The 55,237-nt window shown below is 74.0% G+C and carries 53 protein-coding genes (2 of these 53 cut by a window edge); 22 read left to right on the top strand and 31 right to left on the bottom strand.

Annotated elements, in window-relative coordinates:
- A protein-coding gene (locus ACIQTO_RS12545) for a VOC family protein (RefSeq protein ID WP_402386721.1) crosses the window boundary here: on the top strand, positions 1 to 385 show its 3' portion. 20 nt of this gene lie to the left of the window's left edge; the window shows 385 of its 405 coding nt (coding positions 21-405); the start codon falls outside the window, past its left edge; it ends in the stop codon at positions 383 to 385.
- 38 nt (positions 386 to 423) lie between these two features.
- Here ACIQTO_RS12545 and ACIQTO_RS12540 read toward each other — a convergent pair whose 3' ends face one another.
- The 7 genes from ACIQTO_RS12540 to ACIQTO_RS12510 all read right to left on the bottom strand — a co-directional run bounded on the left by ACIQTO_RS12540 (position 424) and on the right by ACIQTO_RS12510 (position 8,349).
- Entirely contained in the window at positions 424 to 810 is a 387-nt protein-coding gene (locus tag ACIQTO_RS12540; RefSeq protein WP_402386719.1) for a DUF6188 family protein, read from the bottom strand.
- Between the two features lie 38 nt (positions 811 to 848).
- Positions 849 to 2,027, bottom strand: coding sequence for an NUDIX hydrolase (locus tag ACIQTO_RS12535; protein WP_402386716.1), 1,179 nt, complete (start codon positions 2,025 to 2,027; stop codon positions 849 to 851).
- Positions 2,028 to 2,664: 637 nt separating this feature from the next.
- Positions 2,665 to 3,732 carry an SGNH/GDSL hydrolase family protein gene (locus tag ACIQTO_RS12530; protein WP_402386714.1) on the bottom strand — a complete coding sequence of 356 codons (1,068 nt, stop codon included), beginning with the start codon at positions 3,730 to 3,732 and terminating at the stop codon, positions 2,665 to 2,667.
- A complete protein-coding gene (locus ACIQTO_RS12525) occupies positions 3,729 to 4,922 on the bottom strand; it encodes a glycosyltransferase (protein ID WP_402386711.1) in 1,194 nt (397 codons plus the stop codon). The genes ACIQTO_RS12530 and ACIQTO_RS12525 overlap by 4 nt, the downstream gene beginning before the upstream one ends.
- Positions 4,919 to 6,226 (bottom strand): glycosyltransferase family 4 protein, encoded by a 1,308-nt coding sequence (locus ACIQTO_RS12520; protein WP_402386709.1) that lies wholly within the window; start codon positions 6,224 to 6,226, stop codon positions 4,919 to 4,921. Before ACIQTO_RS12520 ends, ACIQTO_RS12525 begins: the two co-directional genes overlap by 4 nt.
- A 134-nt stretch (positions 6,227 to 6,360) precedes the next feature.
- Positions 6,361 to 6,552, bottom strand: a complete 192-nt coding sequence (locus tag ACIQTO_RS12515; RefSeq protein ID WP_402386706.1) for a YegP family protein — start codon at positions 6,550 to 6,552, stop codon at positions 6,361 to 6,363.
- Between the two features lie 402 nt (positions 6,553 to 6,954).
- Complete coding sequence (locus ACIQTO_RS12510; RefSeq protein ID WP_402386703.1) at positions 6,955 to 8,349, bottom strand: MFS transporter; 1,395 nt, start codon at positions 8,347 to 8,349, stop codon at positions 6,955 to 6,957.
- Positions 8,350 to 8,564: 215 nt separating this feature from the next.
- Between ACIQTO_RS12510 and ACIQTO_RS12505 the strand changes: the two genes are divergently transcribed.
- Both ACIQTO_RS12505 and ACIQTO_RS12500 read left to right on the top strand, forming a co-directional pair.
- Positions 8,565 to 11,861, top strand: a complete 3,297-nt coding sequence (locus tag ACIQTO_RS12505; protein WP_402386700.1) for an SNF2-related protein — start codon at positions 8,565 to 8,567, stop codon at positions 11,859 to 11,861.
- Between the two features lie 9 nt (positions 11,862 to 11,870).
- Positions 11,871 to 12,077, top strand: coding sequence for a hypothetical protein (locus ACIQTO_RS12500; RefSeq protein WP_402386697.1), 207 nt, complete (start codon positions 11,871 to 11,873; stop codon positions 12,075 to 12,077).
- Between the two features lie 79 nt (positions 12,078 to 12,156).
- On the opposite strand, the gene sph is transcribed toward ACIQTO_RS12500, so the two are convergent.
- From sph to ACIQTO_RS12485, 3 genes are all read right to left on the bottom strand, one after another.
- Positions 12,157 to 13,164, bottom strand: coding sequence for a sphingomyelin phosphodiesterase (sph, locus tag ACIQTO_RS12495; RefSeq protein ID WP_402386695.1), 1,008 nt, complete (start codon positions 13,162 to 13,164; stop codon positions 12,157 to 12,159).
- A gap of 72 nt (positions 13,165 to 13,236) precedes the next feature.
- Positions 13,237 to 15,333: an MMPL family transporter gene (locus ACIQTO_RS12490; protein ID WP_402386692.1), complete on the bottom strand. Its 2,097-nt coding sequence runs from the start codon at positions 15,331 to 15,333 to the stop codon at positions 13,237 to 13,239.
- A 143-nt stretch (positions 15,334 to 15,476) separates the two neighbouring features.
- Entirely contained in the window at positions 15,477 to 16,439 is a 963-nt protein-coding gene (locus ACIQTO_RS12485) for a deoxyribonuclease IV (RefSeq protein ID WP_402386690.1), read from the bottom strand.
- 613 nt (positions 16,440 to 17,052) lie between these two features.
- Here ACIQTO_RS12485 and ACIQTO_RS12480 point away from each other — a divergent pair.
- Both ACIQTO_RS12480 and ACIQTO_RS12475 read left to right on the top strand, forming a co-directional pair.
- Positions 17,053 to 18,135, top strand: a complete 1,083-nt coding sequence (locus tag ACIQTO_RS12480; RefSeq protein ID WP_402386687.1) for a nitrous oxide reductase family maturation protein NosD — start codon at positions 17,053 to 17,055, stop codon at positions 18,133 to 18,135.
- A 113-nt stretch (positions 18,136 to 18,248) separates the two neighbouring features.
- Positions 18,249 to 19,280: a methyltransferase gene (locus tag ACIQTO_RS12475; protein WP_402386684.1), complete on the top strand. Its 1,032-nt coding sequence runs from the start codon at positions 18,249 to 18,251 to the stop codon at positions 19,278 to 19,280.
- Between the two features lie 66 nt (positions 19,281 to 19,346).
- On the opposite strand, the gene ACIQTO_RS12470 is transcribed toward ACIQTO_RS12475, so the two are convergent.
- The 4 genes from ACIQTO_RS12470 to ACIQTO_RS12455 form a co-directional block, all read right to left on the bottom strand.
- A complete protein-coding gene (locus ACIQTO_RS12470; RefSeq protein WP_402386681.1) occupies positions 19,347 to 20,039 on the bottom strand; it encodes a class F sortase in 693 nt (230 codons plus the stop codon).
- A gap of 229 nt (positions 20,040 to 20,268) precedes the next feature.
- Positions 20,269 to 20,640, bottom strand: coding sequence for a hypothetical protein (locus ACIQTO_RS12465; protein ID WP_402386678.1), 372 nt, complete (start codon positions 20,638 to 20,640; stop codon positions 20,269 to 20,271).
- 314 nt (positions 20,641 to 20,954) lie between these two features.
- Positions 20,955 to 21,458, bottom strand: coding sequence for a hypothetical protein (locus ACIQTO_RS12460; RefSeq protein ID WP_402386676.1), 504 nt, complete (start codon positions 21,456 to 21,458; stop codon positions 20,955 to 20,957).
- 1 nt (position 21,459) lies between these two features.
- Complete coding sequence (locus ACIQTO_RS12455; protein ID WP_402386673.1) at positions 21,460 to 22,755, bottom strand: tyrosinase family protein; 1,296 nt, start codon at positions 22,753 to 22,755, stop codon at positions 21,460 to 21,462.
- A 302-nt stretch (positions 22,756 to 23,057) separates the two neighbouring features.
- Between ACIQTO_RS12455 and ACIQTO_RS12450 the strand changes: the two genes are divergently transcribed.
- Positions 23,058 to 23,696 carry a DUF4360 domain-containing protein gene (locus ACIQTO_RS12450; protein WP_402386975.1) on the top strand — a complete coding sequence of 213 codons (639 nt, stop codon included), beginning with the start codon at positions 23,058 to 23,060 and terminating at the stop codon, positions 23,694 to 23,696.
- 97 nt (positions 23,697 to 23,793) lie between these two features.
- Here the strand turns inward: ACIQTO_RS12450 and ACIQTO_RS12445 are convergent, their stop codons facing one another.
- From ACIQTO_RS12445 to ACIQTO_RS12415, 7 genes are read right to left on the bottom strand one after another with little or no spacing between them, the layout of a single operon-like run.
- A complete protein-coding gene (locus tag ACIQTO_RS12445) occupies positions 23,794 to 24,123 on the bottom strand; it encodes a TcmI family type II polyketide cyclase (protein WP_402386671.1) in 330 nt (109 codons plus the stop codon).
- A 5-nt stretch (positions 24,124 to 24,128) separates the two neighbouring features.
- Positions 24,129 to 24,584, bottom strand: a complete 456-nt coding sequence (locus tag ACIQTO_RS12440) for an SRPBCC family protein (protein ID WP_402386668.1) — start codon at positions 24,582 to 24,584, stop codon at positions 24,129 to 24,131.
- Position 24,585: 1 nt separating this feature from the next.
- Complete coding sequence (locus tag ACIQTO_RS12435; protein ID WP_402386665.1) at positions 24,586 to 24,846, bottom strand: acyl carrier protein; 261 nt, start codon at positions 24,844 to 24,846, stop codon at positions 24,586 to 24,588.
- Positions 24,847 to 24,886: 40 nt separating this feature from the next.
- Entirely contained in the window at positions 24,887 to 26,128 is a 1,242-nt protein-coding gene (locus ACIQTO_RS12430; protein ID WP_402386662.1) for a beta-ketoacyl synthase N-terminal-like domain-containing protein, read from the bottom strand.
- Between the two features lie 5 nt (positions 26,129 to 26,133).
- Positions 26,134 to 27,390 (bottom strand): beta-ketoacyl-[acyl-carrier-protein] synthase family protein, encoded by a 1,257-nt coding sequence (locus ACIQTO_RS12425; protein WP_402386659.1) that lies wholly within the window; start codon positions 27,388 to 27,390, stop codon positions 26,134 to 26,136.
- A complete protein-coding gene (locus ACIQTO_RS12420; protein WP_402386657.1) occupies positions 27,387 to 27,821 on the bottom strand; it encodes a cupin domain-containing protein in 435 nt (144 codons plus the stop codon). Before ACIQTO_RS12420 ends, ACIQTO_RS12425 begins: the two co-directional genes overlap by 4 nt.
- A 46-nt stretch (positions 27,822 to 27,867) precedes the next feature.
- Positions 27,868 to 29,034, bottom strand: coding sequence for a SchA/CurD-like domain-containing protein (locus ACIQTO_RS12415; protein ID WP_402386654.1), 1,167 nt, complete (start codon positions 29,032 to 29,034; stop codon positions 27,868 to 27,870).
- A 306-nt stretch (positions 29,035 to 29,340) separates the two neighbouring features.
- Between ACIQTO_RS12415 and ACIQTO_RS12410 the strand changes: the two genes are divergently transcribed.
- Entirely contained in the window at positions 29,341 to 30,966 is a 1,626-nt protein-coding gene (locus ACIQTO_RS12410) for an FAD-dependent oxidoreductase (RefSeq protein WP_402386652.1), read from the top strand.
- A gap of 396 nt (positions 30,967 to 31,362) precedes the next feature.
- On the opposite strand, the gene ACIQTO_RS12405 is transcribed toward ACIQTO_RS12410, so the two are convergent.
- Positions 31,363 to 33,027, bottom strand: coding sequence for an APC family permease (locus ACIQTO_RS12405; RefSeq protein ID WP_402386649.1), 1,665 nt, complete (start codon positions 33,025 to 33,027; stop codon positions 31,363 to 31,365).
- A gap of 393 nt (positions 33,028 to 33,420) precedes the next feature.
- Here ACIQTO_RS12405 and ACIQTO_RS12400 point away from each other — a divergent pair, with 393 nt between their 5' ends.
- From ACIQTO_RS12400 to ACIQTO_RS12370, 7 genes are all read left to right on the top strand, one after another.
- On the top strand, positions 33,421 to 33,723 hold the full coding sequence (locus ACIQTO_RS12400; protein WP_402386646.1) for an urease subunit gamma: 303 nt from the start codon (positions 33,421 to 33,423) through the stop codon (positions 33,721 to 33,723).
- On the top strand, positions 33,720 to 34,046 hold the full coding sequence (locus ACIQTO_RS12395) for an urease subunit beta (RefSeq protein ID WP_402386643.1): 327 nt from the start codon (positions 33,720 to 33,722) through the stop codon (positions 34,044 to 34,046). The genes ACIQTO_RS12400 and ACIQTO_RS12395 overlap by 4 nt, the downstream gene beginning before the upstream one ends.
- Positions 34,039 to 35,775, top strand: a complete 1,737-nt coding sequence (locus tag ACIQTO_RS12390) for an urease subunit alpha (RefSeq protein WP_402386641.1) — start codon at positions 34,039 to 34,041, stop codon at positions 35,773 to 35,775. The genes ACIQTO_RS12395 and ACIQTO_RS12390 overlap by 8 nt, the downstream gene beginning before the upstream one ends.
- A complete protein-coding gene (locus ACIQTO_RS12385; protein ID WP_402386638.1) occupies positions 35,775 to 36,440 on the top strand; it encodes an urease accessory protein UreF in 666 nt (221 codons plus the stop codon). Before ACIQTO_RS12390 ends, ACIQTO_RS12385 begins: the two co-directional genes overlap by 1 nt.
- Entirely contained in the window at positions 36,430 to 37,122 is a 693-nt protein-coding gene (gene ureG / locus ACIQTO_RS12380) for an urease accessory protein UreG (protein ID WP_402386635.1), read from the top strand. Before ACIQTO_RS12385 ends, ureG begins: the two co-directional genes overlap by 11 nt.
- Positions 37,119 to 37,964: an urease accessory protein UreD gene (locus ACIQTO_RS12375; protein ID WP_402386632.1), complete on the top strand. Its 846-nt coding sequence runs from the start codon at positions 37,119 to 37,121 to the stop codon at positions 37,962 to 37,964. The genes ureG and ACIQTO_RS12375 overlap by 4 nt, the downstream gene beginning before the upstream one ends.
- A 150-nt stretch (positions 37,965 to 38,114) precedes the next feature.
- Positions 38,115 to 39,425 (top strand): DUF2254 domain-containing protein, encoded by a 1,311-nt coding sequence (locus tag ACIQTO_RS12370; protein WP_402386630.1) that lies wholly within the window; start codon positions 38,115 to 38,117, stop codon positions 39,423 to 39,425.
- Positions 39,426 to 39,462: 37 nt separating this feature from the next.
- Here the strand turns inward: ACIQTO_RS12370 and ACIQTO_RS12365 are convergent, their stop codons facing one another.
- Complete coding sequence (locus ACIQTO_RS12365; protein WP_402386627.1) at positions 39,463 to 40,407, bottom strand: serine/threonine dehydratase; 945 nt, start codon at positions 40,405 to 40,407, stop codon at positions 39,463 to 39,465.
- 324 nt (positions 40,408 to 40,731) lie between these two features.
- Between ACIQTO_RS12365 and ACIQTO_RS12360 the strand changes: the two genes are divergently transcribed.
- Positions 40,732 to 41,625: a DMT family transporter gene (locus ACIQTO_RS12360; RefSeq protein ID WP_402386624.1), complete on the top strand. Its 894-nt coding sequence runs from the start codon at positions 40,732 to 40,734 to the stop codon at positions 41,623 to 41,625.
- A 60-nt stretch (positions 41,626 to 41,685) separates the two neighbouring features.
- Here the strand turns inward: ACIQTO_RS12360 and ACIQTO_RS12355 are convergent, their stop codons facing one another.
- Together ACIQTO_RS12355 and ACIQTO_RS12350 are read right to left on the bottom strand one after the other, a co-directional pair.
- On the bottom strand, positions 41,686 to 42,051 hold the full coding sequence (locus ACIQTO_RS12355; protein WP_402386622.1) for a hypothetical protein: 366 nt from the start codon (positions 42,049 to 42,051) through the stop codon (positions 41,686 to 41,688).
- Positions 42,048 to 42,362, bottom strand: a complete 315-nt coding sequence (locus ACIQTO_RS12350; protein ID WP_402386619.1) for an SAV_915 family protein — start codon at positions 42,360 to 42,362, stop codon at positions 42,048 to 42,050. The genes ACIQTO_RS12355 and ACIQTO_RS12350 overlap by 4 nt, the downstream gene beginning before the upstream one ends.
- A gap of 236 nt (positions 42,363 to 42,598) precedes the next feature.
- Between ACIQTO_RS12350 and ACIQTO_RS12345 the strand changes: the two genes are divergently transcribed.
- The 3 genes from ACIQTO_RS12345 to ACIQTO_RS12335 all read left to right on the top strand — a co-directional run bounded on the left by ACIQTO_RS12345 (position 42,599) and on the right by ACIQTO_RS12335 (position 45,839).
- Positions 42,599 to 43,024, top strand: a complete 426-nt coding sequence (locus ACIQTO_RS12345) for a helix-turn-helix domain-containing protein (RefSeq protein WP_402386617.1) — start codon at positions 42,599 to 42,601, stop codon at positions 43,022 to 43,024.
- On the top strand, positions 43,017 to 43,373 hold the full coding sequence (locus tag ACIQTO_RS12340; RefSeq protein ID WP_402386614.1) for a DUF4180 domain-containing protein: 357 nt from the start codon (positions 43,017 to 43,019) through the stop codon (positions 43,371 to 43,373). Before ACIQTO_RS12345 ends, ACIQTO_RS12340 begins: the two co-directional genes overlap by 8 nt.
- A 243-nt stretch (positions 43,374 to 43,616) precedes the next feature.
- On the top strand, positions 43,617 to 45,839 hold the full coding sequence (locus ACIQTO_RS12335; RefSeq protein WP_402386611.1) for an NADP-dependent isocitrate dehydrogenase: 2,223 nt from the start codon (positions 43,617 to 43,619) through the stop codon (positions 45,837 to 45,839).
- Between the two features lie 118 nt (positions 45,840 to 45,957).
- Here the strand turns inward: ACIQTO_RS12335 and ACIQTO_RS12330 are convergent, their stop codons facing one another.
- The 6 genes from ACIQTO_RS12330 to ACIQTO_RS12305 form a co-directional block, all read right to left on the bottom strand.
- Positions 45,958 to 46,956, bottom strand: coding sequence for a YdcF family protein (locus ACIQTO_RS12330; protein WP_402386608.1), 999 nt, complete (start codon positions 46,954 to 46,956; stop codon positions 45,958 to 45,960).
- Between the two features lie 124 nt (positions 46,957 to 47,080).
- Positions 47,081 to 47,332 (bottom strand): hypothetical protein, encoded by a 252-nt coding sequence (locus tag ACIQTO_RS12325; protein WP_402386605.1) that lies wholly within the window; start codon positions 47,330 to 47,332, stop codon positions 47,081 to 47,083.
- A 63-nt stretch (positions 47,333 to 47,395) separates the two neighbouring features.
- Positions 47,396 to 48,370 carry a cytochrome c oxidase assembly protein gene (locus tag ACIQTO_RS12320; RefSeq protein ID WP_402386602.1) on the bottom strand — a complete coding sequence of 325 codons (975 nt, stop codon included), beginning with the start codon at positions 48,368 to 48,370 and terminating at the stop codon, positions 47,396 to 47,398.
- Positions 48,371 to 48,574: 204 nt separating this feature from the next.
- On the bottom strand, positions 48,575 to 49,288 hold the full coding sequence (locus tag ACIQTO_RS12315; protein ID WP_402386599.1) for a TNT domain-containing protein: 714 nt from the start codon (positions 49,286 to 49,288) through the stop codon (positions 48,575 to 48,577).
- A gap of 285 nt (positions 49,289 to 49,573) precedes the next feature.
- Complete coding sequence (locus tag ACIQTO_RS12310; protein ID WP_402386597.1) at positions 49,574 to 50,626, bottom strand: YncE family protein; 1,053 nt, start codon at positions 50,624 to 50,626, stop codon at positions 49,574 to 49,576.
- Positions 50,627 to 50,839: 213 nt separating this feature from the next.
- Complete coding sequence (locus ACIQTO_RS12305; RefSeq protein ID WP_402386594.1) at positions 50,840 to 51,856, bottom strand: cupin domain-containing protein; 1,017 nt, start codon at positions 51,854 to 51,856, stop codon at positions 50,840 to 50,842.
- A gap of 462 nt (positions 51,857 to 52,318) precedes the next feature.
- On the opposite strand from ACIQTO_RS12305, the gene ACIQTO_RS12300 reads away from it, so the two are divergent.
- The 4 genes from ACIQTO_RS12300 to ACIQTO_RS12285 form a co-directional block, all read left to right on the top strand.
- Positions 52,319 to 52,450 (top strand): hypothetical protein, encoded by a 132-nt coding sequence (locus ACIQTO_RS12300; RefSeq protein ID WP_402386592.1) that lies wholly within the window; start codon positions 52,319 to 52,321, stop codon positions 52,448 to 52,450.
- Between the two features lie 177 nt (positions 52,451 to 52,627).
- Positions 52,628 to 53,815 carry a YcaO-like family protein gene (locus ACIQTO_RS12295; RefSeq protein ID WP_402386590.1) on the top strand — a complete coding sequence of 396 codons (1,188 nt, stop codon included), beginning with the start codon at positions 52,628 to 52,630 and terminating at the stop codon, positions 53,813 to 53,815.
- On the top strand, positions 53,808 to 54,959 hold the full coding sequence (locus ACIQTO_RS12290) for a GNAT family N-acetyltransferase (RefSeq protein ID WP_402386587.1): 1,152 nt from the start codon (positions 53,808 to 53,810) through the stop codon (positions 54,957 to 54,959). The genes ACIQTO_RS12295 and ACIQTO_RS12290 overlap by 8 nt, the downstream gene beginning before the upstream one ends.
- Positions 54,952 to 55,237: the 5' portion of a UBP-type zinc finger domain-containing protein gene (locus ACIQTO_RS12285; RefSeq protein ID WP_402386584.1), read on the top strand. It continues 74 nt past the right edge of the window; 286 of the gene's 360 nt are visible here — the first part of the coding sequence; the start codon lies at positions 54,952 to 54,954; its stop codon lies beyond the right edge, outside the window. Before ACIQTO_RS12290 ends, ACIQTO_RS12285 begins: the two co-directional genes overlap by 8 nt.

Raw genomic sequence — 55,237 nt, 5'->3', positions numbered from 1 at the left:
CAACCTGCCGGTGAAGGACCTCGCCAAGTCGATCGCGTTCTTCTCGCGGCTGGGCTACACCGTCGACTCCCGGTTCACCGACGACAACGCCGGCTGTCTGGTGATCAGTGACTCGATCTTCGCGATGCTGCTGACCGAGTCGTCCTTCAAGGCCTTCACCGAGAAGGAGATCCCGGACACCACCACCAGCGCCCAGGCGATCCTGGCGCTCGGCCTCGACAGCCGGGCGGAGGTCGACGAGCTGGTGGCGAAGGCGGTGGCGGCGGGCGCCACCGAGCCGCGCGGGGCCACCGACGAGGGCTTCCTCTACGGACGCAGCTTCGCCGACCTCGACGGCCACCTGTGGGAGGCGTTCTGGATGGACCCGGCGGCCCTCCAGGGCTGAGCCGGCGTCGACCGGCCGTCGCCCCGTCGCCACCCGGCTCAGCGGGCCGGGCCGTCGGCCCAGGTCACCTCGCCGCCCGCGAGGCCCGAGCACACGGCGCCCTCGGGGGTGAGCACACTCCACGGCGCGACCACGGCGTGCGGCGGGACGGACAGGGCGGTGCCGCCGTCGAAGGCCAGTTCCAGCCCGCCGGCCGGGGTCACCCGGGCGGCTCCGACCGTCCGGCCGACCAGCGCGAGCAGCAGGCCGGTCGGGCGGACGGTCAGCGTGGGGTAGAAGCGCTCCACCGCGGACGGCGCCGCGAAGCGGAACTCGTGCGTCACCCGGACGGTCACCGACCCGTCCAGTGTGATGTCGAGCCGTCCGCCGCCGCTGACCGACTCCACCCGACGCCCGGCCAGGACACCCGCGATCCCGTTCTCCATGGGACCAGTGTGGACCAGCACCGGCGGTCGGGCCGCGGTCAGTGCACCGGCCGCCCCTCGACCAGCTCGGCCGGCCCGCCGGGCCGGTCCCGGGCGGCGAGGGCGGCGGCCGTCCGGGCCCAGGAGGTGTCGGACAGCAGTGCGCGGGCCTCGGCCGGGTCGCAGAGCCGCCATTCGACCAGTTCCTCCTCGGGCAGCACGATCGAGGCGAGGCGCTCGTCCGGCACGGTACCGCCGTCGAACAGATAGACCAGGACGGCGGTGTCCCGGCCGCTTCGCGGGTCCGCGCCCCGGCCGGGCAACCAGTCGAGGGCCAGCAGCCGGCCCGGCTCGTACTCCCACCCCAGTTCCTCGCGGATCTCCCGCCGGGCCGCCGCCCGGGGCAGCTCCCGGTCGGCCTCGATCCCGCCGCCGGGCAGGGTCCAGTACGGGGCCTCGCCTTCGGGGCCCGGCCACGGTCGCAGACGCACCAGCAGGACGCGACCGGCCGCGTCGGTGAACACCGCCCGGGCCTTGGCCCGGATCCGCGGACGGGTGGCGATGTAGGTGGCCCGGTCCAGTGGGGGCGCGGCCGGTTCGGCGCCGCTCCCGGTGGTGTCGCCACTGAGTGTCAGACCTGCCAACCGGGTGTACGCGGGCGGTGGTTCGACCGTCAGGTGGTCCAGGGTGTGCCCGACGGGCCGGCTGTCCTCCAGCTCCAGCGGACCGGCTGAACGCGGCGCCAGCAGACAGGCGGTGACCCGCCGGGAGAGGCGCGGCGGCAGTGCGTGGGAGGCCTGCTCCGGTGTCAGCCAGGTCCACCCGCCGACCTCGTCGGTGTCCGGCGTGAACGCGGCCGACTGCTCGGGGGTGAGTGGCTCGGCCCAGTAGAGGAGGGCGGCGATCGGCGGGCGGAACCGGTCCGGCGTCCAGTCGACGCAGGCCAGTGGGCCGAGCACGGGTGTGAAGCCGAGCTCCTCGGTGATCTCCCGGACGGCCGTTCGGCGCGGCGACAGGTCCTCCGGTTCCCAGCCGCCGCCGGGCACGCCCACCGGATGCGTCCGGTTGTACGGGAGTCGCACCACCAGCACCCGGCCGTCGTCGGAGGGGAAGAGCACTCCGGCGGCGGCCAGCGCCTCACGTCCGGAGCCACTGCCCTGCCCGTCGTGCCCGTCCTGCCCGTCGTGCCCGTCCTGACCGTTCCGGTCGTCCTGACCGGCCGTCGACGGTGTCGTCACCGATTCAACCCCTCTCACCCGTCCGGGAGTGCCGACTCGTTGCCCGGAACCACGCCCCGTCCGCTTCAACGGTTCCCCGCCACCGCCGGGGGCGAACCGGGAATCAGGCTCGTTCGAGCGGCCGAGACGGTGCGTTCGGGGAGACGTACGGTGATCGCGGCGCCGGCCGCACCACGCCGCCTGCCCGGATCGCGCCCGGATGATTGACGCCAAGGGCTCGCTGACGCGCATGACATGAAGCGAGGGAGTCCACAGGTCGGTTGTGACGCCTGACCTGAACTCCCTCGCGACCGCACTCCACGTGTAGACCGACGACCTGCTGAAGGAATCGCCGCGCCCGGCGCCGTGGCGGCCCGCGGTCGGCATCGCGCCCCGGCTCGGTGCGGCCGAACCGGTCACCCCCGCCGTGATGCGGGCCCTGTTCGGCCTCACTTCCGAACGTCGCCGGATCCGCCACGTATCCGCGCGTCCGCGGCACCTGCTCGCCTATGTGCCCGGGCAGTCGGGCTACGACCGGTGGCTACGCGAGGCCGCCGACCTGGTCGCACGGGTCGACCGCCCGCTCGCGACCGGCACCTCGCTGTGGACGGACCGGGCACACGCACGCGGCCCGCCCGCCGGAGCGTGCCGCGCCCGCTCATGTGAGCGGGCCGATCGCCGCGGCCGTCGCGAGGTCCATCTGCTCGTCGTGGCGGCCGGTGGTGCCGCGAAGACGGGCCCAACTCTCGACGGCGGCCAGGGCGAGCAGTCCGGGGAGCAGGTCCGTGCTGCGCTCGGCGACCCAGCTGGTGCCGCGGGTGGCCATCCACCACAGGTCGGCCGCCACACCGGGGGGCGGGTCGGCGCGGTCGGCGGCGGGGGCCGGACCGAGCGGTCGGCCGGCGGCCGCCAGCAGGTCGTGGAAGCCGCGGGCGATCAGCCGGTGCCCCTCGGCGCTGGGGTGGAGCCGGTCCACGCTCAGCAGCCGGCGGTGCCCCGTCCAGGGCAACTCGGCGACATGCAGGTGGACGGCGCGGTGACGTGCGGAGAGGGCGTGCACCACGGTGTTCAGCGCGCGCATCCGGCGCGCCAGCGGCCGGGCCAGTGGCCGCGGCAGGCGGAGCAGCGCGCCCGCGTCGGGCAGGCAGGCGGTGAGCACCAGGGCACCGCTGCGGGAGAGTTCGCCGAGTGTGGCGTCCAGCTCGCGGGCGGTGCGACCGATGTCGAACCCCGACCGCAAGGTGTCGTTGCCCCCGACCACCACGGCGGCCACCCGGGGGCGCAGCGCCAACGCGGCGGGCAGCTGCTCCGTCGTCAGATCGGTGCTGAGCGAGCCGCTCCGCGCGAGGTTGGTGAACTCGACGCCGACCTCCGGCGGTGCGAGCGAGCCGGCGAGCAGCGCGGCCCAGCCCCGCCAGCCGCCGGCGACCGGGTCGCCGACGCCCTCCGTGAGCGAATCGCCGAGGGCCACGAACCGCACCGGGCGGACGGCGCCCCGGGCACCCGCCTCCCGTTGCCCGCGCACGCCGCCCGGGAGTGCCGTTTCCATGACCTCCACTCCCGGACGGGCCGCCCGCGGGAGGACCGCTTCGGTGACCGCCGCTCCCGACCCCGTCGCTTCGGGGGGTGCCAGGCCCGGCGCCGCGCCGCCCGCCGCCGGGCCGCCCGGGAGCGAGCCGTCCGGGACCGTTCCGCCGCCCTCGTCCGCCACCACGACCGTGCTCATCGCGCCTCCTCCACCTCGTCGGCGGGGGAGGCCGTCCGGTCCGGTGCCGTGGACGACGCCTGGTGCGCGGCGAGGAAGGCCGCCACGGCGGCGGGCCAGCCGTACTGTTCGGCCCGGGCGCGTGCGGCGGCGCGGCGCTCCTCCTCGGGGCGTGCGAGCAGGTCGCGCACCGCCTCCGCGAAACTCGCGCCGGTGTCCTCGGCGGCCGCGCCGGCCGGGCCCACCAGAGCGGGGAGGGCCGACGAACGGCTGACCGCCACGGGAGTGCCGCAGGCGAGGGCCTCCAGCGCGGCCAGGCCGAAGGTCTCCACCGGACCGGGGGCCAGCACCACGTCCGCGCAGCCGAGCAACCGGGCCAGCGCACCCCGCCCGGCCACGTGTCCGAGGAAGTGCACGGGCAACCGGAGCCGCCCGGCCCGGGCCGCCAGCCGGGCCCGGAGCGGCCCGGTGCCGGCCACCACCAGGACGGCCGGCAGCCGGCCCGAGCAGAGGTCGGCGAGGGCCTCGACGGCCCGCTCGGGGTGCTTCTCCGTCGAGAGCCGGGAGCAGAGCACCAGCAGTACCTGCCCCGGGTCCGCGTACCGCGCCCGCTCGTCCGCCCGCTCGACGGCCGTCAGGGGGTGCATGGCGGTCAGGTCCACGCCCAGGGGCGCCTGCACGAGGTTTCGGACGCCCAGCCGGCGGAACTCGGCCGCCGCCCAGTCCGTCGTGCAGAGCACCGTGTCGTAGGCCCGGGCGGTGCGCCCGTTGAGCCGGTCGGCGGCCGCGCCGGCGAGCGGGCCGGGCAGGCCCCAGGTGCGGAGCAGTCCGGTGGCGCTCTCGTGCGACACCATCACCGAGCGGAGCCCGTGGCGCCGTGCCCAGCCGCCGGTCCAGCGCAGGGTGGTGCGGTCGGAGACCTCCAGGCGGTCGGGCGCCAACCGGGTCAGCTCGTGGGCGACCGACCGCCGGTCGGTGAGCAGCCGGTAGCCGCCGCTGCCGGGCAGCACCGGCCCGGGCAGGGTGACGACCAGCCCCTGCTCGGTCTCCTCCTCCGTGCGCCGCTCGCCGGGGACGACGAGCACCGGCGTGTGCCCGGCGGCCCGGTAGCCCGCGCCGAGATGGCGCAGGGCCGTCCGCAGTCCGCCGGAGACCGGGGTGACGAAGTTCGCCACCCGGACGATCCGAAGCGATCTCCCGTGTTCGGTCATGCCGGCAGCTCCTCCACCGCCGGGGTGTGCGCGGCCGGCCGCGCGGGTCCGGCCGCCGGGGCCCCGACCACGCCGGTCACGCCGGCCGTGGGCGCCGCGGCGGTCGTCCCGGCCACCTCGGTCGCGTCCGTCAGCCCGGCCGTCGTCGGCGGCTCGGCTCCCCGGTGCTCCGCCAGCACCTCCGCGTAGTGCCGCAGCAGCAGGTCCCCGACCGCCTCCCAAGTGCGGGCCGTCACCTCCGCCCGCCCGGCGCGCCCGTAGGCGGCCCGCAGTTCGGCGTCACCGGCCAGCGCCGTGACCGCCCGGGCCACCGCCGCGCCGTCCCTCGGCGGTACCAGCAGGCCGGTCCGGTGGTGGGCGACCAGGTCCAGCGGCCCGCCGGCGGCCGGGCCGATCACCGGGACCCCGCTGGCCATCGCCTCCTGGATGGTCTGGCAGAACGTCTCCAGCGGGCCGGTGTGCACGAACACGTCCAGGGTGGCGAAACAGCGCGCCAGCTCGTCCCCGGTCCGGCGGCCGAGGAAGACCGCGCCGGGCATCGCGGCCTTCAGACCGGGCGCGGACGGCCCGTCGCCGATCACCACCACCCGCACCCCGGGCAGCGCCGAGGTGCTCGCCAGCAGGTCGACCCGCTTCTCGGGCGCGAGCCGGCCGACGTACCCGACCAGCACCTCCCCGCCGGGGGCGAGCGCCCGGTGCAGCGCCTCGTCGCGGTGGCGCGGGTGGAAGCGCACCGAGTCCACCCCGCGCGGCCAGAGCCGCACCCGGGGCACACCGTGGGCGGTGAGGTCCTGCGCCGCCGGGGTGGACGGCGCGAGGGTGCGGGCGGCGGCGCCGTGGACGGACCGGATCCGGCGCCAGGCCGCGGCCTCGCCCAGCCCCCGGCCCGCCCGGTAGGCGTGCGCGTACCCGGCGAGGTCGGTCTGGTAGACGGCCACGGCGGGGACGCCGAGCCGGGCGGCGACCTGCACACCGCGGGCGCCGAGCACGAACGGGCTGGCCAGGTGGACGAGGTCGGGCCGGTGCCCGGCGATCGCGGCGGTCAGCTGCCGGCTGGGCAGCGCGATCCGGACCTGTGGGTAGCCCGGCAGCGGGACGGACGGGATGCGGACCACGGGCAGCTCCGCTGCCTCCGGGCCGCCTCCGAAGACGTGCGGCGGGCAGTCGGCCCCCCGCGCGGGTGCCGGGGTGACGACGAGCGGCTGGTGACCCCGGCGGACCAGGTGTTCGGCCGTCCGCAGCACGCTGTGGGCGACTCCGTTGACCTCGGGCGGAAAGGATTCGGTGACGATGACGACGCGCATGCCAGAGTTCTGTCCGCCCCCGACGTGCAGGCGGCCAAAGGGATCTGTCAAACAAACGAACGCGGGTCGGCGATTTGTGCCACCGACCCGCGTTTCTGCCCGCACCCCGCCCGCGGCGTGGTGCGCCCGAGCTGTCAGGCCGGACCGGCGGCCGTCTCCTTGAGCTCCGCGTAGGGCGCGAGCTTCCGGATCGACTCGATGCTCCTGACGCAGTCGTCCCGGGTCTCCTGCGGGTCACCCGTCACCACGACGGTGCCGTTGCTCGCCTTGAGCCGGAACCGGTGCATGCCGCTCTCATCGGTGTACAGCTCGAATCGTCCTGCCATTGGGTCTTCACCTTTCGGTCCGGTAGCCCCCTCGAACCGCAACGTAGGCCCAAAAGCCCTGTGGCGCTTGTCAGATGAGGCATTCGGGTATCCGCCGAACGGGGCACCCGCCCGGGTCCCCGACGGAGAACCGGACCCAGGACCGGAGCGCCGCGGGAGGACCGCGACGACGCCCGGTCGGCACGCTGTGGCCCCCCGACCGGGGAGAGCGGTCCTGCCGGTGGACGGAGGAGGGTTGCCCGCCGTTCTTCGGGGCTCTCTCCGTCCGGAACAACGTCGACGACCCGGGCCTCGGCGGACGGGCGCCCCGCTACCGGCGGGTCAGGACGGCGGTGGCCCGCGACGAGTCCCAGTCGGATCATGGCCCGTCGTCGACGACGGCGTCCAGTCGGTGCGGGCGGCCTACCGCCTCGGGCCGTCCGTCACGCCGTCCGGCATGCCGTCCGTCACGCCGTCCGTCATGCCGGCCGACCGCAGGGCCGCCGTTTCCGGTGCCACGCCGACACCCGTGCCCGCCGGCCGGTCGGCAGCCGGCTCCGCCGACGCGGCCAGTGCCGCCAACCGCCGCTCACAGGCGCGGCGTTGCACGACGGAGAGCCCCGCGACGGCGGCTCCGAGCGTCAGCCAGCCCGCCGGTCCGGCGGCCATCACCACGCCGGTCAGCAGCAGCGGTCCGGCGGACTTCTGGACGGACTGCGCCATGCCGGCCACGCCCAGGTAGGAGGCCCGGGCCCGCTCGGGCGCCAGCGAGACCGCCAGCTCCCAGGAGCTCACCGATCGCATCAACTCGGCGGCGGTGACCAGCATCGCCGCGATCAGCAGCGCTGCCGCGGCCGCCCAGGTCCCTCCGCCGGTGCCGACCGCCACCACGACACAGCCCGCCGCCATCGCCGCCCCGTAGAGGGTCACGGCGGCGGCCGCGCGGTGCGGACCCTCGGCACGGGCGGAGACCCGCAGTTGGAGCACCACCACCAGTACGGTGTTGATCACCAGGAAGGCGGGCACGAAGGCGTGCGGGGCCGAGGTGTGATTCACCAGCCAGAGCGGCAGCCCGACGTTGAGCACCGAGTCGTCCAGGCTCATCGGGATGTCCAGCAGGACGAAGCGCAGATACCCGCGGTCCCGCCACGGGCCGGGGGCGGGCCGGTGTTCCGCCCGGACCGGTACGCCGGCCCGCGCCGCCACCCGTCCGCCGCCGCGCGGCTCCCGGGTGCGCCGCACCAGGGCGGCGGTGACCGCGAACGACAGCGCGTTGCCCAGCACCAGCGCCCGGTAGGCGTTCTCGGTGCCCACGGCCAGGCCGATCGCCGCGACACCCGCGCCCAGTGCGTACCCGGCGTTGGCGGCGCTGCGGGTGAGTGCCTGGTAGGTGGACCGCCGCCCGCCCGTGGCCCGGGTGGCGAACAGCATCTCCAGTGTCTTGGCCGCCCGCTCGGCCAGGCAGGTGAGTGCCATCACGGCGAGCAGCGGCACGAAGCCGTCGCACAGCAGGAGCAGGTCCATCGTGCCGAGTCGCAGCAGGTGGCATCCGATCAGCAGCCCCCGGACGGGGAACCGTTCGGCCAGCTGCCCGGCGAGCGGGGAGCCGGCGATGCCCGCCACCGCGGCCGCGCCCAGCAGCAGGCCCACCTGCTGGGCGTCCAGCCGTGTCACGAAGGTGAAGTACAGCACCGAGGACGCCGCCCACACCCCCGTTCCGGCCCGGTCCAGGAACTGGGCGAGCAGCATGATCCGCCCGTCCCGCCCGCCCGGTGGCCGGCGCAGTTGCGCCAGCAGTCCGCCCCCGTGGTGTGCCATGGTCCGCCCCTCGCCGCTCCGGTGTCCGGGGAGCAGCCTGCCCGACATGAATCTCGACGTCAAGATACTTGATATCGACATACCTTCCGGTCGGTGGTGACCCATCCGCCCGGCGCCCGCCCGTTCCCGGGTCGACAGGCTGGTCCGGCCGGCCTGTCCGACCCCGAAGCTAGGCTGGGAGGCCCGCTGTCCCGCCGCCCGGAAGGCCCTCGCCGATGTACGCCCTGCACGCGCTCTGGCGAGCCGACGGCCGCCTGGCCCTCTGGGCGGAGGACGCCGCGGTGTACCGGGCCGGACGTGCCGCGGTCCACCGCGGTGTGGCGGACGGGGCCGGTGCGGGGCGGGCGGACGGCCCCCGGGCCGGCGCCCATCCGTACGCCTGCGCCGCGGGCGACGTCGCCCGGCTGCTCGGAGCGATCGGGCCGGGGCTGGACTGGCTCGCCGGTCAGGGGGTGGAGCGCTGGACCGGTCTGTGGCTGCCCGCCCTCGGCGGCCGCCCGGTCCCCTCGCCCGATCTGCCGGTGGGCGCCGCGCCGCGCGGGGTCACGCTGAGCCCCTGGCGGGTGCCGACCCTGCTGTTCGACGCCGCCGAGGCGGCCCAGCTGCTCGGCGCGCTGCACGATCCGCACTGGCCGGGTGCGACCGTCGAGCTGCCCGGCGGCGAGTCCGTCGAGCTCGCGTACGGAGCCTCGCTGCGCTGGTTGTCCGCCGTGCACGACCTCGCCTGGCGGCTGGTCGGGCGGGGGCGGCTGCTGCCCGCGCTGGAGCGGGAGCGGCCGGGGGAGTGGTACGCGCGGTGGCGGCCCGCCCCCGATGCCCCGGCCCGCCGGGAGCTCGCGGCCCTGGTCGCCGGCTGTCCGCCGATCTGCCGCGCCGAACACCACCCGCCGGGACCGCACGCGCCCGGACCGCACGTGCCGGGACCGCACGCGCCGGGACCGCACGTGCCGGGACCAGATACGCCCGGACCGCACGCGCCCGGACCGCACGCGCCCGGATCGCACCCGTCCGGGTCACACCCGTCCGCGCCCCGCGCGTCCGTGCACCACCCGGCCGAGCGGGGCGCCGACGCACCGGCCCCCGTCGGGCGTGCCGCCGTCGAGCTGGCCGAAGAACTGCTCGACACCCTGGTCGACCGTGAGGCCCGGGTCGCCCTCGCGGACCTCGAACCGCCCGCCGAACCCTGGCTCGCCGCGCTGTACGGCGCCGACGGCCGGCTCCCCGGGGCCCCGCCCGCCGACCTGCCCGAGCGGCTCACCGCCTGGTACGCCGCCCGGCCGGCCGGCAGCCCGGTCCGGCTGAACCTGCGCCTCGGCGAACCGCTCGGCCCGGACCCGGACGACCCGGACGGCGGCGCCGTCGCCGACTCCTGGCGGCTCGACCTGCTGGTCCAGGCCGTCGACCGGCCGTCCCTGGTCGTCCCCGCCGCCGCGCTGTGGGCCGAGGACGAGGCGTTCGCGGCCCTGGCCCGGACCGTTCCCGATCCGGCCGGGGCCTACCTGGCCGAGCTCGACCGGGCCGCCCGGATCCACCCGCCGCTGCGCACCGCCCTGCTGACGCCCCGCCCCACCGGAGTCGACCTCGATCGCGACGGCGCCCTGGACTTCCTGCGCACGGCGGCGCCCGCCCTCACCGGGGCCGGCTTCGGTGTGCTGCTCCCGGCCTGGTGGCAGCGGCGCCCCCGGATCGGGCTCGCCCTCACCGCGGCTCCGGCCGCCTCCCCCGGGGCGGTCAAGCGCACCGCGCAGATCGACCGGGATGCCGTACTGGCCTTCCAGTGGCAGCTCTCGCTCGGCGAACTGACCCTCACCGAGGAGGAGTTGGCCGAACTCGCGGCGGCGCAGCAGGGTCTGGTCCGGCTGCGTGGCCGCTGGATCGAGGTCGACCAGGCCCAACTCGCCGCAGCCGTAAGGTTCCTGGCCGATCACGGCAGCGGCACGATGGAGCCGGTCGAGCTGCTGCGGCTGGCCGTGGACGACGGCGCCGTCGTCGACGGTCTCCCCGTCACGGCCGTGCACGCCACCGGGCCGATCGGCGAGCTGCTGGCCGGCGGGCCGGCCGACGCGAGCCGGCTGCCGGAACTGCCCGCCGGGTTCACCGGTGCCCTCCGTCCGTATCAGCGTCGGGGGCTGGCCTGGCTGGACGCCCTCGGCCGGCTCGGCCTGGGCGCCGTGCTCGCCGACGACATGGGTCTCGGCAAGACCGTCCAGACCCTCGCCCTGCTCGCGCTGGAGCAGGAGCGCGGCGACATCGGGCCGACCCTGCTGGTCTGCCCGATGTCGCTGGTCGGCAACTGGCAGCGGGAGGCCGCCCGGTTCGCGCCCGGCCTGCGCGTCCACGTCCACCACGGCGTCGACCGTACGGCGCCCGATCCGTCCGCGGACCTGGTGATCACCACCTACGGGCTGGTGCAGCGGGACACCGCCGATCTGCGCCGGATCCGCTGGCGGCGGATCGTCGCCGACGAGGCCCAGCAGATCAAGAACCCGGCGGCCCGGCAGTCGAGGGCGCTCGGATCGCTGCGCTCCGGCCCCCGGATCGCCCTCACCGGCACCCCCGTCGAGAACCGGCTGGCCGATCTGCACGCCGTCCTGGACTTCGCCAACCCGGGCCTGTTCGGCAGCGCGGAGTCGTTCAAGGAGCGCTTCGCGGTCCCGGTCGAGCAGTCCGGCAACGCCGAGGTCGCGGCCCGGCTCCGGCGGTTGAGCGGGCCGTTCCTGCTCCGCCGGAGCAAGAGCGACCCGCTGATCGCCCAGGACCTTCCGGCCAAGCAGGAGTTCACCGTCCACTGCGGTCTCACCGCCGAACAGGCCGGCCTCTACCGGGCGGTGGTCGCCGATCTGCTGCAACGCCTCCGGGGCGCGCGGGGTGTGGAGCGCAAGGGCGCGGTGCTGGCGGCGATCGGCCGGCTCAAGCAGGTGTGCAACCACCCGGCCCAACTCCTGCACGACGGGACGGAGGTGGCCGGGCGCTCCGGCAAGGTCGAGCGCTTGGTCGAGGTGCTGGCGGAGGCGCTGGCCGAGGGGGACCGCGCCCTGGTCTTCACCCAGTACGCCGAGTTCGGCACGATGCTCCAGCCGTATCTGCGCCGGCGCCTGGACGAGGAGGTGCTCTACCTGCACGGCGGGGTGTCCAAGGGGCGGCGGGACGACCTGGTCGAGCGGTTCGGGGCCCCGGACGGGCCGAGGGTCTTCCTGCTCTCGCTCAAGGCCGGTGGCACCGGCCTCAACCTCTCCGCCGCCAACCAGGTGATCCACCTCGACCGTTGGTGGAACCCCGCGGTCGAGGACCAGGCCACCGACCGGGCGCACCGGATCGGCCAGCGCCGCGACGTGCAGGTCCGGCGGCTGGTCTGTGTCGGCACCGTCGAGGAGCGGATCGCCGACCTGATCGCCGCGAAGCGCGCGCTGGCCGACGCCGTGGTCGGCGGCGGCGAGCAGTGGCTGGCCGAGCTGTCCACCGAGCGGCTGCGCGAGCTGCTCACCCTGTCCGCCGACGCGATCGGAGAGTGACCCGCCGCCATGCCCGTACCCGGTGACCGCCCGCTGGCGCAGTGTCTCGACTTCTTCTGGCAGGGCCGTATCCCCTCGCCGGTCGCGTCCGCCGAGGGCGGGAGTGAACCCGCCCCGGTGGTCGATGAGTTGGACACCTCCGGCATCACCGTGCGCGGCCGCCCGCTGGAGGCGCTGCTCGCCCCCGCCTACCGGCGCTTCACCGACACCGGCTGAGCCGCCGGCCCCGCTCCCGAACCGGTCCGGCCGGTGCCCGGGGCGTACCCGCGGGCACCGGCCGGGCAGACCCGCCGACCTACCGGGCCGTCAGCGGGTAGTGGTCGGAGAGGTCGTCGTAGGTGTAGCTCGTGCCCCAACTGCTCACCGTCCACGGCGCGCTGTGCGAGCGGACCACCGTGTTGGTGTAGCTCGCGGGCCGCGCGTGGTCGGCCCGGTAGAGGACGTAGTCCAGGTCCTCCTTGGGCTCGCCGGGGTAGCGGTAGGCGGCGATCGAGTTGTCCACCGTGTCGAAGGAGTTCGCCCAGCCGTCGCGGGTGTCGGCGGGCGCCACGTTCGCGTTGGCCAGCAGCGAGGGGTACTCGCTGCCGTGGGAGTCGATGTTGAGGTCGCCCGCGAGCAGCACCGGCTCGGCGGCCGGGATGTTCTTGCCGTCGACGAACGCCTTCATCGCCTTGAGCTGCGCCGCCCGGATCGCCGCGGGCTGACCGGCGGAGCAGCCGGTGTCGGTGGACTGCAGGTGCGTGCCGATGACGTGGGTCCGCAGGCCGTTGACGTTCAGCACCGCGTAGACGAAGCCCTTGTTCGACCACCAGTCGCTGCCGCAGGCGTCCTTGAAGACGTACTGCTCCTTGCGCAGGATCGGCCACTTGCTGAGCAGCGTCACCCCGCCGTCCTCCGGGGTGGTCGAGCTGAAGCTGCCGCCGGTGGCGTCCCAGCCGCCGGTCGAGCGGCCGACCACCGGCGTGTGGTACGGGTACGCGGCCGAGGCCTGCGAGGTGAGCAGGTCGGACGCGGCGTTGTCGAAGGCCTCCTGGAGCACGACCACGTCGTGGCCCCGGAAGACGTCGGCGGCGGCGATGGCCTTCGCCCGGTAGTCCTGGCCCCAGTTGGGGTACAGGTTCTTGCTCATCAGGAACACGTTGTAGGTCAGCACGTCGAGCGGTGCCACCGTCGGCGCGGCGGCCGCGGTCGTGGCCGGGGGAGTCGCCGCCTGTGCGGCGGCGCAGGGGGCGAGCAGGGCGGCGGCGACGGCGCAGGCGGCGGCCACGCGCGCGGTGCGGCGAAGGGCGGTGGGAGTTGGCATGCGCGCAGTCAACGCGCCCTCGGCCACGCCCGGCAAGACGTTCGACGATAACCGTATGAACTCACTGGTAACTTAAAGCTGTCTGTCCAACTCGCTTTCCGGGTGGCGAACTTGCGTGGACAACTTCCCGGGCCACCACATGTGCCGGTCCAGGTCCATGGTCAGCGCTGTGACCAGCACCGAGCGCACCACCAGCGTGTCCAGCAGCACCCCGAGCGCCACCGCGAAGCCGATCTCGGCGAATCCCACCACCGGCAGCGTCCCGAGGACCGCGAAGGTGCTGGCCAGGATCAGCCCGGCGGAGGTGATCACCCCGCCGGTCGCGGCCAGCCCGGCCACCGCGCCCTGCCGGGTGCCGTGCTGCGCCGACTCCTCCCGCACCCGGGTCATCAGGAAGATGTTGTAGTCGATCCCGAGCGCGACCAGGAAGACGAAGACGAACAGCGGGAACGCGTTGTCCTGGCCCTCGAAGTGGAAGACGTGCTCGAAGAAGAACACGCTGATCCCGAGTGCCGCCGCGTACGACAGCACCACGGTGGCGATCAGCACGAGGGGCGCGGTGACCGCCCGCAGCAGCAGTGCCAGGATCACCAGCACCACGCCGAGCACCAGCGGGATGATCGCCCGGTTGTCGTTCGTGGCGGCCCGTCCGGCGTCCAGGATCACCGCCGTGCTGCCGCCCACCTTGGCGTCGGCGTTCGGCACCGCGTGGACGGCCGTCCGCACCCGGTCCACGGTGTCCTTGGCGGCCTGGCTGTCCGGTGGATCGGCGAGCGTGGCCTGGAACAGTGCCTGCCCCTCGTGCGTGGTCGGTGCCGACGTCCCGGCGATCCCGGGCGTCTCCTGCGCGACCGCGCGGACGGCTCCGGCCTCGCGGGCCGTGCTGATGACGGTCAGCGGAGCACCGGTGCCGCCGGGGAAGTGCTGCTCCAGCACCTGTTGGCCGACCACCGAGTCCGGCGTCCCGGTGAAGGAGCCGGCCGTGCTCAGACCGGTGGCGTTGAGCGAGACCAGCCCGACGCAGCAGGCCCCCAGCGCCAGCGCGGTGCCGATCCACACCTTGCGCGGACGGCGGCCGATCCAGGTGCCGACATGCGCCCAACGGCCGGTCCTCGTCGGCTCCGGCGTCCCGAACGTGGGCTTGACCGGCCAGAACACCCAGCGGCCGACGACCACCAGCAGGGCCGGCAGCAGCGTCAGCATCGCCGCCAGGGCCACCAGGACGCCGATCGCGCAGACCGGGCCGAGGCCTCGGGTGGAGTTCATCTCGGCGATCAGCAGGCAGAGCATCGAGGCGACCACGGTGGCCGAGGAGGCCAGGATCGCCGGCCCGGCGCGGTGCAGGGCGAACGCCATCGCCTCGTGCCGGTCCTCGTGCCGTCGCAGCTCCTCCCGGTAGCGCGCGGTGAGCAGCAGCGCGTAGTCCGTTCCCGCGCCCAGCACCAGCACGATCAGGATGCCGGCGCTCTGCGCGTTGACGGTCAGCCCGGAGTGCTCGGCGAGCAGGTAGATCACCGCCTGGGAGACCACGAGCGCGCCCGCCGCGGAGATCAGCGGCAGCGCCCAGAGCACCGGGCTCCGGTAGGTGAGCAGCAGCAGGATGATCACGACGCTGACGGTGGCGGCCAGCAGGGTGCCGTCGATGCCCGCGAAGGCCTCGGCCTGGTCGGCGCCGACCCCGGCCGGTCCGGTCACGTGGGTGGTCATGCCCATGCTGTCGGCCGCGGCCGTCGCCCGCATGCTGTCCACCGCCGGGCGCAGGTCCTGCCAGCCGCCGGTGCCGATGTCGACCGGCACGATCGTCTGCATCGCCTGGCCGTCGGCGGAGAGCTCCGGACCGATCACCGGCCCCAGGACGTGCGGGGCGGTGGCGAACGCCATCGCGTCGCGGGCGGCCTCCACCCGGTCGGCGGGCGTGATCCCGCCGGCCCGCTGGTACACCACCACGGCCTGCGCGGTGTCCACCGGTTGGAAGGCCCGCTGCTCGTTCAGCACCTGGGTGGACTCCGCGTTGCCCGGCAGCCAGCTGGAGGCCTGGTTGTCCTCGGCGTCGGTGAGTTTGCCGGCCAGCGGTCCGGCCACCACCAGCAGCACCAGCCACAGGGCCAGGACCACCCACTTGCTGCGCCGGCCGCACGGCAGCGCGGCCAGGTTCCGGGTCGGGCTCATCGGAAACCCCCAGGGGCCTCGGGCATCAGTCGTTCCAGCCTGCCACCGCCCCCGTGGCCCGGCAGCCCGGGTCGCTCGCCCGGGGGATCCACCGGCGCTCCCCGGCCCCGGGCAGCCCCGGGCGCCACCGGCGGGCCGGCCGGTCAGGCGGGTACGACCGCCCGCTCCCGCAGCTCCTTCAGGACCGCGATGTCCATCGCGTGCCCGGTGCCGTCGCCGCCGTGCTTGCGGTCCGGTGTCTCCACCAGCAGGGGGACACCGGCCGTCGCGGGGTGCTCGAACAGCTCACGGAACGGCTCCGCCCCGATCAGCCCGGCGCCGATGTTGGCGTGCCGGTCCTTGCGCGCGCCGACCACGTCCTCCGAGTCGTTGGCGTGGATCAGCCGCAGCCGGTCCGGCCCGGCGGCCGCCACCAGGGCGTCCAGTGCCGCGCCGACGCCGCCCGGGACCGCCAGGTCGTGGCCGGCCGCGAAGGCGTGGCAGGTGTCCAGGCAGACCCCGACCAGGGGATGGCCGTCCAGCGCGTCCAGGTACGCGGCCAGGTCCTCCATCCGTGAGCAGAGTGAGCTGCCCTGACCGGCCGTCGGCTCCAGCAGCAGCCGGGGCGCGGCCTCGCCGAGCGCGTCCAGCTCGTCCAGCAGCGGCCGGACGTCCGCTCGGACCTGGGCCATCGCCTCGGCCCGCCGCGAGCCGCCGCCCGGCGCCGTGCCGACCGCCGAACCGGTGTGCAGCACCACACCCGCGGCGCCGATCGCGTGGCCGCGCAGCAGGGAGTGCCGCAGCGAGTCGGCCGAGCGTTCGCGGGTCGCCGCGTTGTCCGAGCCGAAGTTGATCAGGTACGGCGCGTGCACGAACGCCGGGATGCCCTGCTCGGCGCACGCGGTGCGGAACTCCGCGTCCTGGGCGGGGTTGCCCGGCGGAGTGGCCCAGCCGCGCGGGTTCGCCACGAACACCTGCACCGTCTCGGCGCCGACCCGCCGTGCGTACGCCAGCCCGGTGCCGGCCAGTCCCCGGGCGGCCACCGGCACATGGGCGCCGATCGGGTTGCGGGCGGCGGCGGTGGGCGGTACGGCCGCGGCGGGCGGCGTGGCGACGGCGGTGTTCATGGCCCCGAGCATGCCACGCGGGCCGGTGGGCCAGTCGGCCAGGCGGGACCGGCCCGTCCATCCGGTGCGGACGGATCGGTCGGACCAGGTTTCCTCTGTCCACGATCGAGTGAACCCAGGACTCGAACCCCAGGCCGGACGAGCCCCGGTTGCGTCACGATCCGTAGTGGATCGGCGACCCGGTGGAGGCGGCCATGGCCACCGCCGAGCCCGTGGAGACGGTCGACCCGCGCGCCGCGCACCCGGTGCGGGGCCCTTCTGCGGGCTTCTCCCGGGTCCGCGAGCGCGCCCCGCTCGCCCGCGGCGCCATCCCCGGAGTCGAACCGGTCCGGATCGCCACCCGCTACGAGGACGTCCGTACGGTCCTCGCCGACCCGCGCTTCGTCAACGACGCCGCCAACGTGCCCGGAGCCGCCCCCGGCCCCCGCGCCACGCCGACCGGCCCGCCACCTGGCCGACGCCCCGTCAGTCCCGCAGCCCAGCCCTGGTGGCGGGGCCCCCCGCCCGCCCATAGCGTCGATTCGGCCGACACCCACCGGCCGTCATGTCCTGAACACTCCGTGTCACCGCGCCGGCGTCCCCGCGAGCGCGCAAGAAAGCAGGTCATCACCTCATGCCCACGCGACGGGTCCACCACCTCGCCGCGGCCACCGCCGCCGCCACGACCGCTCTCACCACCGCCCTGGCCGCGCTCGGCGCCGCCCCCTCGGCGCACGCCGCGGAGACGCTGCACCTCGTCCAGCCGGGCGAATCGATTCAGCAGGCCGTCGACGAGGCCCTCCCCGGCGACACCGTCCAGCTGCTCCCCGGCACCTACCTCGGCAGCGTCCGGATCACCACCCCGGGCCTCACCCTGCGCGGCGCCGGCCCGGACAGCGTGATCGCCCCCGGTGACGCCGCCGACGCCAACGCCTGCGCCACCGCCGGACACGGCCTCTGCGTCGTCGGAGCCGACGACCGGCCGCTCACCGGTGTGACGATCGAGGCCCTCGCCGTCACCGGCTTCCGCAAGAACGGCATCAACGCCTCCGGCACCGACGGCATGACCGTGCGCGCCACCTACGTCCACGACAACGGCCAGCAGGGCATCAGCCAGGAGAAGTCCACCCGGGCCGTGATCAGCGGCAACGAGTCGACCCGCAACGGTCAGTCCGGCGTCTTCCTCGCCAACTCCGTGGACAGCGAGGGCGGCGCCCTCACCACCGACGGCACCGTGGTCAGCGGCAACCTGCTCACCGACAACCGGATCGGCGTCACCGTCCGCCGCCTGCGCGACCTGAGCGTCGAGGCGAACGAGATCCACGGCAACTGCGGCGGTGTCTTCATCGTCGGGGACGAAGGGGTCCCCCGGGCGGGGGCGCTCGCCGTCAGCCGCAACCGGGTCGTCGCCAACAACAAGTACTGCCCGCCCAACCCCCGCCTCGACGCCATCCAGGGCACCGGCATCCTGCTCACCGGCGCCGAGGACACCACGGTGAGCGAGAACGAGGTCTCCGACAACGTCGGTGCCTCGCCGATGTCCGGCGGCATCGTGCTCTTCCGCAGCGTGGTCGGGGTGGCCAACGCCCGCAACACCGTCACCGGCAACCACCTGGCCGGCAACGGCCCGGCCGACCTCGCCGACCGTGACACCGGCACCTCCAACTCCTTCGCGCGCAACCAGTGCGCGGTCTCGGAGCCGGCCGGCCACTGCTGAGCCGCGCCACCCCGGCGGCCTCCGGGCGCTCCGGCCGCCCGAGCCGCCCAGCTCCTTCGCGCCCACCTCGCCCCGGAACCCCAGCACCCTCCCCACCTGCAGAAAGACGGCCCATGACCACCGCACCCGCCACCACCCCGCAGGCCGCGATGCGCCTGCGGGAACTCGTCTTCGGCGCCGCCTGCGCCGCCGCCGTCCGCGCGGCCGCCAGGCTCGGGGTCGCCGACGCGCTCGGCGACACCCCGACCACCGTCACCGACCTCGCGGCCGCGCTCGACACCGAGCCCAAGCCGCTGCGCCGGCTGATGCGTGCCCTCACCTGCTACGGCATCTTCCACGAGACGGGCGACGACCGTTTCGAGCACACCGAGATGTCCCGTCTGCTGCGCGAGGACGCCCCCAACAGCCTGCGCTACATCTCCCTCTGGTGCACCGAGCCGTGGACGTGGGAGGCCTGGCCGAAGCTGGACGAGGCCGTCCGCTCCGGCCGCAACGTCTTCCCCGAGCTGTTCGGCAAGGAGTTCTTCGACTACCTGCACAGCGAGGGCGGGGACTCGGCCAAGGTCTTCGACAAGGCGATGACCACCTCCAGCCGGCAGTCCGCCGCCGACTTCGCCGAGTACCTCGACCTCACCGGGATCGACTCGGTGGTCGACATCGGCGGCGGCCAGGGCCATGTGCTGGCCAGCCTGCTGGAGAAGCACCCGGCCCTGCACGGCACCCTGCTCGACCTGCCCAAGGTGGTCGCCGGCGCCGACCCCCGGCTCCGGGACGGCGGTGCCTTCGCGGCCCGGGCCCGGCTGGTCCCCGGTGACTGCCGGGTCGACATCCCGGTCCACGCCGACCTCTACATCATCAAGAACATCCTGGAGTGGGACGACGAGAGCACCCGTCGCACCCTCGCCAACGTGGTCCTGGCGGCCCGCCCGGGCGCCCGCGTCGTCGTGGTCGAGAACCTGGTCGACGACAGCCCCTCGATGCGCTTCACCACCGCGATGGACCTGATGCTGCTGCTCAACGTCGGCGGTGCGAAGCACTCCAAGGAGAGCCTGGTGCGGCTGATGACGGAGGCCGGCCTGGACGTGGCCGAGGTCCGCCCGGTCAATCCGTACCTGCACGCGTTCGAGGCCACGGTGCGCGGCTGACCGCCACCGCACCGAAGCGACCGCCGGCCCCCACTCCGGGGACCGGCGGTCGCTCGACGTCCGGGCTCACGCTTTGCGCGAGGACTCCAGGTGCGCGAAGACCACCACGTTGTCCAGGTAGTCCTTGCGCTTCTTGTCGTACACGCCGCCGCAGGTGATCAGCCGCAGCTGGGAGTCCGTCGTCTTCCCGTACACCTTCTGGTCGGGGAAGGTGTCCTTGGCGAAGGTCTCCACCGAGTCCACCGCGAAGACGGCGACCGTGCCGTCGGCCCGTTGCACCTCGACCTTGTTGCCGGGGACGAGCAGGCTGAGCAGCAGGAAGACCGCGGGGCCCTTGGTGGTGTCCACGTGCCCGGCTACCACGGCGGCGCCGCGTTCGCCGGGCGCCGCGCCGTCGCGGTACCAGCCGACCAGGTTCTTGTCCTCCGGCGGCGGCGCGTTGAGCTGCCCGGCCGGGTTCAGCGTCAGCTCGGTGAACGGCGCGTCGACGGCGATCTGCGGGATCCTCAGCCGGGTGGGCTTGGCCCGCTTCAGCGCGGGGGCCGCCGGTGCGGCGGCCGCGGCGGGCTTGGCGGCGGCTGCCGGGCCCACCGCGCCGGGGGACGCGCTCGCGGTGGCCGCCGGGGGAGCGGCCTGGCCGGGCCCGGGGTCGGCCGAGGGCGCCACGTCCACCGAGTTGTAGATCAGCAGCAGGCCGACGGCGGCGGCGCCCATGCCCCCGCGCAGCAACCGGGACGTTCCAGCGGCCGGACCGGCCATCGTTCCACTCCTAGATCAGGTAGATCAGGCCTGTGACGGCCGGGCGGTGTCGGCGGATCACCAGGTCGTGCTGTGACCCGGTGGCCGCCGGCCCGCGGCGGGCGGGGGAGTCCGTGGCAGTGCCGCCCGGCCCGCACCGCACGGCCGGGTACGGCGCCGCACGCGCTCCCGCCGTGGCCGCCGCTCAGGGCGGTGGCCACGGCGGGGAGGCTGTGGAGGTGACGCCGGGTCAGATCGCGGCGCCGCTGGTCCGGCGGCCGCGCCGCAGCGCGAGAGCGCCGGCGCCGAGGCCGCCGAGCAGCAGGACGGCACCGGAGGCGAGGCCGCCGCCGGACAGGGCCAGGCCGCCGCCGCCGGTGTGCACGCCACCGTGCGGGGTCTTCTCCTCGGCCTTGTGCTCCTCACCGGAGGAGCTGGAGGAGGCGCCCTTGTCCTGCTTCTCCTCCCAGGTCTTCTGACCGTCGGGGCTGGCAGCCTTGTCCTGCTTCTCCTGCCAGGTGAGGTTCTTGTCGGCGGAGCCGTCCGCGTAGGCGGCGGGGGCGGCGACGGTCAGGGCGGCGGCGACGGCTGCTCCGGCGAGCAGGGTGCGTGCAGAACGCATGGGGACGATCCTTCCGGCGCGGGACCGCGACTGCCCGACACGTCGTCGGGCTAGGGGACTCACGGGGTGCGCCTGAACCACCGTCATTCACCGGGGCGGCCGGTGCCACCGGAGGGCGGGCGTGGCGGCCGTGGCGGTGCGCCCTTCGAGTGGACTCCCGGGTGGATTCACCCGAGTGCCCCGGCGATCCGGGTGATTCGGTATCCGGGCCCCGTGCGGCCGGGCCACCCGAGCCCGGACCCCGGCCACGACGAAGCGGCGGCCCCGGAGCGGTCACCCCGGAGCCGCCGCAGTACGGCCGGATCGGCGCCGGCTCAGTGCAGCTGCTGCACACCCGTGCTGTCCCGCACGAACACGGAGCGGGTGTCGGTGGCGCGGTAGCGCTCCTTCAGCGTGAACGCGGCGGGCGTGCCGGGGACGGGCGCGTCCGGGGCCTCGTAGGAGAGGACGTACGTCTTCGCGGTGTCCGTCTCGTTCTCCAGCTGGAGCCAGCCGGAGAATCCGGCGGCGGGGAAGGTGCCGGTCGCGGTGACGGTCACAGTGGTGGCCCCCGCGCTGAACGCGAAGGTCGCGGTGCCGAGCTGGAGGCGCTTGTGCCCGCTGTCGTTCCAGCGGCGGAAGAGCGCGATCCACTCCTCCGGCCACGGCCCGCCCTCGTCGTCCGGCGGCATGCCGGCGCCGTCGAGCCGGGAGAGGATGTTGTCGGCGTTCGCGACCACGGAGTCGTAGTCCCAGAGGTCGACCGCGAAGGTCATGTGCTCGTGGTCGGTGGCCCGGAACATGGGCCGGATGTGGAGTTCGAACACGGGGGTACGCATGTCAGCTGTACACCTCCAGCAGGACGTCCTTCAGGGCGACCTCCTCCAGCAGTCCCGGCGGCTCCTCGGGCTGTCCGTCGAGGCCGATGGCCGGCAGGTACTGGAGCGTCAGCACCAGGGACTCGGGGGCGGGTGAGGCGTCGAGGACGGCCGTGATGTCGAAGCGCGCGTTGCACTCGGTCGGGTGGTGGGGGTGCGGCTCGGCATCGCCGGGCCGTCCGGGAGCGCGGTCGCCGCCGTCGTCCATGCGGTGCGCGCTCCACATCGCGACGTAGCCGACGCCGTAGCGGCTCGCGAAGTCCGGGTCGTCGGCACGGAAGCCGACGTCGGCCGGGTGGACGTAGGCGCGCAGCACGTAGCTGCCGGCCACCGGGACCTTCAGGTCCTGGAGCCGCACCATCACCTTGCGGGCCTCGGCGGGCGGGGCGGCGAGGCTGAACTCGGCCCGGGAGTTGCTCCGCAGCGAAGCCGTGAGGTTGGGTGCGGACACCAGGGCCAGCGGCTCGGCCGCCAGCAGTCGGCGGACGACCGGCTTCGGGGTCTCCACGGCGAAGGCCGTTTTGAGCTGGTCCGTGTACTCGTACTCGTAGCCCAGGGCCACGGTGTCGGCGAAGTCGGCGACCTTGTGCTTGGCCTGGGAGAGAAAGCCGCGCAGGTCGTGGTCGGGAGAGGTGAGGGCGGGTGCTCCGTTGCGCCGCTGCCATTCGGCCCACATCAGGTCGATGAAGCTGTGGAAGCTGTAGTAGATCGGGTCCGCCGCGGCTGTGCTCGGGTGCTTCATCAGACCGCCGATGAAGTCGAAGTGCATGAAGTTGTGCGGACCGAACTCGAGGCGCCCGAAGTCATCCCCCGGGTGCGCCTCCGGAAAGCCGCCGAACGAGCCCTGGTCGGTCTCGGTCGTCACGATGTCCAGGGTGTCGGACGGCAGGGCCACCGGCACGGTGATGCGGTCCTCGACGAGCCCGGGCATCGAGAAGGCGGGCGGGAACTTCCCGGTCGGCTGCGGGTGCAGCCAGTCCCAGTACGGCAGCGTGACGTTCGCCGTCCGTGGCGGGTCGGATTCCTGCAGGAGCTTCTCGAATTGGTACAGGTGCGACCGGTGCCAGGGCAGGAACAGGTCGTTGCCGTGCTCGCACGGGCCCACGGTGAAGTCGTTGTGCAGCGCGGCCTGGAAGTCGTATCCGGTCTCGTCGTCCGGGTTCGCCGCGGACCGCGCGCGCAGGATCCCGAGGGCGTGGATGTAGTCGTCGAGCTCGGCGGGGCTCAGGGAGTTGATGTCGCGTCGGCTGTTGGTCATGGGGTCACCTCCGTTGCCGGACAACGTATGCGCACCAATTGACCGCTCTCGGCAGCGGTGCGGTGCGGCGCGTTCTCCGTACAGTCGGGCGGAGTACCGCCCGGCCGTTCGCCGTCCGGGCGGAGTACCGCCCGGCGCGGGCCCGTCCGCCCCGGCGTCTGTCGATGCGCTGTCGCGCGCCCCTGGCCGCACCGGTCTCACGGTGATGGCATGTACTCGACAACTCGCCGGATGGCCCGCACGTGGGGGTGCGCGGCCCGGAACCGGCGGGCCGACGGAAGGAAATCCCCGTGACTGTACGCATGATGGCCGTCGGTGGCGCGGCGGCGGCGCTGCTCGGCTCCTCGCTCGGCGGCGGAGCCGCCTCCACCGGCTGGACCACGCCGCCGCCGGACCGGATCGTCATCGACGTGGCCACCGTCAACGGTTCCGGCTGCCCGGCCGGCACGGCCGCCATCGCCGTCTCCCCGGACAACACGGCCTTCACCGTCACCTACAGCGACTACATCGCCCAGGTGGGCGTGGGCTCCAAGCCCACCGACTTCCGGAAGAACTGTCAGCTCAACCTGAACGTCCACGTCCCGCAGGGCTTCACCTACGCCATCGCCTCCGCCGACTACCGGGGCTACGCGCACCTGGCGAAGGGGGCGGGCGCCGTGCAGCAGGCGAACTACTACTTCCAGGGCTCGTCCCAGACCGCCTCGCTCAGCCGCCGGTTCACCGGGGCGATCGACGACAGCTGGCAGGCGACCGACACCGTCGCCGTGGCGGCCCTGGTCTGGGCGCCCTGCGGTGAGCTCCGCAACTTCAACATCAACACCGAACTCCGGGTCAGCGCCGGCACCTCCGACCCGACCCGGACCACCAGCTTCATGACCATGGACTCCACCGACGGCAGCATCAACACCACCTACCACCTCGCCTGGAGGCAGTGCCCCTGACCGGGGCCGCGCGCGGGCCCGGCGCACCGCCGCCCGCGCGCGGCGGGCCGCCCCCCGACCTGCGCCGGGGGGCGGCCCGCTGCGGGGAAGGGCGCGGTCAGCCCGCGCCGCGCTCCCACCGGTAGAACTCGTGTGCCATGGCATCCTTGGGCCCCCGCCAGGTGGCCGGGTCGTAGGCCTGGACGTAGGCGGTGAGGCGGTCGCTGACGTCCCGGAACTCCGGGTGCCCGACCACTTTGGCGACCGCCGGGCCCGGCGGCCGGTCCGCCTCGATCAGGTGCAGGTAGACGTCGCCGAACTGGAAGAGGCTGCGCCCCGTGACGCCGATCAGGTCCGGCAGTTCGCCCCGGTCGGAGTCGGCGAACACCTCGGCGATGCCGTGGGCGGCGTCCGGCTTCATCCGGGCGACGATCAGTGCGCGGTGCATCCGGCTCAGACCTCCCCCGCCTGCTTCTCGACCTTCTCGCGGATCAGCTGCATCTGGACGCGCGAGTTGCGGTTGATGTGGTTCACCATGCCGTCGTCGTCGACCGGCGCGGTGGGCTTCATCGCGAAGTCCTGGACCCAGCGCATCTTCGTGCCGGCCGGGACCTCCGCGTACTCCCAGCGGATGTCCATGAACTCGAACGGGCCGGGCTCGACCCGGCGGGCCCGCACCGCGAGCGAGGACCGGTCGGTGGTGCGCTCGGAGACCCAGCTCCAGATCTGGCCGTTCTCGTCGGGGTGCATGGTGAGCCGGAAGCGCACGCTGTCGCCCTCGCGCTCCAGCACCTCGACCGAGGCGTACTCGCTGAACAGCTGGGGCCAGTTCTCCAGGTCGTTGGTGATCTCCCAGACCAGGTCGAGCGGAGCGGCGATGACGATCTCGTTGTCCGTGTGTCCGGGCATCTCAGGCACCGGCCTTCGTGGCGAACGAGGAGTTCACCAGGTCGAGGAACTCGGCCGGCGTCTTCGCCGACTCCGCTCCGTTGGTGACCTTCAGGCCGTGCCGGTTCTCCAGCTCGCCGACCACGCCGAGCAGACCGAGGGAGTCCACGCCGAAGTCGTCGAAGCTGGCGCCCGGGCGCTCCAGGTCGAGCGGGTCGATGACCACGCCGGCCCGGGCCTGGATCAGTGCGGCGAGTTCGGGGTGGCTGAGGGTGTTGCTCACGGGGTGTTCCCTTCAGTTCGTTGCGGAAGCGGTCGTTCGGTCAGGGCCGGTCGCCGCGCCGGAGCACCAGGGCGGAGTTGGAGCCCATCAGCCCGCGGCTGAGCACCAGCGCGGTGCGCAGCTCGGCCGGGCGGGCGCGGCCGGTCACCAGGGCGAGGTCGTGGCAGACGTCGGTGACGTTGGGAGTGGGCGGCACGACGCCGTCCTCCATGGCGAGCACCGCGGCGGCGGCGTCCAGCAGTGGCGCGCCGCAGTAGGCCCGCCCGGTGCCGGCCTTGGGGGCGGTCACCGGCACCCGCTCGGCGTACGGGCCGAGGGCGTCGGCCAGGGCCAGTGCCTCGGCGCGGTCGGCGGCCGGGACGCCGAGGGCGTCGGCGAAGACCACGTCGACCTCCTCCGGGGCGATCCGGGCCTGGTCGAGCGCGATCCGGATGGCGTTGGCCAGCCCCTCCCGGGACTCCTCCCAGCGGGAGGCACCGGTGAAGGTGGCGCCGTGCCCGGCCAGGTACGCCCGGACGGTGGCACCGCGCCGGCGGGCCGTCTCCTCGTCCTCCAGCAGCAGCATCGCGCCGCCCTCGGCGGGGGCGAAGCCGTTCGCGGCGGCGGAGAACGGCAGGTAGGCCCGGTCCGGCCGGTCGGCGAGGCTGAGCTCGGGGTAGCCGAGCTGGCAGACCATCGAGTACGGCGCCAGCGGGGCCTCGGCCGCGCCGGCCACCACCGCGTCGGTGCCGCGCGCGATGGCGCGGGCGGCGTGCGCGAGGGCGTCCAGGCCGCCGGCCTCGTCGCTGGCGACCACCCCGCACGGGCCCTTGTAGCCGCCGCGGATCGAGATCTGGCCGGTGCTGGCCGCGTAGAACCAGGCGATGGACTGGTAGGGACCGACGAACTGCGGTCCCTGTCCCCAGAGTTGCTGCAGCTCGCGCTGTCCGAACTCACCGCCGCCGGAGCCGGCCGCGGTCACCACGCCCACCCCGAAGGGCTGGTCGGGATCGGGGACGAACCCGGCGTCCGCCACCGCCAGGTCGGCGGCGGCCATCGCGTAGTGCGTGAAGCGGTCGGTCTGCACCAGGTAGCGGCTGTCGATCACGGACTGCGGGTCGAAGTCCCGTACCTGGCCCGCGATGCGCAGCGGCAGGTCCGCGCAGCCGTCGCGGGATATCCGGTCGAGGACGCTCACGCCCTGCCTGGTGGCCTTCCAGAAGGCGTCGGCCCCCACGCCGTTCGGCGCGACCACGCCGAGGCCGGTGACCACCGCCCGGCGGCCCTGCTGACGTGACGTCATGGATCTCACCCCGTTCTGTTGAGCACGACGGCGGACTGGAATCCGCCGAATCCGCTGCCGACCGACAAGATGTGACGGAGCGGCAGCTCGCGCGCGGTGCGCGGCACGTAGTCGAGGTCGCACTCCGGGTCCGGAGTCTCGTAGTTGGCGGTCGGCGGCACCACGCCGTGGGCCAGTGCGAGGGTGCAGGCGACCACCTCGATCGCGCCGATCGCGCCGAGCGAGTGCCCGACCATCGACTTGATCGAGCTCATCGGTGTCTCGTATGCGTGCGGGCCGAGCGAGCGCTTGACGGCCGCCGTCTCGTGCCGGTCGTTCTGCTTGGTGCCCGAACCGTGCGCGTTGACGTAGTCGACGTCGGCGCGGTCCACCCGGGCGTGACCGAGTGCCTCGTCGATCGCCCGGGACATCTCCAGCCCCTCCTGGGTGAGGCCGGTCATGTGGTAGGCGTTGCCGAAGGTGGCGAAGCCGCCGATCTCACCGTAGATCCGGGCGCCGCGCCGCCGGGCGTGCTCCAGCTCCTCCAGCACCAGGACGGCGCCGCCCTCGCCGAGCACGAAGCCGTCCCGGTGGGCGTCGAAGGGGCGGGAGGCGTGCTCCGGGTCGTCGTTGCGCTCGCTGGTGGCCTTGATGGCGTCGAAGCACGCGACGGTGATCGGTGAGATCGGCGAGTCGGAGGCGCCGGCGATGCAGATGTCGGCACGCCCCTCCTCGACCGCCTGGAAGGCGTAGCCGATCGCGTCCAGCCCGGAGGTGCAGCCGGTGGAGACGGTCTGCACCGGGCCGTGCGCACCGGTGCGCTCGGCGACCGCGGAGGCCAGCGTGCTGGGGGCGAAGGCGCGGTGCAACTGCGGCTCGGCCCGCCGGTGGTCCACGTCCCAGCGCGCGCCGCCGGCGCTGACCAGGGCGTAGTCGTGCTCCAGCCGGGTGGTGCCGCCGACGGCGGTGCCGAGCGAGACGCCGATCCGCCACGGGTCCTCCGCGGCCAGGTCCAGGCCCGCGTCGGCGATCGCCTCGTCCGTCGCCACCATCGCGAACTGTACGTACCGGTCGGCCCGTTGGACCTCGTCCGGGCTCAAGCCGTGCGCCGCCGGGTCGAAGTCGCACTCGGCGGCGATCCGGGACCGGAACCCGGTGGGGTCGAAGAGGGTGATGCCCCTGGTCGCCGTCCGGCCGGAGGTGAGCAGGTGCCAGAAGGCCGGTACGCCCACGCCGCCGGGCGCGACGACGCCGATCCCGGTGACGGCGACCCGCCGTGTCACGAAGCCACCTTGGCGTGTTCCGGCGGGCCGGAGGTCACGGCTCCACCGGTCTCCTCGGTGTCGACGTGGCCGAGCTCCGGACGGGGCGCGAGCGGGCCGAGGTGGAAGACCATCCGGGCCTCGGTGTCGCCGACGTTGCGGAAGCGGTGGCGCATGTCGATCGGGATCATCAGGCCCTGGTTGGGCTTCAGCGGGCGGGTCACCCCGTCCAGGTCCACCTCCAGGTCACCGGAGACCACGAAGACGAACTCCTCGGAGTACGGGTGGTAGTGCTCGCCGATCAGCTCGCCGGGCTGCACGATGGCCAGACCCATGAACCCGCTGGTGGCGCCGCAGGTGGTCGGGGTGAGCATGGCGCGCAGGTCACCGCCGCGGCGGCGGTTCTCCGGTGCCTCGTCGACGTGCACGATCCGTGGGTACTGCGTGGACATGGTTTCTTCCTTCGGGTGTCGGGGCCGGCGCGGGGCCGAGGGTCGGTCAGGTGAGCTGCGAGCTGCGGTCGGTGACCGGGCTCATGGCGCGGGCGGCGAGGAAGGCGCTCAGGCCGGCGACCGACCGCAGGTCGCCCCCGGGGCCGAGGTCGAGCAGCCGGCCGAGGACGGCCGCCTCGCGCTCGCCGGCCACACCGAGGGCGGCGGCCGGCTCGGCCTCGGCCGGGACCCGCAGGTCCACCAGGCGGACCACGACGTCCTCCCGGTGGAAGACGGTGCTCGCCGCGACCGGTCCGGTCGGGTCGGCGGTGGCCAGGTTGTCGTGCTCGGCGAGCAGGGCGGCCACCGCGGCGCCGTCCCCCGGCTTGACGGGGTAGAGCACGGCGTGCCGGTGCAGCCGGCCGGAGGCCGGGGAGCTGGCGATCGCCTGGTGCTCGGCGGGCAGCGCCGCGCGGGCGAAGAAGGCGCGGGCCGCCTGCGGGTCGCCCAGCTGGCGGGCCTCCTCCAGGTAGGGGTTGATCGCCTCCTCGACCGCCCGGACCTCGGGCTGCATCGCCACGTGGCGCAGCGCGTCGCCCAGGCTGCCGATCACCTCGACGGCCCGGACCACCCGGTTGCCGTGCATGAACAGCGAGGTGCGGCGCAGCCGGGTGGTCTCGTCCACCTCGGCCTTGGGGGAGGTGTAGCCGGAGAGGATCCGGGCCACCTCGTGCTCGCTGCCGGGCTTGACGGTGAAGGTCAGGGCGTGCCGGACCACCCCGTCCGGGCCGGGGGCGGCCTGCGGCGGGCCGACGTGCCCGGCCGGCGCGGTGCGCGGCAGGCCGGGCGGCACGGCCACCGGCTTGCGGGTGCCGGTGGCGCCGGCCGCGGAGGTCTCCCGGAGGATGGAGTAGCGCAGCGAGCGGAAGGTGTCGCTGACGCAGCCGTGCATCGGCTTGACCATCTCGCGGTGGGCGGGGCTGTCCACCCACTTCAGGAAGGTCTCCTGGTCCTTCCATTCGCTGGTGATGAGCCACTGCCTCGGGTCGTTGATCGACTGGCAGAGCTGGTCGCTGACGTGGCCGGGGACCGAGGCCACCTGGTGGCGCAGCTTCTCGTACACGTCGAGGAAGCGCTGCTGGGCGCCGTCCTTGATCTCCAGCATCAGCATCACGCGGAGCCGGGTGTGGGGCTCGGCGTGCTGCTCGGCCTGCGGTTCGGACAGAGTCGTCATGATCCACTTTCTTGCTTCGGGGCTGCCCGCGCCGGGCGCGCCGGGCGGCTTCCGTCCGGACGGGCCCGGCGGGGGGAGGGCGGTGCGGTGGCGGTCGGCCCGGGCGGGTGGGGGCCAGGCCTGAGGTCGATCGTGCGCGGACGCCACGAGTGGCGCGAGATATGCGGGCCATCCGGGCGAAGGGGCGGCAGAAGGCACTCGCCACGGGGGATGCAAGAGCGGGGCCGACGCGCGCGAAGGCCCCGCCGAGGGCGGCGCCGAGCCCCGTAGCCGGGCCGCGAACCCCCGTACAGGCTGGAGCAATTGATGAATCCGAAGGTTGACGACCGGGTGCCGGTCCTGATCGTCGGCGGCTCGCTGGTCGGGCTGTCGGCCTCACTCTTCCTGGGCCGACTGGGTGTCAGACACCTGCTCGTCGAGAAGCACGCCGACACCTCGCGTCACCCGCGTGGCCGAGGCAACAACGTCCGCACGATGGAGCTCTACCGGGGGGCCGGGATCGAGTCGGCGATCCGTGAGGCCGCCTCGGTGCTCGCCGCGAACCACGGCATCCTGCAAGCCCCCTCGCTGACCGGGGAGGAACAGGAGTGGCTGTTCCGGGAGATCGACCCGGGCGGCCGGCTGGCCAGGTTCAGCCCCAGCTCCTGGTGCCTGTGCAGCCAGAACGATCTGGAGCCGGTCCTGCTGCGGGCCGCCCGCGAGCTCGCCGGTGACCTGCGGTTCAGCACCGAGCTGGTCTCCTTCGAGCAGGACGGCGAGGGGGTGACGGCGCTGCTGCGCAGCCGGGAGACCGGGGAGGAGCGGACGGTCCGGGCGCAGTACCTGATCGCGGCGGACGGCCCGCGCAGCCCCGCCCGGGAGGCGCTGGGCATCGGCCAGACCGGCAAGGGCGAGCTGTTCCACAACGTCAGCATCACCTTCCGGGCCAAGCGGCTGGCCGAGGTGGTGGGCGACCGGCACTTCATCGCCTGCTACCTGACCGCCCCGGAGGCCGACGGCGCGCTGCTGCCGGTGGACAACCACGAGGAGTGGGTCTTCCACGCGCCGTGGCACCCCGAGCACGGCGAGCCGCTGGAGGCGTTCACCGACGAGCGGTGCGTCCGGCACATCCGGGCCGCCGTGGGGGTGCCGGACCTGGAGGTGGAGGTCACCGGGAAGGCCCCCTGGCACGCGGCCGAGCGGGTGGCGCGGCAGTACTCCGCCGGGCGGGTCTTCCTGGCCGGGGACTCCGCGCACGAGATGTCGCCGACCGGCGCGTTCGGCTCGAACACCGGCATCCAGGACGCTCACAACCTGGCCTGGAAGCTGGCCGCCGTGCTCTGCGGCTGGGCCGGGCCGGAGCTGCTGGAGACGTACGGGCAGGAGCGCCGCCCGGTCGCGGAGGTCACCGGCGCGCGGGCCTCCGCCCGCTCGGCCGAGCACAGTCACCCGGGATACGCGGTGGTGCCCGGGGTCGGGCGGCAGGCCGGGGTGCTGGCGGTGGCGCTCGGCTACCGCTACCCGGTGGGCGCGGTGGCCGGGGCGGACCCGGCCGGACCGGTGGTCCCGGAGGCGTTCGAGTCGGGTGGCGAGCCCGGCAGCCGGGCGCCCCACCAGTGGCTGCTGCGGGCGGGCGTCAAGCTCTCCACCCTCGACCTGTACGAGCAGGCGATGGTGTTGCTGACCGGGCCCGAGGGCACGGCCTGGCAGCGGGGCGCCCGTCGGGCGGCCGACCGGCTGGCCGTGCCGCTGGACACCTACCGGATCGGCACCGGCGCGGAGGACGACCTGGCGCCCGAGCCCGGCGCGGACTTCGCCGAGCTGCACGGTGTCCGGCCGGGCGGCGCGGTGCTGGTGCGCCCGGACGGCTTCGTCGCCTGGCGTTCGCCGGACGCGGCCGAGGACCCGGAGGCGGCGGTGGAGGCGGCGCTGCGCACGGTGCTGAAGCTGTAGACGCGGTCCCACCTCGCCCCGAGCGGTAGGGCCGCGCCGGTCCCGGTGGCCGGAGGTTCGGGCGGTTCGAGCCCCGGCCCGGGAGGGGCACTCGAAGCCCCGGCCGGGGCGCCTGAACCCTGGCCCGGCCGGAGCGTTTGAGCCCCGGCCGGGCCGCCCGAACCCTGGGCCCCGGCGTCTGACCCTCGCCCCCGGCGTCTGATCCTCGCCCCCGGCGTCTGAGCCCCGCCCCTGGCGCCTGAACCCCGGCCTCCTCCGAATCCGCCCCGAGCCGAAGGGCCGCGCCGGTGCCGAAAGGGAGAAACGAGGACGCCGCGAGGAACGAGTGGCGTTGGAGCGCCGACCGTCGGCACCGGACGAGAGCGGCCCGGAGGCGAGGGGGCGACAACACAGCCGTCAGTGGCCGCCCGCGTCGACCACCTCGATGTCCTCGATGTTCTGCTCGATCACCTCGGCCGGCAGCGCGACCCGGATCGCCCAGAAGTACACGGCGAGGGCGAACACGGCGACCAGGCCCATGTCCCACCACATCGGGATGTTGCCCCGGCCCTCGCCGAAGCCGCCCTGCCAGGAGATCAGGCCGAGGCCCACCAGGTAGACCGGCAGCCACTGGGCGGCGCGCCAGTCCAGGCGCGGCGCGTTCGGCAGCCCCTTGCGGATCGCGTACGCGGCGTAGCTGCCGAGCAGGCCGTAGCCGAGGACGATCGCGAGGCCCAGTCGGGACAGGGTGTGCCAGCCGGCCCAGTAGATGATCAGGCTGGCGATCACGAAGGCCAGCGGGGAGATCAGACCGCCGAGCGGCAGCCGGTAGGAGCGCTCGCGGGCGGGCAGGCGCCGGCGCAGTGCGCCGAAGGCCAGCGGGGCGCCGGCGTACATCAGCACGCTGGCGGAGGTGATGAAGCCGACCAGCTCCTGCCAGCTCGGGAAGGGCAGGAAGCAGACGACGCCGGTGACGAAGGAGAGGATCAGGCCGAACCACGGCACGCCGCGGCTGTCCAACTGCTCGAACTTCTGCGGCGCGTAGCCGTTCTTGCTCAGGCCGTAGGAGATGCGGGAGGTGGAGGTGGTGTAGATCAGGCCGGTGCCGCCGGGGGAGACGATGGCGTCGAAGTACAGCACCCAGGCCAGCCAGCCGAGGCCGACCAGGGTGGCGAGGCCGGCGAACGGGCCCTCGATGCCGGGGAAGTCCAGCTTGTCCCAGCCGTTGGCGAAGGAGCTGATCGGCAGCGCGCCGATGAAGACGACCTGGAGCAGGACGTAGATCAGGGTGCCGATGGCGACCGAGCCGAGGACGGCGCGGGGGATGTCGCGCTTGGGGTTACGGCTCTCGCCGGAGATCTGGATGGCCTGCTCGAAGCCGAGCAGCGCGAAGATGATGCCGCTGGAGCTGATCGCGGCGAGCACGCCCTTGATGCCGAACGGGGCGAAGCCGTGCGAGGTGAAGTTCGAGCCGTGGAAGTTGGTCAGCGCGAGCACGAAGATCGTGAGCAGCGGGACGAAGATCTTCAGCCAGGTGGCGATCGAGTTGGTGTGGGCCAGCACCCGCACACCGAGGAAGTTGACCGCGACGAAGACGCCCATCAGGATCACGGCGACGATGAAGCCGCTGGTGGTGAGGGTGCCGTTGTCGTTCAGGAAGCTCTTGGCGAACTCCCAGTGGCCCGCGTAGCCGATCATGGCTTCGACTTCGATCGGCGCCACGGTCGCGGCCTGCAGCCAGGAGAACCAGCCGAAGGACATGCCCGCCAGACCGCCGAAGGCGTAGTGCGGGTAGCGGGCGGTGCCGCCGGCGACCGGGAAGAGCCCGCCGAGTTCGGCGTGCACCAGGGCGAGCAGCACGATCGCGACGGCGCCGATGCCCCAGGAGATGAGCGCGGCCGGGCCGGCGACCATGACCGCGTTCTTGGCGCCGAACAGCCAGCCGGAGCCGATGATCGAACCCACCGAGGCCCACAGCAGGCCGATCAGGCCGACCTCGCGCCGGAGCGACCGGTGGGTGGGTGTCCCGGAGTCGGGAGAGGTGCCGGTGCCCGGCGGGGACAGCTGGTTGAGGGATGCCATGCCAAATCTCTCTGTGGTGTGGGGGCCCCGGCGGACGGAGCGCGGAGAGTTGCCACACAGTAGGCGTATTCATAGACCTATGCACAGATTTCATTACTGAATGTTTACCTACTTCGCCGGATATTCTCGCTGGTAGGGGGTCCTCTGTTCATATGCGTGTTACGTGACTCGCCAGTAGTTTCAGCATCTGAGCGGGAATTGAGCTTCCATGCAAGATCCGGCAATGTTGATGGCAAATAGGGTTATAGAAATGGTGGCGACCGTATAGGGATACCGGGCGGAATCGGTGAGGTGGCCCCCTGGACGGGCCGTTCGTCCGCTACGTTTGCGCCACCACCGCGGCACAGCGTCGTGTCCGCGCGCTCTGAACCTCCCTCACCAAGGTGCGCGCACTTGAAACTCACCCCCCACGAGCAGGAGCGCCTGCTCATCCACGTGGCCGCCGACGTGGCCCGCTCCCGCCGGGCCCGGGGTCTGCGGCTCAACCACCCCGAGACGGTCGCCCTGATCACCTCCCACGTCCTGGAGGGCGCCCGGGACGGCCGGACCGTCGCCGAGCTGATGGACTCCGGTCGCAAGGTGCTCACCCGGGACGACGTCATGGACGGCATCGCCGAGATGATCCCGGACGTCCAGGTCGAGGCGACCTTCCCCGACGGGACCAAGCTGGTCACCGTGCACGGGCCGATCCAGTGAACGGCGAGCGGACGATCCCGGGGCAGATCCTCTACGGCGAGGGCGAGATCGGCCTCAACGCCGGTCTGGCCGTCACCCGGATGACCGTCGTCAACGCCGCCGACCGGCCCGTCCAGGTCGGGTCGCACTACCACTTCGGCGAGGCCAACCCCGGGCTGGAGTTCGACCGGCCGGCCGCCCGCGGCCTGCGGCTGAACATCCCCGCCGGCACCGCGGTCCGCTTCGAGCCGGGCATCCCGGTGGAGGTCGAACTCGTCCCGATCGCCGGCCGGCGCGAGGTGCTCGGCCTGCGCGGCGAGACCGGAGGGCCGCTCGATGCCTGACCGCCCCGCCCTGTGGCTGAGCCGCGAACGCTACGCGGACCTCTACGGGCCCACCACCGGCGACCGCATCCGGCTCGGCGACACCAACCTGTTGATCGAGGTCGAGGAGGACCGCAGCCGAGGCGGTGACGAGGCCGTCTTCGGTGGCGGCAAGGTCATCCGCGAGTCGATGGGCCAGGCCCGCACCAGCCGTGCCGAGGGCGCCCCGGACACCGTCATCACCGGCGCCGTGGTGCTCGACCACTGGGGCGTCGTCAAGGCCGACATCGGCATCCGGGACGGCCGGATCGCCGCGCTCGGCAAGGCCGGCAACCCCGAGACCATGGACGGCGTCCACCCCGGCCTGGTGATCGGCCCGGAGACCGAGGTGATCTCCGGCAACGGCCGGATCGTCACCGCCGGGGCCGTCGACGCGCACGTCCACTTCATCTGCCCGCAGCTGGTGGACGAGGCGCTGGCCTCCGGGGTCACCACCCTGGTCGGGGGCGGCACCGGGCCGGCCGAGGGCAGTAAGGCGACCACGATCACCCCCGGCGCCTGGCACCTCGGGCGGGTCTTCGCGGCGCTGGACGGCCTACCGGTCAACATCGGCCTGCTCGGCAAGGGCAACACCGTCAACCAGGCCTCGATGCACGACCAGCTGCGGGCCGGCGCACTCGGCTTCAAGATCCACGAGGACTGGGGCGCCACGCCGGCCGCGATCGACGCCTGCCTCCGGGTCTGTGATGAGACCGGCGCCCAACTCGCCATTCACACCGACACCTTGAACGAGGCCGGGTTCGTCGGTGACACCCTCGCGGCGATCGCCGGCCGGGGTGTCCACGCCTACCACACCGAGGGCGCGGGCGGCGGTCACGCACCGGACATCATCACCGTGGTCGGCTCCTCGAACGTGCTGCCCAGCTCCACCAATCCGACCAGGCCGCACACCGTCAACACCGTCGCCGAGCACCTCGACATGCTGATGGTCTGCCACCACCTCAGCCCGCACGTGCCGGAGGACCTCGCCTTCGCCGAGTCCCGGATCCGGCCGTCCACCATCGCCGCCGAGGACATCCTGCACGACCTCGGCGCCATCTCCATCATCAGCTCCGACTCCCAGGCGATGGGCCGGATCGGGGAGGTGGTCCTGCGCACCTGGCAGACCGCCCACGTGATGAAGGCGCGGCGCGGAGCGCTCGCCGGCGACGGCCGGGCCGACAACCACCGGGCCCGGCGCTACGTGGCCAAGTACACCATCAACCCGGCCGTCGCCCAGGGCCTGGACGGCGAGATCGGGTCGGTCGAGCCGGGCAAGCTCGCCGACCTGGTGCTCTGGTCGCCCGCCTTCTTCGGCGCCAAGCCCGACCTGGTGGTCAAGGGCGGCCAGATCGCCTGGGCGCAGATGGGTGACGCCAACGCGTCCATCCCGACACCCCAACCGATGCTGCCCCGGCCGATGTTCGGCGCCATCGGGCGTTCGGCGGCGGCCAACTCGCTCAACTTCACCGCGGCGGCGGCGATCGAGGACGGCCTGCCCGAGCGGCTGGCCGAACAGCTCGGCGTGGCCAAGGGGTTCACCGCGATCCGGAACACCCGCGGTGTCACCAAGGAGCAGATGGTCAACAACAGTGCCCGCCCGGACGTCCGGGTCGAGCCCGACACCTTCACCGTCACCATCGACGGTGAACTCGTCACCCCCGAACCGGCTGTCGAACTGCCGCTCGCCCAGCGGTACTTCCTCTTCTGATGGGCCTCGCAGCACTGCTGCTGCTCGCCGACGGGCGGTTCCCCGCCGGCGGGCACGCCCACTCCGGCGGCGCCGAGGCGGCCGTCCGGGCCGGGCGGGTGCGGGACGCCGCGAGTATGACGGCCTTCCTCACCGGGCGGCTGCACACCACCGGCCTGGTGGCCGCCGCCCTGGCCGCGGCCGCCGCGGACGGACAGGACGCCGCCCGGCTCGACGCGGCCGCCGACGCCCGCACCCCCTCACCCGCCCTGCGGGCCACCAGCCGCCGGCTCGGCCGTCAGCTGCTCCGGGCCGCCCGCGCGGCCTGGCCCCACCCCGGGCTGGACCGGCTGGCGGCCGCGTTCCCGCGCGGCGCACACCAGAGCGTCGTCCTGGGCACCGCCGCCCTGGCCGCCGGGCTCACCCCCGCCCAGGCCGCGACCGCCGCCGCCCACGAGAGCGTCAACGGCCCGGCCACCGCCTGCGTCCGGCTCCTGGGCCTCGACCCGTACGAGGTCGCGGCCGCACTGGCCCGGCTCGCCCCCGAACTCGACACCGTGGCCGAGGCCGCCGTCACCGCCGCCCTGTGCGGGGACCCGGACGCGCTGCCCGCCGCCTCCGCGCCGCTGCTCGACGTCTACGCCGAGCAGCACCACTCCTGGAAGGTCCGCCTCTTTGCATCGTGACCACGCCGACCCCGTCGACGCCCCCGCCCGCCACACCTACACCGACACCACCACCGGCGGCACCCGCCGCCGCGCCCTGCGGATCGGCCTCGGCGGCCCGGTCGGCTCCGGCAAGACCGCCACCGTCGCCGCGCTCTGCCGCCTGCTGCGCGCGGAGCTGTCGCTGGCCGTCGTCACCAACGACATCTACACCACCGAGGACGCGGAGTTCCTGCTCCGCAACGCCGTCCTGCCGCCCGAGCGGATCACCGCCGTCGAGACCGGCTGCTGCCCGCACACCGCCATCCGCGACGACATCTCCGCGAACCTGGAGGCCGTCGAAGAACTGGAGGAGGCGGTCGGGCCGCTCGACCTCGTCCTGGTCGAGTCCGGCGGCGACAACCTCACCGCCACCTTCAGTCGAGGGCTGGTCGACCACCAGATCTTCGTCATCGACGTCTCCGGCGGCGACAAGATCCCGCGCAAGGGCGGCCCCGGGATCTCCACCTCGGACCTGCTGGTGATCAACAAGACCGACCTCGCCCCGCTGGTCGGTGCCGACCTCGACGTGATGGCCCGCGACGCCGCCGCCCAACGCGGCCCGCTGCCCACCGTGTTCTCCGCGCTCACCTCGCCCGACGGCGTGGCGCCCGTCGCCGACTGGGTGCGGGAGCGGCTGGCCGACTGGCGCACCCGGCCGTGACGGCCGGCACGGGAACGGCCCCGGTCGGGGCGGTCCTGGTCGGGGCGGCCCCGGCGGGGCAGGCCCGGCCCGACGCGACCCGCACCGACGGCCCCGCACCGGCCCCGCCCCGGGCCGCCCTGGTGGCGCGGGCCAGGATCCGGGCCGAGCCCGACGGACGGGGCACCACCGCCCTGCCCGTCCTGTCCGGTGCCGGACCGCTCGCCCCGCGCCGCACCCGGGACGTGGACGGCGGAGCCCAGGTGGTGATCGTCGGCTCGATGGCCGCGCCGCTCGGTGGCGACCGGCTGGCACTCGCGGTCGAGGTGGCCGACGGCGCGGCCCTCACCGTGACCAGCGCGGCCGCGACCATCAGCCTGCCCGGCCCGGGTCCGGCCCGGTACGACGTCGAACTGACCGTGGGGGAGGGCGCCCGGCTCGACTGGCGCCCCGAACCCGTGGTCGCCGCCGCCGGCAGCCACCTCGTCCTGCACACCCGGATCACCCTCGCCGCCGGAGCCCTGCTGCGCTACCGCGAGGAGCAGATCCTCGGCCGCCACCACGACTGGGCCCGCGCCGCCGGCCCCGGCCGGCTCACCTCCCGTCTCACGGTCCGCCGGGCCGGCCGCCTCCTGCTCGACCAGCAGACCGACCTGGGCCCCGGCGCCCCGGGCTGGGACGGCCCCGCCGTCCTCGGCGGACACCGCGCCACCGGCCAGCTGCTCACCGTCGGCCACCCGCCGCCCGCGCCGCCCGAGAGCGGCGACGCCGCGCTGTTCGCCCTGCCCGGTCCCGACGCCCATGTGCTCACGGCCGTCACCCCCGACGCGCTCGCGCTACGGCGGGCGCTCGGCAAGTACTGAGCGGGGGCCGCTCCTCACCCGCTCCCGCGACCGCCGCGGGCGTGTCCCGGCGGGCCGACCCGGCCGACCCTGCCGGTGCGCGACTGCGCGACTGCGCGACGTCGCGCGCTGATCCGGCCGAGGCGCCGGCGCACGGCCTAGCCTGGGGCGATGACCGACCGTCGGCCCGTCCGCTACCGCCCGCTGTCCCCGTTGCGCGAGCACCTGCGGGAGTCGTTCTGGTTCGCCCCGCTGGTGACCTGTGTCGCCGCGGTGCTGCTCTCCGGGGTGACGGCCTGGCTGGACAAGGCCGTGGTCACCGCCACCGTCGCCGAGACCGGCTCCGCGGACGAACTGATGCGGTTCACCGGCGCGGCCAAGAGCGTGGTCTCGACGGTGAGTTCGGCGATGCTCACGTTCATCGGCGTGGTCTTCTCGATCTCGCTGGTCGCCCTGCAGATGGCCGCCAGCCAGTTCTCGCCGCGGGTGCTGCGGCTGTACGTGCGCAGCCGGCTCACCAAGGCCACCTTCTCGGTCTGTCTGGCCACCTTCCTGTTCGCGCTGCTGGTCCAGCTCAGCTACGACGACGCCACCGACCCGGCCGAGGTCACCTCGGTGCCGGTCTTCTCCGGCCTCGGCTCCCTGCTGCTGGTCCTGCTCAGCCTGGCCCTGTTCGTGCTCTACGTGCAGTCCACCATGCGGCTGCTGCGAGTGCCGCACGTGATCGACCGGGTCGCGAACGAGTCGGTGGCCGTGATCCTCCAGTACCGGCTGATGCCGCCCGGGGCCCAGCCGCCGGGTGTCCCCGAACAGGCCCTCACCCTGCTCCACGAGGGGCGCTCGGGAGTGCTGCGCGACGTCAACATCGGCCGCCTGGTGCGAATCGCCCGCAAGCACGACGTGGTGCTCCATCTCGTGCCCAGGATCGGCGACTTCATCACGCCCGGCACCCCGATCGTGCGGGTGACCGGGGCCGTCGACCGCCCGCCGCGCCCGCGCCGGATCGCCCTGGCGCTCAACGTCGGCGTCGACCGGACCATGCACCAGGACCTCAGCTTCGGCTTCCGTCAGCTGGTCGACATCGCGATCCGCGCGCTGTCGCCCGCCGTCAACGACCCGACCACCGCTGTGCAGGCGATCGACCGGATCCACCAGCTGCTCGGGATGCTGGTCCACGAGGCCTTCGGGGACCTCTGCTTCCGCGACCGGTCCGGCGCGGTCCGGCTGGTGGAACCGGTGCCGGACTGGCAGTCCGTGGTCGACCTCGCGTTCACCGAGATCCGGCTCTGCGGCGCCGGTCATCCGCAGGTGACCCGCCGGCTGGTCGCCGCCCTGGACGACCTGCTGCGGGTCAGCCCCGCGGCACGTCGTCCCCAACTCATCGAGCAGCGGCTCCTGTTGGACCGCGCGGTGGCCGAACAGCTGCCCGACCCGGACGTGTGTGCGTTCGCCCTGGTGCCGGACCGGCAGGGCATCGGCTGAGCGGCCCCCGGAGGCACCCGGGGGCCGGCCGGGCCCGTTATCCGGCCGCCACCAGGTCGGACGGGTCGGTGTTGGCGCCGCAGAGCAGGACGGCGATCCGCTCGCCGTCCGTACCGCCGGCGCCCGCCGGGCCCGCCACCGCGGCGAGGGCGGTGGCGGCCGCGTGCTCGATGGCGATCCGGCGCTCGTCCCAGAGTGCCTGCCGGGCCTCGACGATGGCGCTGTCCGGCACCAACACCGTCCGGACGCCGTCCTGTTGGGCGGCGTGCACGGCAAGTGCGGTGGCCCGGCGGGCACCCAGCGAATCCGCGGCGACCGAATCCACCGCGACGTCCACCGGGTGGCCGGCCGCCAGCGCCGCGCCCAGCGCCCGGCTGCCCGTCGGTTCCACCGCCACCACCCGGACGCCGTGCTCGCGCGCCGCGGCGGCCACTCCGGCGAACAGCCCGCCGCCGCCGACCGACACCACCACGGTGTCCAGGCCGGGCACCCGGGCCAGGATCTCGTCCAGCACCGTACCGGCCCCGGCCGCGATCAGCGGGTGGTCGTAGGCGTGCGAGGCGAGCGCGCCGCTGCCCGCCGCGAACTCCTCGCAGGCGGCCAACGCCTCCGCGTACTCGCGGCCCGCCAGCCGTACCTCGGCCCCGTAGGAGCGCAGCCGGGCCACCTTGACCGCGGGCGCGGTCTCCGGCAGGAACACGGTGGCCCGCACACGGAGTTCGCGGGCGGCCCAGGCGCAGGCCAGGCCCGCGTTCCCACCGGAGGCGATGGTCACCCCGGCGGTCGGCAGGGTGCCCGCCTCGGTGTGCGCGAGCAGGAAGTTCTGCGCCCCGCGCGCCTTGAAGCTGCCGGTGTGCTGGAGGTACTCCAGGGCCAGCCAGACCCGCCCCTCGTCGTCCCCGGGCGCCACCGTCACGGGGCGCACCCGTCCCGCGATCCGCCGCCCGGCCGCCTCGACCTCGCCGTACGTCAGGTGCTCCACGCTGCTGTTCCTCTCCGCCCGGGGTGGAAGCCGATGTCCACCGCGCCACCGCCGACGGTACGTCGCGGCGGTCCGCAAGCAGAAGATCACGACCGCTCGGCGGCCGCCGAGGAGGGGTCGGTTCCCGGCGGCCACCCGGACCGACCGCGGGGCCCGCCCCGTAGGCTGGGCGTCATGCGTTCCGTGATCCTGCCGCCGCCCGTCCGCTAGCGGGCGGCGCACTCCACGATTCCCAGCCCGGCGGCGCCGCTGCCACCGGGCCGGTGGATGCCGCCCGCGCCGACCGCGGACCTCATCCGGCCCACCATCGTGGAGAACCAACGCATGACCATGAATGCCGCCGTGCCGCTCCGGCGCGGCCTGCTGTCCATCTCGGCCGCCGCCGTCGCCTGGGGCGTCGGCGGGGCCGTCGCCGCACTGCTGCTGCGGACCTCCGGGCTCGGCCCGGTGGCCGTCTGCTTCTGGCGGTTCGCCGTCGCGGCCGGCTGCCTGGCCCTCGTCCCCACCGGTCGGCGACGCGCCGGCGACCGCCCCGGTGCCCGCGGCGCGGCCGTGCTCACCGGCCTCGGGCTGGCGGTCAGCCAGTGCGCCTACTTCGGCTCGGTGCAGTACGCCGGCCTCGGCCTGGGGACCCTGATCACCATCGGCGCGGGGCCGGTCCTGACCAGCCTCGGGGCCCATCTGCTGCTCGGCGAGCGGCTCACCGTACGGGCGTCGGCCGCCATCGCGCTCGCCCTGGGCGGTCTCGCGCTGCTGTTCGCCGCCCCGGCGGCGGGCCCCCGTCCGCTGCTCGGTGTCGGGCTCGCCGCGCTGGCGGGCGCCGGGCAGAGCGGCCTCACCCTCTGGGCGCGTGGCGGCGGTTCGGCCCGGGCGAGCGGCGGTGCCTTCACCACGGGCCTGCTCTGCCTGTTGCCCCTGGCCGCGGTCGAGGGGGTGCTGCCGACCGCGGGCGGCCCGGTGCTGACGGCGGGCGCGCTGCTCTTCCTGGGGACGGTCCCGACCCTGCTCGCCTACCGCTGGTACTTCACCGGTCTGACGGCCGTGCCCGGTGCCACGGCCGCCGTGCTGGTGCTGCTCGAACCGGCGACCGCCGTGCTGATCGCCGTGGTCTGCTTCGGTGAGCCGGTGACCCCGGCGTTGGCGACCGGCTCGGCCCTGCTGCTGGCCGCCATCGCGGTGCTCACCCGCGAGGCCGGCCGGTCGGCAGGGCCCGCGTAGGGCGCACCCGCCCGTGCCCTCCGGCGTCACGCCGGCGGGGGAGGGCACGGGCGGCCGGTCCTACGGCACCGGCCGCAGGGTCGGCGGGCGCGGCGTCAGGGCGCGCAGGACGAGGTCGACCTGGACGCGCACGGCGCCCGAGCGCAGCAGCGCGGTGGAGATCGTGCGCAGCTCCTCGGGGCCGGTGCAGGCGAGGCGCAGTTCGAGGTCGGCGCCGCCGGCCAGCGCGAACCCGCTCTGGACGGCCGGGAACTCGGCGGCCAGCCGGTCGAAGTCCAGCGGTACCGGGCCGAAGCCGACCCGGACCAGGGCGTGCAACGGCCGCCCGCCCCCGGCCCGCGCGGCCCCGTCGGTCCGGGCGGCCGGTTCGGGCCGCCGGACCGGTTCGGGGGGCCGGGCGCCGGGGACGAGCCGGAGCGCCGTCACCGGTGCTGGAGCTGAGTCCGGCTGGCGGGCGTGGCGGGCTCGGCGGGCGCGGGGCCCCGGGTGGGCCTGGCGGGCGGCGCCACCAGCTTCGGGTCCAGCACGAGGGCGTCCACGCCGAGCGGCGCGGTGAGCGCGCGCAGGGCCGGTTCGGCGAGTTCGGTGAAGGCCTGGTCCGGTCCGAGGAGCGCGGTCAGCGCCTCGGTGGTGGCGAAGCCCACCGCGCAGCGGCGGCCGTCGCGCTGGCGGAAGAGTCGGAGGGCGGTGGTGGATCCGGTGACGGTGACCGGGACGTGCCAGACGACGCGGGCCATGCGGGTGCTCCCGAAGAGTGGTGGGGCCTGCCGGAATTGCTTACTCCGACGCTAGGGCGGTTTCGGCCTGTCGGGCGCCGTCCTGACGCCGCGTTGACCGAATGCGGTGCTGTGTTGACGGAGTCCTGACGGTCCCCGGGCTTCCGTTCCGCCAGCCCTTCCCTTTCCTTCCCTATCCAGATCATCGTCATGGTAGTTTGCGTGATGATAGGGAAGTCCGAAAGGAGTGACGCCTGGTGGCGCAGTACTACTCGGTGGAGCAGGTGGCCGAATTGCTGGGGCTGCATGTGCGCACCGTGCGCGGCTACGTCCGGGACGGCCGCCTGCGGGCGACCAGGATCGGCAAGCAGTACCGGATCGCGGCCCAGGACCTCGCGGCGTTCACCGGAGCCCCCGCGGCCGAGCCGCCGGCGGCGCGGCGCCATGCCGAGGCCTCCACCATCGTGCAGATCGACGCGATCGGGACGGTGGAGGCCGCCCGGCTCGCCAACACCCTGATGGCGGCGGTCGCCGGCCCGCGCGAGGGCAGCCCGCTCCGCGTCCAGACCCTGCACGACGAGCAGCGCTCCACGCTCAAGGTGGTCATCCTCGGCGAGCTGGCCGACACGGCCGAGCTGCTCGTCATCGTCAACGCACTGATCGGGGAGAACAACGATGTCTGAGTCCGCCGTCACCGTCCTGCGCCTGGCCGTCGACGGACCGCCGGTGCGCGACGAGCGGGACGCCACCGACCTGCTCGGCGACGCGTTCGGGGCCGGCGCCGCTTGGGTGGTCGTGCCGGTGGAGCGCCTGGCGGAGGACTTCTTCCGGTTGAGCACCAGGGTCGCCGGCGGGATCGCGCAGAAGTTCGCCACCTACCGGGTCGGCCTGGCCGTCATCGGTGACATCTCCCGCCACACCGCGGACAGCGGCGCCCTGCGGGACTTCGTCCGGGAGAGCAATCAGGGCGGCCAGCTCTGGTTCCTGGTTGATGAGGCCGCCTTCGACGCCCGGCTCGGCGCCCGGCCGTGACCGCGGTCCGCTCCCGCGCCGCCCGCCGCTGAAGCCCTGGTCGTGCCCGCCGCCGCGCCGCTCCGGCACCCGCCCGCCGAGTCGCTCCGCTTGCCCGGCGCCCGTCCCGGGACGACGGTGGAGCTGACCGCCGCCCGCCCGCCCGGGCGCCGGAGCGCACTCCGGGGCGGGGGGAGGTGGAGCGAAGGGGCGAACACGAGATATCTTGACATCAAGACGTTGGAGACGCGAAGCGGAGTACCGATGACTGACTCGACCATCATCTATACGCACACCGACGAGGCGCCGGCCCTGGCAACGTACTCGTTCCTGCCCGTGGTGCAGGCTTACGCCTCGACGGCGGGTGTACGGGTGGAGACCCGCGACATCTCCCTCGCCGGGCGGATCATCGCGAGCTTCCCGGAGCGTCTGGAGGAGGGCCAGCGGATCGAGGACGCCCTCGCCGAGCTGGGCGAACTCGCCAAGACCCCGAGCGCCAACATCATCAAGCTGCCGAACATCTCGGCCTCCATCCCGCAGCTGAAGGCGGCCGTCGCCGAGCTGCAGGCGCAGGGCTACGCGCTGCCGGACTACCCGGACGACCCGCGGACGGACGAGGACAAGGACGTCCGGGCCCGCTACGACAAGGTCAAGGGCAGCGCGGTCAACCCCGTCCTGCGCGAGGGCAACTCCGACCGCCGCGCCCCCGCGTCGGTCAAGAACTACGCCAAGACGCACCCGCACCGCATGGGCGCCTGGACGGCCGACTCCAAGACCAACGTCGCGACCATGGGCGAGAACGACTTCCGTTCCACCGAGAAGTCCGCGGTGGTCTCCGCCGCGGGCTCGCTGCGCATCGAGCTGGTCGCCGAGGACGGCACCACCACCGTGCTGCGCCCGTCGGTTCCGGTGCTGGCCGGCGAGGTCGTCGACGCCTCGGTGCTGCGCGTCGCCGAGCTGCGCGAGTTCCTGGCCGCCCAGGTCGCCCGCGCCAAGGACGAGGGCGTGCTGTTCTCGGTGCACCTCAAGGCCACCATGATGAAGGTCTCCGACCCGATCATCTTCGGCCACGTGGTCCGCGCCTTCTTCCCGAAGACCTTCGCCAAGTACGGCGAGGCGCTGGTCGCCGCCGGCCTGAACCCGAACAACGGCCTCGGCGGCATCCTCGCCGGCCTGGAGAAGGTGCCCCACCTGGGCGAGGAGATCAAGGCCTCGTTCGAGGCCGAGCTGGCCGAGGGCCCGGCCCTGGCCATGGTCGACTCCGACAAGGGCATCACCAACCTGCACGTGCCGAGCGACGTCATCGTCGACGCCTCGATGCCGGCCATGATCCGCACCTCCGGCCACATGTGGGGCCCGGACGGCAACGAGGCCGACACCCTGGCCGTGCTGCCGGACAGCAGCTACTCCGGTGTGTACCAGGCCGTCCTCGACGACTGCCGCGCCCACGGCGCCCTCGACCCGGCCACCATCGGTTCGGTGCCGAACGTCGGCCTGATGGCCCAGGCCGCCGAGGAATACGGCAGCCACGACAAGACCTTCGAGATCGCCGCCGCCGGTACCGTCCGGCTCGTCGACGCCGAGGGCGACGTCGTCCTGGAGCAGGCCGTCCAGGCCGGCGACATCTTCCGCGCCTGCCAGACCAAGGACCTGCCGATCCAGGACTGGGTCAAGCTGGCCGTCACCCGGGCCCGCGCCACCGGCGACCCGGCCGTCTTCTGGCTGGACGAGGGCCGCGCGCACGACGCCGTGCTGATCGAGAAGGTCAAGACCTACCTGCCGGAGCACGACACCGCCGGCCTGCAGATCGAGATCAAGACCCCGGTCGAGGCCACCAAGTTCTCGCTGGAGCGCATCCGCCGCGGCGAGAACACCATCTCGGTCACCGGCAACGTGCTGCGCGACTACCTGACCGACCTCTTCCCGATCCTGGAGCTGGGCACCAGCGCCAAGATGCTGTCGGTCGTCCCGCTGATGAACGGCGGCGGCCTGTTCGAGACCGGCGCCGGCGGCTCCGCCCCGAAGCACGTCCAGCAGCTGGTCAAGGAGAACTACCTGCGCTGGGACAGCCTGGGCGAGTTCTTCGCGCTGGCCGCCAGCTTCGAGCACCTGGCCCAGACCACCGACAACGCCCGCGCCCAGGTGCTGGCCGACACGCTGGACCGCGCCACCGGTACCTTCCTCAACGAGGACAAGTCGCCGAGCCGCCGCCTCGGCGGTATCGACAACCGCGGCAGCCACTTCTACCTCGCCCTGTACTGGGCCCAGGAGCTGGCCCAGCAGACCGCCGACACCGAGCTGGCCCAGGCGTTCGCCGGCCTGGCCAAGTCGCTGGCCGAGCAGGAGCAGGCCATCGTCGAGGAGCTCGTCGCCGTTCAGGGCTCGCCGGTCGACATCGGCGGCTACTACCAGCCCGACCCGGCCAAGGCCGCGGCCGTGATGCGCCCGTCGAAGACCTTCAACGAGGCGCTGGCCAACCTCGGCTGACCGTAGCCGGGACGGAGCCGGCGGCGCGCCGGCACCGAGCTGTACCGGGAGGCCCCCGGGTCCGCACACGCGGACCCGGGGGCCTCTCCGTCTCCGGCGGCCCGGGGGCCCGGACGGCTCACCACTGCCAGCCCGCCCACGCCCCCGCCACCGTGAGCAGCAGGACGGCGGCGGTGTTCACCCGCGGGTACATCAGCGCCGTCGCGACCACCTCGCGCAGGACGGCGCTGGGCCAGTAGTACCCGGCGGTCGGCGCGCCGACGACCTGCCCTGGCACGCCCGCCCGGCGGGTGGTGACGGCCGAGCGGAGCACGTGGAAGCTGCTGGTCACCACGGTGCAGTGGTAGCCGGGCCGCTCGCGCTCCATCAGCTCCCGGCTGAAGGCGAGGTTCTCGGTGGTGTTGGTGGCCTTCTCCTCGCGTCGGATCCGCTCGCGCGGGCAGCCGGCAGCGATGAGGTAGTCCGCCATGGCCGAGGCCTCGGTGCAGCTCTCGTGCGGCCCCTTGCCACCGGTCACCAGCAGCAGTGGCGTGTGCCCGGCGGCCTCCTCGGCGCGGTAGAGCGCGACCGCCCGGTCCAGCCGGGAGGCGAGCAGTGGCGGCACCTCGCAGCCGTCCAGCCCGGCGCCCAGCACCACCAGGTAGTCGGCGCCCGGCCGCGGGGCGAGCCGCCGGTACAGCAGGGTGTACCCGAGGAAGCAGAGCAGCAGGAAGGCGCCGTAGCCGCCGAGCAGCACGGCGGCGCCGGCCGCCGCCCGCAGCACCCGGACGCTGAGGTAGGTGGCCGAGAGCAGCAGTGCCAGCAGGCCGAGCAGGGCCGCGCCGGCGAGCAGCGACAGCAGACTGGCCGGGCGGGTCCCCTCCCGCCGGACCATGGTGACCCCGTTGGCCACCAGCAGGGCCGCCGCCACCAGTCCGCTCAGCCAGACCGCGCCCGCCACCGCGGCCGTGACGGCGCCGGCGGCCGGTGCGGCGAAGTGGCCGACCGCGCTCACCGTGCCGAGCACCGCGCAGACGGCGATCAGACCGAGCAGCACCCCGTTGCCGAACCTCCTCGGCTCCTGGATCCGGGAGAGCAGGACCACGGCGAGCAGGGCGGACATCAGAAGGGCTTGCATGCCCGGATCGTAGGCACAGACGACGCGGCGCCGCCGCCTGCCGGGTCGGTCCCGGCGGGCGGCGGCGCAGGTGGTGGCGGTGGCGCGGGTGCTGTTGCGGGCCCTGGTGGAGCGGGCGGCGGGCTCACTCCTCGTCGTGCGGGCGGGCATGGCGGGGCAGGAGGAAGGCGACCAGGAAGGCGAGCACGAGCAGGCCGGCGCAGAGGCCGAAGGTCCAGCCGGCCGCGTGCCGGAAGCCCTCGGGGCCGGCCCAGCCGAAGAACGCGGTGCCGAGCGGCGCGACCCCGATCGAGCCGCCGAGCCGGCCCGGACATCCTGGCCGCCGGCCTCGCCCGCCGCGACGGCCGGCGGGGCTGAGGCGCGGGCCCGTCGTCACCGGGTCCGGGAACGACGAGACCCCCGCCGGGTGGGCGGGGGTCTCGTCGGGGGTCGGGGGCGGTCAGCCGGCGTCGGCCGCCGGGGCGGGGCGCTGACCGCGCTTGTCCAGCGAGGCCAGATAGGCGTTGTACGCGGCCAACTCGGCGTCGCCGCTGCGGTCCTCGGCGCGGTCCCGGCGGCGGGACACCCGCTGCTCGGAGCGCATCCACTGGTAGACCAGCGCGATCAGCACGATCGCGGTCGGGATCTCGCCGAACGCCCAGGTGATGCCGCCGGCCAGCTTCTGGTCGTCCAGCAGCCTCGTCCCGGGCGGCGCCGTCTCCTCGGTGAAGGTGGTCACCAGCGGGTGGCTGGCCATCATCACCGCGACGCCGAAGAAGGCGTGGAACGGCATCCCCATGAACAGCTCGATGATCCGCATCACATGGCCCGGCCGGTGCGGGCCCGGGTCCACGCCCATGATCGGCCAGAAGAACGCCAGCCCGGCGGCGAGGAAGTGCACCATCATGAAGATGTGCCCGAGCCGGTACTGCATGAGGAAGTCGAACAGCGGGGTGAAGTAGACGCCGTAGAGGCTCGCGATGAACAGCGGGATGGTGAAGCCCGGGTGCGAGATCACCCGGACGTAGGTGCTGTGCAGCAGGGCCACCAGCAGCTCGCGCGGCCCGCGCGGCCGGCCCTTGCCGGTCGGGCGCAGCGCCCGCAGCGCCAGCGTGATCGGCGCGCCGAGCAGCAGCAGGATCGGCGACAGCATGGAGAGCACCATGTGTTGCATCATGTGCGCGCTGAACAGCACCATGCCGTAGTCGTTCAGCCCGGTGCAGGTGACCAGGATCACCGAGCCGATGCCCGCCGCCCAGCCGATCGACCGGCCGATGGGCCAGCGGTCACCACGTCGGTACAGCCGGACGACGCCCGCGCCGTACAGGGCCAGGGCGGCCAGGCTCCCGATCAGGAACACCCGGTCGGGGGACCAGGTCAAGACGTTGGACAGGGAGAACGGGCCCAGCTCTGCCATTCCGCCGTGGTGGTGCATCCCTGACATTCCGTCGCCCATCGGCGGGTCCCGCTTTCCTCGTCACGGCCCCTGGGTGGGTCCGGTTCGCCCGTTTTGCTTGCCTCCACAGCCTAGGCGGGCCTTACTCCGGAGCTTCCTCCGCCCCCTGGTTCGGTCCGGCGGGGCGGGGCGGCGCGCCGGTCGCCGACCGTGCGCCGCCCCGCCCGTTCACGCGGGCGACGGTCAGGCGCCGTGGGAGTTCTTCAGGCAGAACTCCTTGTCGGTGTGCTCCGTCAGGTAGCCGGCCTCGATGAGACCGGCGACGTCGAAGGTCTTCACCGTGGGGTCGGCCGGCTTGAGGTCCGGGTCCAGCCACTGCTGGAGGCCGTTGCCCGGCTGCGAGAACGCGCCCGCGATGTGGCCCTGCTGGACCTTGAACGGCTTCTTCACCTCGAAGCAGTGGTAGTTGGCGTCACCGCCGTTGAGGGAGTCCGGCGGAAGGGCGCGCTCGGCGAACGGCGTGCCGCCGGGGGCCAGGAACTTCCCCCGCGCGTTGTTCCCGAACCGGTCCAGCTTCTTCCCGGCCTTCAGCTCCTGCTCGGTCATGTCGAGGTCGCCGTTGTTGTCGGTGAAGCCGTTGTGGTCCGGGTACTTCCAGCCCCGCCAGTCCCGGTACCAGTCCAGGAACCGGGCCGGCGTCACCCCGCCCAGGCGGTCGTAGTCCTTCAGCAGCTGCTTCACCACCGGGTCGGTCGGCAGGACGGCCGGGCCGAGTTCGACCCGGGTGCAGAGGTACTTCTCGGCGCCGGCGTCGTAGACCTTCGGAACGTTGTCGCACTCCGCGATCGGCACCCGCTGGGAGGCGGAGGACTGGGCGACGGCGGTACCGGTCGCGGCCAGTCCGGTCAGGGGCAGGACGGCTGCCATCGTGAAGGCGGCGAGAGCGGGGCTGCGCATGGGCGGTTCCGTTCGGAGGGGGAGTGGGGCCACGGTCGGCGGCTCGTACGGCACATCCGGTGGCGTTTGGCACCCGCACGGTTACACAAAGCGACACTGTTTGTTCGCGGATGACCGTTCCGCCCTCGCCGTGCCCACCCGTTCGGCCCTGCGCGTCGACCACGCCCCGTACCGCGGCCGACGCGTGGCGGGGCGCGTCCGCAGTCGTCCGGTGGACGGACGGTGGGTGTCGACGGTCGGGTGCGCGGGCGCCGCGGGGTCCGCGCACCCGACCGTCGGACGAGGTCAGAAGGTGACGGACTTCAGGTAGCTCGTCCCACCGCGCGGGCCGGCCACGTAGAGGGTGTGCCCGTCGGGGCCGAGGGCGGTGGCACCGACGCCGTCCAGGCCGAAGCCGGTGAGGCCGACGGAGGGCAGGAAGGCGTTGGTGGCGGTGTCGTAGGCCAGGACGGCGGCCGAGGGCTTCCAGCCGTCCTTGAGGACGAACAGGCGGCCGCCGTCCGGGGAGACCGACACCAGGTGCGTGTCGGCGGAGGTGGCCGGACCGCCGAGGGTGAAGGCGGTGCGGGAGCTGTCGGTGAAGGGGTCGAGCTCGTAGCCGGATCCCTGGGCGGAGCGGCTGCCGAGGGCGTAGAGGCGGGTGCCCCGGGGGGACGCGGTGATCTCGGTCGCGGCGGCCAGTGGCCGGACGGTCCGGATCACGGTCGGCACGGGGGTGGTCAGGTCGAGGTGGACGACACCGGCGCCGGTGGCGACGTAGGCGTCGGCGCCGCCGTTGTGGAGGGCGATCCCGTCGACCGTGGAGTCGTCGAGCGTGGTCGCGCCGGTGAACGAGCGGCTGAAGGTGTCGAAGGCCAGCACCCGGCCGGGCCCGGACGAACCCGGCTGGGTCACGAACACCCGGGAGCCGTCGGCGCTGACGGCGAGCGAGTGTGGACTGTCGACGGGCGTGCGGGAGAGCACGGTGTAGGTGGCGAGGTCGACGGTCAGCAGGTGGTCGGCGGCGAGGACGTAGAGCCGGTTGCCGTCGGGGCTGAGCGCGGGCCGGCCGACGGTGCCGTCCTGGCTGAGCGGGGTCTGCGCGATGACCGTCCCGGTGCGGGTGTCGACGGTCCGGAGGATGGTGGGGTAGCCGGTGCCGAGGTGGTCCTCGGCGACGACGTAGGCACGGTCGCCGTCGGCGCTGACGGCGATGCCGAACGCCCGCCACCCGACGGCGGTGCCGGCCGCGTCGTCGGTGGTGGCGGCAGCGGTGGCGGCGGTCGGTACGGCGCACAGGAGCGCGGCGGATGTGGCACAGGTGACGATCCAACGAGCCTTGCGCAGAAGTGAGTTCATGGACCTCTCCCCGGTCGGTCGCCTCGCGGTGCGCGAGGGCGTGGTCACGCTACGGGGGAGTGGGAGAAGGCGAGGAGGAGATGTGGCGGAGTTGACCGAATCGGCATTGGTCTAGTCCAAAACGCGACAGCCGCGCCGGCCCGGCCCACGTCGGGCGTCCGGCGCGTCCCGCCCACACCCGATCCGCCGGACCGGACCTGGCCCCGCCGGCCGCTACGGCGCGCGAGGGGAACACCGGCGGGGCTTCGGCCCGGAGGGGAACGGCGGTTCGGCACCACCGTCCCGTACCGTACGGCGGTAGTGCAGCGGGGCCAGGCCGGTGACGCGTTTGAAGGCGTTGCTGAAGGCGCTCTCCGAGGAGTACCCGAGGGCGGCGGCCAGGGCGGCGACCGGCCTGTCGTCGTGCCGCAGGCCGTGCCGGGCCAGTCGTATGCGCCAGTGGTAGAGGTAGGTCAGGGGCGGCGTGCCGGCGACGGTCCTGAACCGGTTCGCGAAGCTGGTGCGCGACATGGCCGCCGCCGCGGCCAGCTCGGCCAGGGTCCACGGCCGGGCGGGGTCGGCGTGCATGAGCCGCAGCGCCGGTCCGACGCGCTCGTCGGCCAGGGCCCGCAGCCAGCCGGCGGGGAAGGTGTGGGCCTCGCGCAGGTAGGTGCGCAGGACCTGGACGAAGAGCAGCCGCGCCAAGTGGTCCGCCACGAACGAGGCGCCGGGACGGTCCCCGCGCATCTCGTGGAACGCCTGGGTGAGGAGCCAGCGGGCGGCCGGAGCCTCGGCCGTCGTGGCCCGCATGTGCATCAGGGGCGGCAGGGCGTCGAGGAGCAGGTCCCTTCCGGCGGCTTCCAGTTCGATGTGGCCTCCGACCGCGACGGTCTCCGGGGTGTCCGGAGGCCCCGTGTGGTGAAAGGGGTCCGCGGTCGCTTTCAGTAGTGGCAGGGCCTCGGCCGGAGGCAGGTCCGGCGCGCTCGCCAGGACGTACCGCCGGTCGCCGGCGAGGACCACGACATCGCCCGCCTCCAGCAGGACCGGCGTGGTGATCCCGTCCATCAGCAGCCAGGTGCTGCCTTCGAGGACGGCGTGGAGCTTCAGCCTTCCGGGCGCGGGAAACGCCAGCGACCAGGGGCCGGTGAAGGTGAAGCCACGCGTCAGCGCACAGCGGGCGCCCACCAGTTCGAGTACTTCGGTGATCGGGTCGCCCCGCCCCGTCGGGCGCGGTACGGGCAGCGGGTCCATGGCGGGACTGTCGCGCAATCCGGCGGGGCGGGCAACCGTCCTCCGGGGGTCGGAAGACCTCGCCGCCGAGGGCTGGAACGCGGCCCGCCCCCGGCCCGGATCCCCGGCCCGGGGCGTTACCGACCCGGCCGGCGTCCGGACTCCGGGAGGGGGCTCCGGCGGTCGGGCTCCGGGAGGGCGACTTCCTTTCACCCGAACGCGGTATCACCGTCGGTCCTGGGCCGGGATGTCCGGCCGGGTTCGGGCGGCCGGGTGCGGGCGGGATGTCTGGCGGGGGCGGCCGGGTGCGGGCGGCGGTACGCCCGGGTGCGGACTCTCGCGCAAGTTACCCGTACGGACGAGCATTCACATACTGTCCCCGGTCGGTCACGATCAGTTGGAGCGCATACGCACGCTGTGCTGTGCGGCCGGAGTCGGGTCGCAGACCGGTGGCCGGCTCCCGAGTTCCAGGAGGTAGTTCCCATGGGCGGATTCCAGGACCGCGACAAGTTCCACCCGGACGAGGTCGTGCTGTCGGTCGCGGAGCAGCGCATCGTCGCCGAGCTCGCGAAGGACAGCAAGGCCGACCCGGGCGAGTCCACCGACGAGGGCTGACGCCACCCGAAGACAGAGGGCCCAGGGGCGCCGGGCCGCGGCGGTCGCACGCCGACCCGCCGTGGCCCGACGCCCCGCCGAGCAGACGGGACGGACGTGATCACCACCTCCACGCACACCGCACCTCCCCAGTCCGGGGAACGCAGCCTCCTCCCTGACGCGGCGTCCGGAAGGGCGGTGGCCGCGATCGAGGCCCTGGGGCTGGAGGCCGATCTGGCACCGATCCTCGACGGCAGCCCCGGGACGTGGCGGTGCGTCCTGCGCCGTGCCGGTGTACCGCTGCGCACCGGGCTGGGGCTGGGCAAGGGGAGCCGGGCGGAGGCGCGGGCGGGTGCGCTGTTCGAGGCACTGGAACACTTCCTCAGTGGGGTCGACGGACTGCTCGGCGCACGGATCCGGTTGGCCGCCGCCCACGGCGTCGCCCGCGGTCCGCTCCGACGCGACGTCGCCGCCGCGCTGCTGGACCAGGCGCCCGACCGCCCGCTGGGGTGCCTGCCGTACCGGTCGCTGGACGGCGGCCCGGACACCGATGTCCCGCTCTTCCTGTCCATGCCCGAATACCTGCGACCGGCCGGCGAGGGCCTGCGCCGGCAGGTCGGCGACTCCTACGACTACCGGTCGGTGGGCCGCTACTCGGTCAACAACGGCTGGGCCGCCGGGGCGAATCCGGTCGAAGCCGCCGTGCACGCGATCAACGAGCTGATCGAGCGCGACGCGCTGTCCCTGCTGCTGATCGGCCAGTTCCTGCGGGAGCGTCCGCGGCCGCTGGTCGTGGTCGACCCGGCGACGCTGCCCGCCGACCTCACCGCCCTCCTGGACTTCACCACCGCCCGCACCGGCCGGCCGGTGCACCTGATCGACATGACCACCGACCTGGGCGTGCCGGCGTACACGGCCTACCAGGCGCCACCCCCGGGGCGGCCCGCGCGGATCTGCGGGTGGGGCGCGTCGCTCTCCCGCCGGTACGCGATCTCCCGGGCGCTGAGCGAACTCGTCCAACTGCACAGCACCATCGGCCTGCGCGAGCAGTACGCGGATCTGCTGCCCGCGCAGCGCGACGACACCGGCCCCTACCCCGGGCTCCACGCCTGCTACCTGTCCGACTTCGGCGCCGCGCTGAAGGCCGCCGAGGCGCGCCCGTTCGAGCCGACCGCGGCGCCGGACACCCCGGCCGGGCACCTCGACCGGCTCCTGGGGTCGCTGCGGGAGCACGGCTTCGCGGCGTACCAGCGCGACCACCACGTCACGCCGGACCTCGCCGTGGTCAATGTCCTGGTGCCCGGGCTGGAGCGTTTCATGCTGGTCACCGACGGCCAGGTCGTGGTGCCCGGCGGGCGCGGACTCGCGGTGGCCCGTGGTGAATGAGCTGGTGTGGCGCCCGCTCGCCCGCTCCGACGCGCGCCGGACCGCGGAGCTGTTGGCCGTCTGCGAGCGCGCCGACGGGACGGGTGACCGGCGGGGTGAACAGGACGTCCTCGACGGCTGGGCCGCTTCGGGCGTCGACCTGGCCGTCGGCACGACCTCGGCCTGGGCCGGGTCGGAGCCGGTGGCGTACGCGGTCACGCGGACGCGGGAACAGGCGGACCCCGTCCACGAGATGACCGTGGAGATCGCGGTGCACCCCGCCCACCGGACCTCGGAGACGGCCGCGTACCTCCTCGCCCGGGGCCGTCGCGCGGCCGCCCGCCGGCACCGGGAGCGGTTCACCGGCACCCCGCTGGAGCTCCACACCCGGACGCACGGTCGTCAGCGGTGGCTCGCGGGGGAGTTGGATGCCGCGGGGTACCGAAGGGCACGCAGCTACCTGGGCATGCGGATCGACCTGGTGCGGTACGCGTCGGCCGCCGCGCCGCCGTTGCCGCGCGGTACCGCGATCGTGCCGTTCGAGGACCGGTACGACGCGCCGCTGCTGGCGGCCCGGAACGAGATCTTCGCCGACACCTGGGGCAGTGTCCGGATGACGGCGGCGACCTGGCGTCACTCCGTGACCGCGAGTCCGTACTTCCGCCCCGCCTCGTCCTTCCTCCTGCTGTCCGCCGAGAGCCGGGAGATCCTCTGCTACCTGCTCGCCACCGAACTCGCGGACGCGGGTGCCGAACGCGAGCTCTATCTCGCCAACGCGGGTACCCGCCCCGACCTGCACGGCCGGGGCCTGTACCGCGCCGTGTTCACCCATACGCTCGCCCGGGCGAAGGCCCGGGGCTACCGCTGGGCCGTCGCGGACGTCGACTCCGCCAACACCATGGCGGCCGGAGGCTTCTACGAACGGATGGGCCTGCGCACCTTCCGCACCTGGACCGGGCACGTGCTGGACCTCGCGGGCGCGGCGGCCGGCTCGACGGAGCCGGCCACCACCTCGGGCCGGGGGGACCGCCCGCCGCTGTTCGTCACGGAATCTCCGTGCGCGCCGGTTGGTTGGGATGGGGACAGACAGTCCGACGGCTTCGGCGTCGAGGTGCCGCACCGGCGCCCCGCCGAGCCTTCATCGGGAGGTGTGTCCCATGGCTGACAGCCCGATCCGGGGGATCGATCCATCCGCGCAGCCGAGCGGAGACGGGTGTGTGGAGTGCCTGGCGGGGGACGGGCCGGGGTGGTGGTTCCACCTGCGGCGCTGCGCGGAGTGCGGGCACGTCGGATGCTGCGACTCATCACCCTCACGACACGGCACGAGGCATGCCCGAGAGGTGGGGCACCCGTTCCTGGCCAGCTTCGAGCCCGGTGAGGCGTGGCTGTGGAACATCGAGACCGAGCAGTACTACGAGGGGCCGGAACTGGCACCGCCCGCCG

Source organism: Kitasatospora sp. NPDC091207, assembly GCF_044768625.1.
GTDB lineage: Bacteria > Actinomycetota > Actinomycetes > Streptomycetales > Streptomycetaceae > Kitasatospora.
The sequence above is the reverse complement of the archived record's forward strand: the minus strand, read 5'-3'. Positions and strand labels throughout refer to the sequence as shown.

What these genes read in the sequence shown, in the direction of transcription:
- ACIQTO_RS12540 (WP_402386719.1), bottom strand. Translation starts at nt 810, where the DNA reads ATGGAGAACGGGATCGCGGGTGTCCTGGCCGGGCGTCGGGTGGAGTCG.
- ACIQTO_RS12530 (WP_402386714.1), bottom strand. Translation starts at nt 3,732, where the DNA reads ATGAGCACGGTCGTGGTGGCGGACGAGGGCGGCGGAACGGTCCCGGAC.
- ACIQTO_RS12525 (WP_402386711.1), bottom strand. Translation starts at nt 4,922, where the DNA reads ATGACCGAACACGGGAGATCGCTTCGGATCGTCCGGGTGGCGAACTTC.
- ACIQTO_RS12520 (WP_402386709.1), bottom strand. Translation starts at nt 6,226, where the DNA reads ATGCGCGTCGTCATCGTCACCGAATCCTTTCCGCCCGAGGTCAACGGA.
- ACIQTO_RS12515 (WP_402386706.1), bottom strand. Translation starts at nt 6,552, where the DNA reads ATGGCAGGACGATTCGAGCTGTACACCGATGAGAGCGGCATGCACCGG.
- ACIQTO_RS12510 (WP_402386703.1), bottom strand. Translation starts at nt 8,349, where the DNA reads ATGGCACACCACGGGGGCGGACTGCTGGCGCAACTGCGCCGGCCACCG.
- ACIQTO_RS12505 (WP_402386700.1), top strand. Translation starts at nt 8,565, where the DNA reads ATGTACGCCCTGCACGCGCTCTGGCGAGCCGACGGCCGCCTGGCCCTC.
- ACIQTO_RS12500 (WP_402386697.1), top strand. Translation starts at nt 11,871, where the DNA reads ATGCCCGTACCCGGTGACCGCCCGCTGGCGCAGTGTCTCGACTTCTTC.
- sph (WP_402386695.1), bottom strand. Translation starts at nt 13,164, where the DNA reads ATGCCAACTCCCACCGCCCTTCGCCGCACCGCGCGCGTGGCCGCCGCC.
- ACIQTO_RS12490 (WP_402386692.1), bottom strand. Translation starts at nt 15,333, where the DNA reads ATGAGCCCGACCCGGAACCTGGCCGCGCTGCCGTGCGGCCGGCGCAGC.
- ACIQTO_RS12485 (WP_402386690.1), bottom strand. Translation starts at nt 16,439, where the DNA reads ATGAACACCGCCGTCGCCACGCCGCCCGCCGCGGCCGTACCGCCCACC.
- ACIQTO_RS12480 (WP_402386687.1), top strand. Translation starts at nt 17,053, where the DNA reads ATGCCCACGCGACGGGTCCACCACCTCGCCGCGGCCACCGCCGCCGCC.
- ACIQTO_RS12475 (WP_402386684.1), top strand. Translation starts at nt 18,249, where the DNA reads ATGACCACCGCACCCGCCACCACCCCGCAGGCCGCGATGCGCCTGCGG.
- ACIQTO_RS12470 (WP_402386681.1), bottom strand. Translation starts at nt 20,039, where the DNA reads ATGGCCGGTCCGGCCGCTGGAACGTCCCGGTTGCTGCGCGGGGGCATG.
- ACIQTO_RS12465 (WP_402386678.1), bottom strand. Translation starts at nt 20,640, where the DNA reads ATGCGTTCTGCACGCACCCTGCTCGCCGGAGCAGCCGTCGCCGCCGCC.
- ACIQTO_RS12460 (WP_402386676.1), bottom strand. Translation starts at nt 21,458, where the DNA reads ATGCGTACCCCCGTGTTCGAACTCCACATCCGGCCCATGTTCCGGGCC.
- ACIQTO_RS12455 (WP_402386673.1), bottom strand. Translation starts at nt 22,755, where the DNA reads ATGACCAACAGCCGACGCGACATCAACTCCCTGAGCCCCGCCGAGCTC.
- ACIQTO_RS12450 (WP_402386975.1), top strand. Translation starts at nt 23,058, where the DNA reads ATGATGGCCGTCGGTGGCGCGGCGGCGGCGCTGCTCGGCTCCTCGCTC.
- ACIQTO_RS12445 (WP_402386671.1), bottom strand. Translation starts at nt 24,123, where the DNA reads ATGCACCGCGCACTGATCGTCGCCCGGATGAAGCCGGACGCCGCCCAC.
- ACIQTO_RS12440 (WP_402386668.1), bottom strand. Translation starts at nt 24,584, where the DNA reads ATGCCCGGACACACGGACAACGAGATCGTCATCGCCGCTCCGCTCGAC.
- ACIQTO_RS12430 (WP_402386662.1), bottom strand. Translation starts at nt 26,128, where the DNA reads ATGACGTCACGTCAGCAGGGCCGCCGGGCGGTGGTCACCGGCCTCGGC.
- ACIQTO_RS12420 (WP_402386657.1), bottom strand. Translation starts at nt 27,821, where the DNA reads ATGTCCACGCAGTACCCACGGATCGTGCACGTCGACGAGGCACCGGAG.
- ACIQTO_RS12415 (WP_402386654.1), bottom strand. Translation starts at nt 29,034, where the DNA reads ATGACGACTCTGTCCGAACCGCAGGCCGAGCAGCACGCCGAGCCCCAC.
- ACIQTO_RS12410 (WP_402386652.1), top strand. Translation starts at nt 29,341, where the DNA reads ATGAATCCGAAGGTTGACGACCGGGTGCCGGTCCTGATCGTCGGCGGC.
- ACIQTO_RS12405 (WP_402386649.1), bottom strand. Translation starts at nt 33,027, where the DNA reads ATGGCATCCCTCAACCAGCTGTCCCCGCCGGGCACCGGCACCTCTCCC.
- ACIQTO_RS12390 (WP_402386641.1), top strand. Translation starts at nt 34,039, where the DNA reads ATGCCTGACCGCCCCGCCCTGTGGCTGAGCCGCGAACGCTACGCGGAC.
- ACIQTO_RS12385 (WP_402386638.1), top strand. Translation starts at nt 35,775, where the DNA reads ATGGGCCTCGCAGCACTGCTGCTGCTCGCCGACGGGCGGTTCCCCGCC.
- ACIQTO_RS12370 (WP_402386630.1), top strand. Translation starts at nt 38,115, where the DNA reads ATGACCGACCGTCGGCCCGTCCGCTACCGCCCGCTGTCCCCGTTGCGC.
- ACIQTO_RS12360 (WP_402386624.1), top strand. Translation starts at nt 40,732, where the DNA reads ATGACCATGAATGCCGCCGTGCCGCTCCGGCGCGGCCTGCTGTCCATC.
- ACIQTO_RS12350 (WP_402386619.1), bottom strand. Translation starts at nt 42,362, where the DNA reads ATGGCCCGCGTCGTCTGGCACGTCCCGGTCACCGTCACCGGATCCACC.
- ACIQTO_RS12340 (WP_402386614.1), top strand. Translation starts at nt 43,017, where the DNA reads ATGTCTGAGTCCGCCGTCACCGTCCTGCGCCTGGCCGTCGACGGACCG.
- ACIQTO_RS12335 (WP_402386611.1), top strand. Translation starts at nt 43,617, where the DNA reads ATGACTGACTCGACCATCATCTATACGCACACCGACGAGGCGCCGGCC.
- ACIQTO_RS12330 (WP_402386608.1), bottom strand. Translation starts at nt 46,956, where the DNA reads ATGCAAGCCCTTCTGATGTCCGCCCTGCTCGCCGTGGTCCTGCTCTCC.
- ACIQTO_RS12320 (WP_402386602.1), bottom strand. Translation starts at nt 48,370, where the DNA reads ATGCACCACCACGGCGGAATGGCAGAGCTGGGCCCGTTCTCCCTGTCC.
- ACIQTO_RS12315 (WP_402386599.1), bottom strand. Translation starts at nt 49,288, where the DNA reads ATGCGCAGCCCCGCTCTCGCCGCCTTCACGATGGCAGCCGTCCTGCCC.
- ACIQTO_RS12310 (WP_402386597.1), bottom strand. Translation starts at nt 50,626, where the DNA reads ATGAACTCACTTCTGCGCAAGGCTCGTTGGATCGTCACCTGTGCCACA.
- ACIQTO_RS12305 (WP_402386594.1), bottom strand. Translation starts at nt 51,856, where the DNA reads ATGGACCCGCTGCCCGTACCGCGCCCGACGGGGCGGGGCGACCCGATC.
- ACIQTO_RS12300 (WP_402386592.1), top strand. Translation starts at nt 52,319, where the DNA reads ATGGGCGGATTCCAGGACCGCGACAAGTTCCACCCGGACGAGGTCGTG.